The organism is Noviherbaspirillum agri, from assembly GCF_054780595.1.
The window spans coordinates 226,743-284,413 of record NZ_BAAGWA010000003.1; the positions used below are offsets into that span (position 1 = coordinate 226,743).

Genomic DNA, 57,671 nt, shown 5'->3' on the forward strand with positions numbered 1-57,671 from the left:
CAGACCATGTCTTCGAGCTTGCCAACGAAGCGTATTACCAGCTTGTCGGCCATCGCGACCTGATCGGCAAGCCCTTCCGCGAGACCTTTCCGGACCTCGCCGGCCAGGCGTACGGCGACATCCTTGACCAGGTGTACGCGAGCAGCAAGGCATTCGTCGGCCAAGAGATGCGGGCGGTGTTGCAGCCGGAGCGTGGCGGCCCGACCGTGGAGATCTATATCAATCTAGTGGTGCAGCCGGTGATCGGACCGGACGGATCGGTAGCGAGCATTTTCGTGCAGGGCAACGACATCACTGCGCAAAAGCGTGCACAGGACGACTTGCGCATCAGCAATGAGCGCTGGAAGCTCGCGATCGAAGGAACCGGAAACGGCGTCTGGGACTGGAACCTGCAGACCGGCGAAGCCATATACTCGACGCGCTGGAAGGAAATGCTGGGCTACGACGAAGACGGCATCGCTCCCCGCATCATCGAATGGCACAGCCGCGTGCATCCGGATGACGCCGTTGCCACGATGGCGGCGCTGGAGGATTGCATCGCCGGAAAAACCGCTTCCTACATGAACGAGCACCGCCTGCGTTGCAGGAATGGCGAATGGAAGTGGGTGCAGGCACGGGGCATCGTAGTCGCACGCGACGATCAGTTGAAGCCCCTGCGCATGACCGGCATGACAACTGACATCTCGGAGAAGAGGGAATCCGACGAGCGTGTCTGGCACCATGCGAATTTCGATACGCTCACCAGCCTGCCGAACCGCCGCCTGTTCCGTGACCGCCTTGACCATGAAGTCAGGAAGGCGCAGCGCAGCGGCCTGCGCATGGCGCTGCTGTTCATCGACCTCGACCGCTTCAAGGAAGTCAACGACCTGCTCGGTCACGACGCCGGCGACCAGTTGCTGATGCAGGCGGCGCATCGCCTGTACCACTGCGTGCGCGGGTCCGATACCGTGGCCCGCCTCGGCGGTGACGAGTTCACCGTGATCCTGTCGGAGCTGAACGACACGGCACACGTGGAACAGGTGGCGCAAAAACTGCTGGGGGCGCTGGCGGACCCCTTCCACCTCGGCAATGAAGTCGCCTACGTGTCCGGCAGCATCGGCATTACGATGTATCCGGCCGATGCAACCGGGCCGGAAGAACTGATCCGCAACGCCGACCAGGCGATGTATGCAGCCAAGAGCGCCGGGCGCAACCAGTTCAGCTACTTCACCCGCTCGATGCAGGAGCAGGCGCACCTGCGGCTGCGGCTGGCGGGCGACTTGCGCAATGCGCTGCGTGACGGCCAGCTGCGCGTGCATTACCAGCCGGTCGTCGACCTCTCCAACGGGCGTATCGTCAAGGCAGAAGCCTTGTTGCGGTGGCAGCATCCCAGCCTTGGCCCCGTCGAGCCGTCGCAATTCGTCCCGCTGGCGGAGGAATCGGGGATGATCAATGAGATCGGCGACTGGGTCTTCCAGCGCGCCGCATCCTGCTCGCAGCGCTGGAGCGAACTGCTCGGTTCGCCGTTCCAGATCAGCGTCAACAAATCGCCGGTGCAGTTCGTGTCACAGTCAAAGGAAATGAGCTGGTCGCGCCATCTCCACCGGCTTGGTCTGCCGGGCAACAGCATCGCGGTCGAAATCACGGAAGGGCTGCTGCTGAATGCTTCAGCGACAGTGTCGGACAAATTGCTCGAGTATCGCGATGCCGGTATCCAGGTGGCGATCGACGATTTCGGCACCGGCTATTCCTCGATGGCGTACCTGAAGAAGTTCGATATCGACTACCTCAAGATCGATCGCTCCTTCGTGCGCGACATCGCGGAGGATGACAGCGACCGTGCGATTGCGGAATCGGTGATCGTGATGGCACATCGCCTTGGCCTGAAGGTGATCGCCGAGGGTATCGAAACTACGGAACAGGAACAGCTGCTGACGGCAGCCGGATGCGACTTCGGGCAGGGTTACCTGTATGCGGGAGCAGCACCGCCGGAAGACTTCGAACGCATGCTGGTGCAGGACATCAGGGTGGCAAGCAGCCGGGCTCATTGAGAGCCAGTGGATGGGAGATCGCGTGGCTGCTTGCCGAGGGAGAAGAACTGCAGGCGCCTCCCGCCTTGAATAGCGGAAGGCACCAGTCCGTCTTAGGACAATTGCTGGATGCCGGCCAGGACCCAGCCACCCGCGCCGGAAACCGGCTTGGACAGGTTCCACACTTCGGTGAACGGCTCAGCCGGCGCGTTCTCCGCTTCGCGGATCATGCCGCTGAACTTCACGCTGGCGAGGTACTCGTTGCCTGCCGTTTCCACGCCAAGCAGTTCCGCATCGAGCGACACCACATCGGTATGGTTGGGCGATGCACCACGCTCCAGCAGCTGCTGCTTCATTTCAGCGAACATTTCCGGCGACGTGAATTCGCGCAGGTCGTTCACATCCGCCCTGTCCCAAGCCGCTTGCAGGCGGATGAAGTAGGTCTTCGCATGACGCAGGAAGCCTGCGGTGTCGAAGTCGGCCGGCACGCCCACCGGAGCGCTTGCCGTGTCGGCGCCCGACTGGAACGAGGGCGACTGGAATGCCGCCGGTTGCACCGGCTCGATGCGGGAGCCGATTTCCGGGGTGGCTACGCCTCCATTCGCGTAGGCCGGCTGCAGGCCGCTTCTGGCGTGTGCGCCGCTGCCTTGTGCGTCACCGCGTTTGCGGGTCACCATGCGGTAGATGAAGAACGCGGCGGCTGCGAGCAGGCCGATCATCAGGATCGTGCTGATCATGCTGGCCAGCGCGCCGCCGATACCCAGGTGCGACAGCAATGCGCCAAGGCCGAGGCCGAGCAGAGCGCCGCCAAGGATGCCTTTCCACATGCTGGGCTTGGGTGCAGCAGCCGGTGCGGCTGCCGGCGCTGCCGGTTTTGCCGTCGCGGGAGCAGCCTGGTTCTGGGCCGGTGCGGTCGACTGGCGGCTGACGCTTTGCGACTGCTTGCCGAACGAACCGCCGCCACCCATGCGCTTGGCTTGCGCCTCCGTGACGACTACCGACAGCGCACTGACTGCCACCATCAGCGTGAGTAAGAATTTTTTCATGCTATCTCCTGAAGTTGGTTTGCGTGTGGCGGCCGCTTTTTCCTGGCGGGCCGTGGCACGACTGACCGTATGATAGGCGGCCTTATACTTTTTAAAAAGCGAATAAACCTTGATTGTTTCTTCGTAAAAACAAGAAACACCAAGCATTGCTACGCGACGTGATTGGTCAGCGTGCCGATGCCGTCGATGCTGATTTTCATGACGTCGCCCGGCTTCAGGAATTTCGGCGGCGTGAAGCCGAAACCGACGCCCGCCGGCGTGCCCGTCGCGATCACGTCGCCCGGCTGCAGGGTCATGCCGGCCGAAAGCGTCGCGATAATGGTCGGGATATCAAAGATCAGGTCGCGTGTATTGCCGTCCTGGCGCAGTTCGTCATTGATCCAGCAACGTACGCCAAGCCTGGCCGCATCCACGTCTGCGGCACCGACGATCCACGGACCCATCGGGCAGAAGGTATCCATCGACTTGCCAAGGAACCACTGGCCGTGCCGCTGCTGCACGTCGCGTGCGCTGATGTCGTTGACGATGGTGTAACCCCACACGTGGTTGAGCGCATCTTCCTTGCGGATCGCACGCCCTGCTTTGCCGATCACGATGGCGAGTTCGGCTTCGTAATCCAGTTGTGACGTCACCTGCGGAAACGACTGCACCGGCGCCCCACCGCCCACGACGGAGGACGGCGCCTTGGTGAAGACGATCGGTGCGGTCGGCAACGGCGCTGCCGGTGCGCTCGCCAATCCGGTCTGGCTCAGCTCCTTCACATGGTCGTGATAGTTCTTGCCGATGCAGAAGACATTGCGCCGCGGCGTCGGGATGGGTGCCAGCAGCCGGTTGGTGCCAATCGGCTTCCATGTACCGCCTCCGGCATTCTGTGGCGCAACAGGCAGGCGCAGAATGAAATCGGTCATGTCGCCGGTGAAGCCGGGCAGCAGCTCGCTTGCCTCCCTGTAGTGCTGCCCGTCGTCCGAAATCATCACGACCGTCGAGCGGCCACCGATATCCAAGGTACCGAAACGCATCCCATTCTCCTGAAAGTTTCATTGAATCAAAACGGGTCCAATGATGCCCGAAAGCGCAGCGGGGCGCAGTGCGACGAACTCGTCAAGGCAAACCATGTCGAATTGAAAACCTTGTCTGCCATTCATCAAAGGAGCCTGCATGTCTCGAGTCATGTGGAAAGGCGCAGTCAGCTTCGGCCTGCTGCATGCGCCTGTCGCGCTGTATCCCGCAGCGCGACAGGACGACATCGACTTCGACTGGCTGCGGCGCGATACGCTGCAACCGGTCGGCTACAAGCGCGTCGTGAAGGAGACAGGCGAAGAAGTTGGCAAGGATGACATCGTCAAGGCCGTGAAATACGAAGGCCAGTACGTGGTGCTGTCGGACGAGGAGATCAAGTCCGCCAATGTGAAGTCGACGCACACCATCGACATCGTGGCATTCACCGATGCGGCCGACGTCAACTTCCTGTTCTTCGAGACGCCGTACTATCTGGCGCCAGTGAAAGGTGGCGAAAAGGTCTACGCATTGCTGCGCGAGGCTTTGCTGAAGGCGCAGAAGATCGGCATCGCACTGATCGTCATGCATAACAAGCAGCACCTGGCGGCTCTCATTCCGACGCAGCAGGCGATCGTGCTCAACACGCTGCGCTGGGCCACCGAAGTCAAGGACACCGGCGACCTCGACCTGCCCGCGGAAGGCCTGAAGGCCGCGGAGATCAAGCCCAAGGAGCTGACGATGGCCACCAAGCTCATTGAAAGCATGTCCGAGCCATGGGAACCGGTGCAGTACCGCGACACCTTCCGCGACGACATCATGGCGCTGGTGAAGAAGAAATACGACGAAGGACTGGCCGAGCAGATTTCCGAAGTGACGGTGGAAGAGCCGGAAGAAGGCACGAATGTCATCGACATTGCGGAACTGCTGCGACGCAGCCTTCAAGGCACTGCCAAACGGCCGCCACGCAAGTCATCCACGGCGAAAGCGCCACCGCCCAAGGCGACACGCACGCGCAGCCGCCCCGCCAAGACGGTGCACTGACGTAAAGCCGACGCGGAAGTGCAACATTGCCTGAGGAGAGATCATCGATGCCCGGCAAACTTTCCGCCTACCATGCCAAGTGCGATTTCCGCATCACGCCGGAGCCGGCCGGTACCGTGGCCGGCTCCCCTGACCGTCTCCGCTTTGTCGTGCAAAAGCACGATGCGCGACGGCTGCATTACGACTTCCGCCTCGAATTCGACGGCACGCTGAAAAGCTGGGCCGTGCCCAAGGGCCCCAGTCTCGATCCCGCCGAAAAGCGCCTTGCGGTGCATGTCGAAGACCATCCGCTCGACTACATCGACTTCGAGGGCGACATTCCCGAACACCAGTACGGCGCCGGTCATGTCGATGTGTGGGACAGCGGCTATTGGGAACTGCTGGGAGATCCGCTCGACGGTTACAAGGCCGGCAAGATGAAATTCCGGCTCCACGGCGAGAAGCTGCATGGAGGCTGGACGCTGGTGCGCACCCGGCTGCAGGCAAGCGGCAACAAGGAGCAATGGTTGCTGATCAAGGAGAGGGATGAGGATGCGCGCCCGTCGGCGGAATTCGACGTCACAACCGACGTGCCGGACGGCGATGGCACTCGCACGGGAACTGGCCGTCCGGGCCGCGATGCTGCGCCGTCTGCATTGCCGCGGTCAATCGGAAAACCGATGCCGGAAACCGTCGAGCCGCAGCTCGCAACGCTGGTCGACGCCATACCCCAAAGCGGCGACTGGACGTATGAGATCAAGTATGACGGCTACCGCCTGCTGGCACGCATCGACAATGGCGAGGTCGCATTGTTCACTCGCGACGGCAAGGACTGGACAGCAAAGCTGCCACAGCAGGCCGGTGCGCTTGCTGCGCTCGGCGTAAAGAACGCCTGGCTGGACGGCGAAATCGTGGTGCTCGACAAGCACGGCGTGCCATCCTTCCAGCTGCTGCAGAATGCATTCGACCAGCGCAGCACCGCACAGATCGTGTACTTCGTGTTCGACATCCTTTATCTCGATGGGCATGATGTGCGCCACATGCCGCTGTTGCAGCGCCGGCAGCTGCTGCACCCGGTACTGCAGGGAGCGGACGAGAACCTGCTGCGCCTGAGCATGCCGCTCGAGCAAGCGCCGCAAAAACTGCTCGACGGCGCCTGCCGCATGGCTATGGAGGGAATCATCGGTAAACGCAGCGATTCGCCCTATACCGGCAAGCGCAGCACCGACTGGATCAAGCTCAAGTGCCGAGCCCGACAGGAGTTCGTGATCGCCGGGTATACCGAGCCGCAAGGCACGCGCAAGTTCTTCGGCGCGCTGTTGCTGGGCGTATTCGATGATGACGGCACGCTACGCTATGCCGGCAAGGTCGGCACCGGCTTTGACCGGGCGAGCCTGCAGGCCATCCACAAGCAGCTGAAACCGCTGGAGCAGGCAACGCCACCGTTCCCGCAGACGCCAGCCGGCATCCCGCGCGCGCAAGTGCACTGGGTGAAGCCGTCGCTTGTTGCGGAAATTTCATTTGCGGAATGGACGCAGGACGGCCTGGTGCGGCAAGCGGTGTTCAACGGCATCCGCGCCGACAAGCCGGCAAGGGAAATCCGGCGCGAGCAGGCGGTGCATACATCGGAGAAGCGGACAAGGGCAACGCGCAACGGCGCCACCAACAACACTGACAACACTGGCAACCGCGTGGAAGGAGTACGCATCACGAATCCGGAGCGGGTCATCGATCCGGAAAGCGGCCATACTAAACTCGACCTGGTGCGTTATTACGAAGCGACCGCGCCCCGGATCCTGCCTTTCCTGCGGCGGCGCCCGGTGTACCTGCTGCGCTGCCCGGAGGGTGTGCAGGGCGAGCACTTCTTCCAGAAGCACAGCCGCAGCATCGCCATCCCCGGCATCACGCTGCTCCCGCAGGAGCTGGACCCGGGGCATGCGCCGCTGATGGCAATCGAGTCCATCGGCGCGCTTGTTGGCGCAGCACAGATGGGCAGCATCGAACTGCATAGCTGCAACGCGACCGTGGACAAATTCGAGCGACCCGATTGCATGGTATTCGATCTCGACCCGGATCCTGCGCTGCCATGGACGATCGTTGCGGAGGGCGCACGGCTGACCAAGGTTGTGCTGGACGAGCTCGGGCTGTGCTGCTTCCTCAAAACCAGCGGCGGCAAGGGGCTGCATCTGGTCGTGCCGCTGTCACGTCGCCAAGGCTGGGATGAGGTCGCCGCATTCTCACAGGCGGTCGTGCAGCACCTGGCACGCATGCTGCCGAAGCTGTTCAGCGCGAAGATGGGCGAGAAGAACCGGGTCGGGAAAATCTTTGTGGACTACCTGCGCAACCGACGACAGGCGAGCACTGTCGTGCCTTATTCCGTGCGCGCGCGCCCCGGATTGCCGGTCGCCACACCGATCGCATGGGACGAGCTTGAACTGCTTGCCGGTCCGGCGGCGTGGACGATCGCCTCGCTACCGGAGCGTCTTGCGAAAAACGGCAACGACCCTTGGCAGGAATTCTTCACCACGCGACAGTCGTTGACTGCCGCGATGCGGCGCAAGCTGGGATTGCCGGCACCGTAGGGCCGGCATCCATTCCCCCCTCAGAATGCGTGGCTGTACTGCACGCTGAGGATATTCACGTTGTTGTCGTATTCACCAATCAGTGTGCCGCCCGCCGGCGGTTCGGCCTTGTTGATCGATGCATCCTTGACGAACAGGTGCGCATAGCCGAATTCCCACGTGCCGTGCCGCGACGGTTTGTATTGCGCGCCGACCGAAAGCCACCAGCGATTTTCATCGGGAACGCGCGGCGTGCGGAATTCGTCGCGCACCGGGGAGCGGTCCCAGGCGACGCCGCCGCGCAGCTTCAGCATGTCGTTGTAGCGGTAGCTGGCACCGACGCCGACGCGCACGGTATTGCGGAAGTTCTCGGGCGTCGTGCTGGTTGGTGCACCGTTGGCGAACCGCACGCTCAGTTCCTCGAAGCGGCTCCAGCGCATCCAGGTGACGTCGGCCATCGCCGACCATTGGCGATCCAGGTCGAGGTAGCCGCTCAGGCTCACGGATTCCGGCAGGTCGAGGTCTGCACTGGCGCCGGTGTTGGTCAATGCAGGATTCGCAAGTAACGGTGCCGGCAAACCGGCAGGCAAGTTGTAGCGGGCATCGCCGGAGAGCTTGTGCCTGATCCGCGAGCGGTAGGATGCGCCGAAGCGAGCATGCTCGTCCGGCGCGAACATCACGCCGAGATTGAAGCCGTATCCCCAGTCATCACCGTCAATCGTGACACGGCCATCGGGAGCGCCGGGCACGAGCGCGCCAAGATTGATCGCGCGTGAAATTTCGACATCGACATACTGCGCGCTGATCCCCGCGCCGAGCGAAAGCTGGTCGCTGAGCTTGAATGCGATGGTCGGATTGATGTTGATCGTCTTCAGGTCCGACTTCAATGCCTGGTAACGGCCGACCCAGTCGGCATCGTATTCGGTCTTCAGCCCGAAAGGCGATTGAAGGCCGATACCGAAACGCATGCGGGGGTTGATATCCATCGCGTAATAGAGGGCAGGCACCGCCGCCCAGCTCCCCGCATCACCGCCGTTGCCGCCGGTAAGCGGCGTGCCCAGGGCCGTGGTGGATCCTGCGTTGCTGAATTCTGCCGACGGGCGGATCGCCGACAGCGAGCCCATGAACTGCCGTCCCTGGAACCGCGTAAGCCCGGCGGGATTGAAATAGATGGTGCTGAGGTCTTCCGCCGCGGCAGCGCCACCGGCATGTGCATTGCCCAGGCTCCCGGCGCTCATTTCATTGAGGGCGAAGCCGCCGGCATGCGCTGCATTGGACACCAGCGCCAGCGCGCCGAACAGGGGAACCACGGATGCGGCAAGCGTGCCGCGGAACTGGCGAATACGGCGGGGAAGGCGGGTCATCTTGTCTGCTCCTTTTTTCCCTCCCGCACATGCGGCACGAGGTGCATGGCCGGGAGGAGAGAGCCAACACTCGTCCTGCAGATTTGCTTGACCGGCGGCGTCATTTCCATGAAGCGGCACGGTGCAAAATGAAGATTCGCTGCGCGGCCCGGAGTTCGATGCTTCAAGGGATAGTCGCTTGAGTCACCTCAAGCAACTGTGCCGGCAATACGCGGTGAGAGTCCCTTTGAAGCAATGGTGCTGCAGAAGATGATGCGTGGCGCTGCTGCGAGCAGGATGTCGAATCTTGCCAGGGCTTGCTGTACTGGCGCGGAAGCGAGATGGATGTCGCATGCACTTTTGTCCTGGTAGAGCTCATAGACGACAAAGTGGCACGGGGTTTCCAGCGCTTGATGCACGGCATAAACAAGGTTGCCCGGCTCGCGGTGCGCGGCACTGGCAAGTTCCTGCAGGATGGCGCCAACCTCGTGGGTCGCGTCTGGATGGGCATTTAGTTCAGCAAGCAGTAGAAACATGGCATCTCCTTCGCAATCGTTTTCGGGAGATGCCATTCTTCAGGAAGCGCGCCACGGCGTATTGTAAAAATGCGTCTTTGCCCGTGCGGCCTGCAGCCACTGTCGTGGTGCTGCCGCAGCCACTGCCCTGAAGTCGCGGATGAAATGTGCCTGGTCATAGTAGCCCTGCGCCAGTGCCACATCGGTCGCATCGGCCGATGCGTCGAGCAGCAAGGCACGGATCGTTTTCTGGAAGCGGCTGGTGCAACGCACGTCGACCGGCGTCTGGCCGGTCAACGCAAGAAAACGGCGCTCCAGCTGGCGCCGCCCGATGCCCAAAAGCTGCGCCGCGGCATCAACTTGCATCGCCGCACTGTCTCGATAGAGGCAGGCAATGGCTGCTTCAACCAATGGGTCCGAAGCGTGTTGGCGAAGCTGGTCGAACAGGAACGACTGAAGCAAGTCAACCCGTTGTTGCGTCGACGCTGCATCGCGGATGCGGCCGGCAAGCGCAGCACCGGCTGTTCCCCATACGTCTGCCGCAGACCAGGTGCTGTCCAGAAGCTCGCAACCGGGAAGGGCGATGAAGCGATGCACCGCGCCGGCGCGGAAGCGGACCGCAATGAAACCGATGCGCGTGGAAGGCGCCAGTTCCACCGGCTTTTGTCGCACGCAAAGCAGGTGCGCCTGGCCAATATCAGTTTCGGTTTGTGATGCGGTGCTGCGGCGAAATGGTGTGCCGTAATGAAAAAAGAACTCCGCGCCCGTTCCGGGGAGTACCGTCGGCAGCACGATCAGATCCGTGCCGCTGGACTCCCATCCCCAGAAACGATCAATGTAGGGCTGCAGCGCCTTATGCGGACGATAGTGAAAGGTGCGCAGCGTCAATGACTGGATGCGGTATCGGTTACGACGCGCACCAGCGCGATCGCCGGCGCTGCCAGTTCCTGCAGGCGGTCCACGCGATTGCGCTCGATTGCCTGCAGCACAAGCTCGTTGATGCCTCCCACAATCGCCAACGCCATGTCGTGTGACAAAGGACTTGTGCGCTTGTGACCGTTGTTCTCGTCGTTAATGACTTCCAGCATGAAACCGACGATCTCATCGTTCACACGCCGGCGTGCCGCCAAACCATCGGAGCCGAGGCCGAGGATTTCGATGAACAGCGTGCGCACCAGCATGGGGTTCTGCGCGAGGCAATCGAAGTAGGCATGGATTGCGGTTTCCAGCTGCTGCTCCCAGTCACGTTTTGGATCAAGCGCATCGCGCAGCACACGGAGTGCGTTGATGCTGGCCGCCTCGTAGAGCGCGATCAGGCAATGGGATTTGGAAGCGAAGTGTTCGTAGAAGGTGCGCCGCGAGACGGCTGCTTCGCGCACGATGTCGGAGATGGTGGTGTCGGCATACCCTCTTGCTGCGACTGCGCGGGCCATGCCTTCCAGCAGGCGATGTCGGTGCATGGTGTTGTTGCCGGTTTCTAAGTAGTTTTCGAGAATGATTTCGCGGAGTGCTAGCGTCATGGTGATTGAGGCGGGTCGATTATTGCGAATTTGACACTTGACAATAACATAAGCGACAGCCAGTATGCATCCCATATTCGTGTGGTACGAGCTAGTACCGCATGTATTAAAGGGAATAGAAACCTGGAATAACAACCCGGAATAAGAACCATAAAACCCGTGGAGACTTTTCATGACCGACCTCGTTGTCCGCCGCCTGCTGATCAATCTCGAAACACCGTTCGACCGCCATTGGTGCGGCGGAGATGCATTCCGTTCCGCCTTCTTCAATGCGCTGTCAATGAGCTTTCCGGTCGGCGAACAGTTCTTCATCGATTCGGTCCGTAACGGATTCAAAGCGCTGCCGGCTGACAGGCAGGCGCCATTCAAGGACGAAGTGCAGGGATTCGTCGGGCAGGAGGCGACGCACCGCCGTATCCACGGCCTGTTCAACGCGCATCTGGAAAAACACGGACTGGTCAATGCCTGGGGGCCGCGCGCACAAAAGCGCCTGAAGCTGGTGGAAGGAATCGATGCGCGCCACTGGGTCGCCATCACGGCCGCCAATGAACATTTCACCGCGATCCTCGCCGAGTACCTGCTGTCGCATCCGGACTGGCTGGAGGGCGCAGAGCCGCGCCTGAAGACGATGTGGCTGTGGCACAGCGCGGAAGAGTCGGAGCACAAGAGCACCGCCTTCGACCTGTACCAGGCATTGGGCGGCGATTATCGCTGGCGCATGATCTGGTTCCGGCGTGCGACGTTGTTCTTCCTTACCGACACGCTGCGCCAGACCGTCAGCAACCTGCGGCGCGACGGCACGCTATGGAAATGGAGCACCTGGAAGAGTGCGGCGCATCACCTGTTCGGCAAGCGCGGACTGCTTCGCCAGTCATACGGGCCGTGGCGAGAATACAAGCGCAAGGATTTCCACCCGGCGCAGTACGGTACGGACCTGTCGCGCCGCTGGCTGGCGGACAATTCGGATCAATACTCCCGAGTCGGACCAGCCTGACAGGCGCACTGTCAGGCTGAAGCCCTGCGCGGCCGGCTCAGTGCACCCGGCTCAGTGCACCCGTTTGAGGGTCACTGATGCCAACCCCATGTCGAGTACCGCTGTGTCGCTGTCGCGCATCTTCAGAACCAACCCGATACCCGACGCGCCTTCCGGCATCACTGTGACTTGATTGTCACGAGTTTCGAATTTTGCTTTCATCGTGACACCGTTCTGCACATAAGCGTCATTCGTAAACTCCAGCAGGAAAAGACCGGAATCATCCTGCCATTTGCCGACCAAGGGATGGCTTGCGCCAAAAGTAAACAAGCTCTTCAGCGCATCAAAGAAACCGCCTCTCGCTCCTGAATCTGCATCGGCCTTGCCAGGTGCATTGACTCGCCTAGCCAGCATTTCACCCGGACCAAGGTCCGACACTGTCCATTTCCCATCAATGCGCCCGACCGGCAGGGAGACGGACATGTTTTCCCGGTCCAGCTCTCGCAATAGCGCGCCGCGGTCCAGTGCCTTTGCAAGCCATGGCGCTTCGTCCTCGATTTCCAGCCTTGCGCTTGCGACGGCAAATGGCTTGCCGTCGATTTCTGCCACTTGCTCGTAGCCGCTGACTTGTTTTGCCTTCAGGCCGGCGCCGAGGCACAAGCGGTTGCTGCGTACCCATTTCTTGCCTTCTTCGCTCAGCGCATAGACAAAATGCGTACGCGGAACGTAGCCCCCGGACGACTCTTGCTGCGGCGCGCCGTAAACACCGGCCTGTACCAGCATGTCCATGTACTGACGCGTCGACCGGTTGTATTCATCAACGCGAATCGGGTCCTTGTCGTAAGGCAGATTGCCGGTGCACAGGATCTTGTCGCGCGCCTTGGCATCGTTGGCGAAATGCGCGTTGATGGCGCGCGCGAAACTCGCTTCGGATGCGGTTTCCGGTGTCATCCACCAGGCCAGCCCACCGACGACAAGCGTCAGCGCCGCAACGACGATGCCGCCGGCAAGCAGACGACGCTGTCCAGGGCGAGAGCCTGCAGTAGCGGTTGCGGCGGGAGCCTCCGCTACGGGCGCAGGCGTCAGCGCAGTCGCGGCCGGTGCGATCGGATTGCCGCATTGTTCGCAGAAGCGCGCATGGTTTTCATTGCGCGTGCCGCATTTGGTGCAGAAGCGTGCCATGCGCTGCCTCACTTGAGCTTATGGCCGCATTCGCCGCAGAACATGTCGTCCACCGAAACTGTTGCATGGCATCCTGGGCATGCAGGCGCGCTTTCTCCGCCGGGGAGCGCGGACGGCGCGGATGGTGTGCTGCCCGCGGGTGCCGCAGCAACAGGTGCTGGCTGTGCGGCATTACGCTGCTGTTCAGCCAGCCGGCGTGCGCGCTCGCGCGCTTCTTCTGCCTTCTTCTTGACAGAATCCAGGCCGCTTTCGAGCTGCGCTTCAGCCTGCGCGAAATCCAGGTCGCTGGTCGTTTTCAAATAGATGATGCATGTGCCTTTCATCAGGATCAGCATCGGAACGACGGCAGCAACCGCAAACAGGAGGCCAGCGCCAATGCCGCCGGCAGCGGCATGGCCGGAACTGGTGGACATGTTCCATACGTTACTTAACTCAAAGTCGCTAATAATGCCACTCGATAAGCCGGTGGTGAACAAGACTCCAGTCATGACGACGAAGAAGATGATCGATGCACTGAAGGTGGTAATAAACAGCAGGATGAGCTGGTTCAGGATGACTGGCACCAGCTTCTTGCGTGCGATCACATTCAAGCGCGCGATCACTTGAAAGACCGTGCATCCTGCCCAGACCGCCGGGCCCGCAAGCGGCAGCATGACGTAGAACAGTGAAAACACCAGCAGCCCGAAAAGAATGGCCGACACCGGAAACACGACGGTAAAGAGCACCGGGCCGAGTACCGGGATCTTGCACACGAAAAGAACGATCGCAATGACAAGCACTACTGCCAGCATGATCAGGAATTGCAGCACCGCGACGCCCAGCAAGCGGTGGCTGGTAAAGAGCGACAACAGGACAGCGTCCATCATGGTGCCGGATCCCTGGCCTTGCGCATCGCGCATGATGATGATGCCGACCGCATTGAGGCCATAGAAGAACACCGCAAATGCCAGCAGGAAGCCGAGGCCCCCCAGCCAGAAGCTGAACGTCTTTGCAGCGATGGCACCAACGACGCCACCAACCAGCGTCGCGGCAACCAGCGTCAGGCCCAGCAGCATGATCGCGCGGATGTTCTTGAACGCGTCTGTCGCCGCCAGCAAGGAGTCCAGCCCTGACATCAGCGCGGCGGACGCTTTTTTCTCATTGTTGTTATTGCTCATGCGTATTCCTTCTTCTTGTTTCGGTGAGGGGGTTGAGTACATGAAACTGCGATGCAACATGCGTGTATGGAGCGGACATGCTGTCGCGCCGTACACGCATCAAGCGTCGACTAATAGTTGTTCTGGTTATCTTTTGATTGGTACGCAGGGCAGCCGTCCTGGCCCCACTTGTTGTTGCAGACCTGCCAGATGCACAGCTCGCGCTTGAACACATTGCCGCTCTGGCATTGGGCGAGACGTTCTGCCGTACCGGATGATCGCGGTGCAGCAGCGGCTTGAGCCGGCTCGGGCTTGGGCTGTGGTGCAGCCGCTGCCACTTGCCTTGCCCGCGCTTCTTCCTTCGCCTTTTGTTCTTCAAGCTTCTTCTTGCGGGCTTCTTCGGCCGCCTTGCGCTTGGCGAGCTGCGCTGCCTTCTTTTCCTCGATTTCCTCTGCCGTCGGTTGCGGCGGGGCGGGCTTGGCTGATTCCGGTCCTGCATGCAGCGGTTCTTCAGCCGGGACGGCGGTTGTCTTCGCCGACTCCGGTGGGACCGAAGCCGCGACTGGAACAACCGCTGGAGCCGGTGGCGCGCCCGCGGAAGCGGCATCTGGTGCGGGATTTGCAGCCACGACAACGGCGGCCGGTGCATCGCCCGTGCGGTTGAACCACCAGGCGGCACCCGCGCCAAGGACTGCGATGACGAGCGCTACGCTGCCGACGATAAGCTTGGCGGGCTTGCCGCTCTTCTTGTTTGCAGATGCAATCCCACCGGCAGCACGCTCGGCTGCTGCGTCAGGGGTAGCTTCAGAGACAGGGTCTGACGCGGGCGACGTAATGGTGGGAACTTCAATTACCGGTGACGGCGCAGAGGGCGGCACAGGTGACGGTGCGTCTGTTACAGATTCGATGTTCGCCGGCGGTTCAATCGGGAGTTCTGATGCACGCGGCGTCATTGCAGGAACTTCAATTACGGATGGCGGCGCGGATGGAGGTACTTCTGTGACAGCTTCCACGATCACCGGCAGTTCTACCGGCGCTTCTGGCTCAGGCGGCAATGACGTCGCATCAACCGGCGGGGCGGCAGGCACTTGCGGCGCTGCTTCGACAGGCGCGGCGGCCTCGAAAGCCGTAATGTCGGCCGGGGGTGCGGCGGTTTTTAACGCGCCGCCACATTTCGAACAGAATTTTCTGTTTGCCTTGTTCTCATGGTTGCAGCTCGGGCAGTTGACTGTGGCGATGGCCAGCGACGGTTCGACCGCAGAGAGTGCACTCCCGCAAGACAGACAAAACTTGGCCGTATTCTTGTTTTCCGTTCCGCAATTTCGGCACTGCATCATTTTCCTTTGCGATTGGTCAATCATGGTGGGAAAAGGCCGTACTTATGTAGCCGGCCAGCAATAGCCCTTCGAGGCGTGGCGGTATTTTCCCTGAAATTTGTAACAAAGAGAATCAAATATTGATTCTTGGTAACTAAGTTGGGAAGAGATACCAGTCGGCACAAGCCTCATCCGTCGGCACGCGACGGCGAAAAGACGATTGGAATCTGGCCGAAGAGCGGAAGGGCCAATGCAGTGCCCGCCCGCCGTTTTAGAGGCGGGGAGTGAGAAGCGGGCGTTGGCAGCAGCCCGCCGCGAGAAGAGGTGGAGAAGAGGTGACTTGTTACTTTTGCCGGAACCACCGGCGCGACAACAAACCTTCGGCCGATACGCGTGCGTCGTGCAAGGCTTGCTCCGGCATCAGGTTCAGCAACGCCGGAATGCCGAGTGCGATCAGGCTGACATCATCAATCCAGCCGAAGAGCACGAGCCAGTCCGGAATGATGTCGAGCGGGCTGAAAACGTATATCACCAGCAGCAGCGCAGCGAGCCGCAACCGCCATGGCGTCGAGGGATGACGGCAGGCATACCACAGCACCACGATATCGCGCCCGACAGCACGGAACAAACGGCGCAAGCGAAGCAACATGAATTTCTCCTGAGACTTTCCTGGCATGGCGCATTGCGCCACCGAAAGACTTAGGCAATTCTGAAGCGGAAAAGTGCCTACCTGCCGCGCAAATTCACCATCACAACACCGATCATCACGAGCGCCGCGCCGAGCACGAAGCGCGGGTCGAGCGGATCTCCGAGCAACAGGACACCGAAGCCGACGCCGAACATCGGTGTGAGAAAAGAAAACACGGAAAGGCGGGAGGCCAGATACTGCCGCAACAGCCAGAACCACAGCAGGAAGCTGATGAAGGCGACGATGACGGCTTGGAAAAACAGGCTGGCCCAGACGATGCCGGTCATCGATACCTGGTACGCCTGCCCGGTCGCCAGTGCAATGCCCAGGAGCAGCACGCCGCAGGTGCCGAGCTGATACAGCAGGGTCGTTGCTGGTGGAGCCTCGGACAATGCAGAGCGCCGGATCAGTACGGTGGTGGCTGCCCAGAAGATGCCGCCCAGCACACCCAGCGCATCGCCGATCAACATGTCGGCCCATGCGCGTGAGCCCTCGGCAAAGCCGTTGGAAAAGGCCACCGCAACACCCGCAAAGGCGGCAATCACACCACTCCACTGCAGCATGCCGAGACGCTCGCCGGAGATCGACCAGTGCAGGCCGAGCACGGTAAAGATCGGCGCCGTGTACAGGAACACCGACATATGCGACGCCGTCGTGTACTGCAGGCCGATCGCGACGCACAGGAACTCCAGCGAGAACAGCACGCCCGTCGCAATGCCTGCACTGAATATGCCGGCACGCGTCGACAGGCGTTCGCCGCGCCACCACATCAGGCAGCACACGAGGATCGCCGCAATCGCGGAACGCAGTCCGATCTGCATCACCGGCGCCATTCCCGGTGCGGCAAGCTTGACCGCAACCTGCTGCAATCCCCACAACACGCACAGCACCAGCATCACGGAAATCGCAACGGCGTCGAGAGGCTTGCGCTCGATCATTATTTTCTTTCGTAAACAGGACGGCGGTATTGTAAGTGCCCGCCCGCTTTTCCGCATGCGCGTACTGCTTGTATGCGATGCGCTCTGAACCAGTTCGTTTTTCCTGTCTCTAAGCTTGTCAAACTCACATCGGAGCAGCGTAATGACACAAGCAGAAACGGACGCAGTGAAATTCCTGACGGCGCAACATCGTGAAATGGAAAGCCTGTTGCAGCAGGTCGCCGACACACACGGCGACGACACAACCAAGGCGCTGTTTGTGCAGGCGGCAGATCGCCTGACAGTACATATCAAAGCAGAGGAAGAAATCTTTTATCCGGCGGTGCACGAAGCCTGCACCGAGGATGATCTGCTGGAGTCCCTGGAGGAACACCTGTCGCTCAAGCGCCTCCTTGCCGACCTGATCGAGATGGAGCCGTCGGACAAGTCCTTCGAGCCGAAATTCAAGGTGCTGAAGGAGCAGACCGAACATCACCACAAGGAAGAGGAGGAGCACCTGTTCCCGGAAGTGCTGAAGCTGCTCGACGAAAACCGGCGCGAGGCATTGGGCAAGGCAATGATTGCACGTCAACTCGACCTGACGAAGCTGGGTCAGCCGCGCGAGGCCGTGTCGAACGAAACCGCGTCCGCGGCGCCGCTGGAATAGGCGCTGCGCGGCATGGCGCCACGCCCCGGATTTGCTGTACTTCATGCCGGTCGGCGTGCGCTTGGGCACAATGGCGGCATGACCGACTCAGGACCAGCCATGACCACTTCACCATGCCGTCGCATTCCCGATCGCAAGCTGGTGCTTGCTGCATTGCTCTCGTTCGCCGCACTTTCCCCGGCAAGTGCGCAGGAAGGCGGCACGAAGATACAGCCGGAAGTCATCGCTCGCGGCCTTGAACATCCGTGGGGACTGGCGTTTGTGGACGGCGGCCGCATGCTGGTGACCGAGCGGCCGGGGCGCATGCGACTGGTGCATCCGAACGGGGAAATGGGCCCGCCGATCGCGGGCTTGCCCAAGGTAGATGCGGGAGGACAAGGCGGGCTGCTGGATGTAATCACCGACCGTGACTTTTCGCGCAACCGCACCATCTATTTCTGTTTTTCCGAGCCGGGCAAGGGCGAACAGGCCGACGCCAACTCGACCGCGCTGGCATCGGCCCGGCTGTCGGATGACGGTCGCCGGCTCGAGCAAGTGAAGGTCATCTTCAGCCAGCAGCCCAAGTTCGAGAGCAACCTGCATTTCGGCTGCCGCATCGTCGAGCACGGTGACGGCACGCTGTACATGACCTTGGGCGATCGCTTCAAGCGCATGCAGGATGCGCAGCGTCTCGACAATCATCATGGCAAGGTGGTGCGCATCGGCAAGGATGGATCGGTACCGCCGGACAATCCGTTTGCCGGCAGGAGCCTTGCCAACCGCGGTGCGTTGCCGGAGATATGGAGCTTCGGCCACCGCAACCCGCAAGGCGCAACGCTCGGCCTCGACGGCAAGGTCTGGATGAATGAGCACGGCGCACAGGGCGGTGATGAAATCAACCGGCCGGAAGGGGGCAAGAACTATGGCTGGCCGGTGATCAGCTATGGCGTCCATTATGGCGGCGCGAAGGTCGGTGAAGGAGAAACCGCACGACCGGGGATGGAACAGCCGATACATTACTGGACGCCGTCGATCGCCCCGTCCGGCATGGCTTTCCTGCGCAGCGACAAGTACGGCAAGGACTGGCAGGGCAATCTGTTTGTCGGCTCGCTGAAATTCAAATATCTTGCGCGGCTCCAGCTGCAGGGCGACAAGGTCGTCAAGGAAGAAAAACTGCTGGAGAACCTGAAGCAGCGCATCCGCGATGTGCGCGAGGGACCGGATGGCTTGCTGTATGTGCTGACCGATGAAGACAAGGGGCAGCTGATCCGTCTGCAGCCACGCTGAGCGGCAGGCGGGCGAGGGCAACGCACGCGCAGCCCTCGTGATGCTCCTGATGGTGCTTACTGCGTTGCGCGCTGGCTGATATACGCCAGTGCCTCATCCACTTGGTCGATCAGGATCAGGCAGAGGTCGCCCTCGGAGAGTTCAGCCAGTGCGGTATCGATCGCCAGGAACTCGCCCTTGATCTCTTTCACCGACTTTGCGCGCGAGGCATTGACCAACCCTTCGCGCAACAGCTTGATCACCTCGCCATCTTCACGGCCGCGCTGGCACTGGTCTTCGTATAGCACGATGGCGTCGAATGCATCGCCCAGGATTTCGGTCTGGCGGCGGATGTCGATATCGCGACGGTCGCCGGCGCCGCTGATGACCACGCTGCGGCGTTTGGCCGGCATGCTGTCGACAGCTTTCACCAGTGCGGCAATCGCATCCGGGTTATGGCCGTAGTCGGCAATCAGCGTGGCGCCATTGTAGGAGAACAGGTTGAAGCGGCCTGGCGCGCTCTGCGCGTCGCTGACGAAGGTCTGGAGCCCGGCGCGCACCGTCGCCCAGTCGAGACCCAGGCCCCATGCCGCGCCGATGGCGGCCATCGCATTCTCGACCTGGAAACCGATCATGCCGTTGCGGGTGAGTGGAATGTCGGCCAGTGCGATGCGGTAGGCGTCCTTGCCTTCGGCGGCGACGATGGCATCACCATCGACAAACACGACGCGACGTCCCTGCGCGCGATGGCTGGCCATGACCGGATGGTGCACGTCCCTGGCGAAGAAGGTGACGCTGCCGGGGCAGACGCCAGCCATGTTCGCCACCATCGGGTCGGCGGCATTGAGTACCGCGGTGCCGTTCGGTGCCACGTTCTGCACGATGACGCGCTTGACCACGGCAAGGTCTTCGACCGTGGTGATGTAGTTCAGCCCAAGGTGGTCGCCTTCGCCGATGTTGGTGACGACCGCGACATTGCAGCGGTCGAAGCCGAGGCCTTCGCGCAGAACGCCGCCGCGGGCGGTTTCGAATACGGCGGCGTCGACATCCGGGTGCAACAGCACGTTACGCGCGCTGCGCGGGCCGCTGCAGTCGCCGGTGTCGATGCGGTCCATCACCGGCTTGTTGTCGCGCACATTGCTGATGTACACGCCATCGGTGCCGGTCATGCCGACCCGGTACTTGTTCGCCACGAGCAGGTGCGCGATCAGCTTGACCGTCGTGGTCTTGCCATTGGTGCCGGCCACCGCGACCACCGGAATGCGGCCGTCGTCGCCGTCCTTGAACATGGTGGAAATAATCGCTTCGCCGACCGCGCGTCCCTTGCCGAACGATGGCTGCAGGTGCATGCGCAGGCCGGGCGCCGCGTTCACTTCGACGATGCCGCCGCCCTGTTCTTCCAGCGGCTTGATCACGCTTTCGCAGACGAGATCGACACCGCAGATATCGAGGCCGACCATCTGCGCCGCTTCGACCGCGCGCGCGGCCACGTCCGGATGCACGTCATCGGTTACGTCGGTGGCCGTGCCGCCGGTGGACAGGTTGGCGTTGTTGCGCAGCACGACCAGCGTGCCGATCGGCGGAATACTGTCGGCAGTAAAGCCCTGTTTGGCCATCGTCGCACGCGCGATGTCGTCAAGACGGATCTTGGTCAGCGACGTTGCATGGCCGGAGCCGCGGCGCGGATCGCGGTTGACCTGTTCGATCAGCTCGCTGATGGTATGCACGCCATCGCCGGTCACTTGCGGCGGGGCGCGGCGTGCGGCGGCAACCAGCTGGTCACCCACGACCAGCATGCGGAAATCGTGGCCGGTAATGTAGCGCTCGACGATGACGTCGTCGCTGATGCCCTGCGCCACCGCAAACGCGGCCAGCACTTCTTCACGGGTACGGATATTGACCGCGACACCCTTGCCCTGGTTGCCGTCGCGCGGCTTGACCACGACCGGGCCGCCGATCTCGCAGGCGGCCTTCCACGCGTCTTCCGCGTCGGTGACGGAACGGCCGTTCGGCACCGGCACGCCGGCGGCGTCGAGCAGCATCTTGGTCAGTTCCTTGTCCTGCGCAATCGACTCGGCAATCGCGCTGGTGGCGCTGGTTTCGGCCGCCTGGATGCGGCGCTGGCGGCTGCCCCAGCCAAACTGCACCATGCTGCCTTCGGTCAGGCGGCGGTAGGGAATGCCGCGCGCAACCGCAGCCTGCACAATGGAGCCGGTGCTCGGTCCGAGGCGGATGTCCTCGTCGAGCTCGCGCAGGCGCTCGAGCGCGGCCTGCAGGTCGAACGGCGTGTCCTCGAGCGCGCTGCGGCACAGCTGGTCCGCCAGTTCGAAGGCAAGGCGGCCGACGTCTTCTTCGGTGTACTCGACCACGACCTGGTAGGTACCGCTTTCCACCGTTTCCACCGCACGGCTGAACGTGACCGGGCAGCCTGCATGCGCCTGCAATCCGAGTGCAGCGGCTTCGAGCACATGCGCCAGTGAAAAGGGATGGCCGGCGCTGGCCGGTTCGAGGAATTTGATCTCCGGGAAACGCGTACGCAGCCTGGCTTCGACACCCGGCAATCCGCTGATGTCGCGCTCGGCGTCGCTGCACGACACGATCGCCTCGATTGACGTATGCCGACTCCACAAGTTAGGGCCGCGCAAGGCGCGGATACGCGAGATTTCCATCAATATTTTTCCTTGTTTGCCTGGCTGCGGCGCGTCGCTGCGGCTGCCATGCTTGCTTTCCAGCCCGTTCCCGACGGACCTTTGTTCTTCAATTCGATTACTGTTTCTTCACGCGCTGCCGAAGTCATACGAGGCGAGTGCCGCGAGCATCTGCTCCGTGGTGACACCTAGCGCCCAGCCGGCGCCGACCGCTGCAAGAATGTTTTCGACGATATACGGACGCTTGTCGAGGTCAGCAATCGCGAGCTCGGCAAGTTCGAACAGGGGTGACTCGCTGGCGCCGGTCGCCTGGACCACCTTGTCGCCGCGCAGGAAGACCGCACGGCCTCCGTCGGCACGATGCTGCACCAATGCCTTGGCATCCGGCGATACCGCAAAGAAGATGACGCCGCCGTCACACAGTTCGGCCATGGTGACCACGCGAGGATCGGCAGCATTCAGCACGGCGGTGCCCTCGGGCAGCACGATATCGACCTGGGTGCGCGCGACCTTCTTCATGTCGTCGGCGTCCTCGATGTACAGCTCGGGCAGGCGTGCGTCTTCGGCGATATTGGTCACCACGCCGACCTGGCAGCGGTCATACGCGACGCCTTCGGTCAGTATTGCGCGGAAACCGTTCTCGAACACCGCGGCTTCGACCGCGCGGTTCATCAGGACGCGATTGGCGTACTGCCAGCTGGCACAGTCGGCATCAACTGTTTTCCGTCCGCGTATGAACAATCCGTCTGTACAGGCCACCGCCACATTGCTGCCATGCAGCTTGAGCATGCGACCGACCAGGCGTGCCACCATCGTCTTGCCGTGACTGCCGGTCACGCCGGCAACCGGGATGCGTCCATCGCTGCCCGGATCGGGGAATAGATGATCGACGATCGCACGGCCCACCGGGCGCGGGCGCCCGCTGGCGGGTTTCAGGTGCATCAACAGGCCCGGGCCGGCATTGACTTCCACGATCGCGCCGCCCTGCTCGTCGAGCGGACGGGAAATGTTCTGGGCCACCATGTCGACGCCGGCGATATCGAGGCCGACAATGCGCGCAGCCAGAGAAGCCGCGGCGGCCACTTCTGGATGGACATCGTCGGTGCAGTCGAATGCCAGGTTGCCGCGGCTCTGGATCAGCACGGCCTTGCCGGCCGGCGGCACCGACTCCGGCGTGAATCCCTGACGCTCCAGCACCAGCAGGATCGTCGGGTCTTCGTCGTAGGTGATCAGGCTGAGCGGAAACTCCTCATGCTCGCCGCGGCGCGGGTCGCTGTTGATCTGGCTCTCGATCAGCTGCGTGATGTTGGAGACGCCGTCGCCAGTCACGGTGGCGATCTCACCCTTGGTGGCGGCGACCAGCTTGCCGCCGACGATCAGCAGGCGATGCTCATCGCCACGGATGAAGCGTTCGACGATGACGTCGCTGCCTTCTTCATCGGCGAGCTTGTAGGCGGCTTCGATTTCCTGTTGGGTGTTCAGGTCCATCGACACGCCACGGCCGTGGTTGGCGTCGGAAGGTTTGACCACGACCGGCAAGCCAATGTCCTGCGCCGCGTCCCAGGCGTCGTCGGGACTGGTCACGATCCGCCCTTCCGGCACCGGCACGCCGCAGGCTTTCAGCAGCGATTTGGTCAGGTCCTTGTCGCGGGAAATGCTCTCCGAGATCGCGCTGGTCTGGTCGGTTTCCGCAGTCCAGATGCGGCGCGAGCGCGCACCGTAACCGAGCTGAACCAGGTTGCCATCGTTCAGTCGTGTGTACGGAATGCGACGATCGGTGGCGGCATCGACGATATTGGCGGTGCTCGGGCCGAGCGCCACTTTCTCGGCGAGGTCGGTCAGCTGCTTGACGCAACCAGCGACGTCATACGGCCGGTCTTCGATCGCCGCCATCACCAGGTCGCGCGCGGCAACCAGCGCAGCACGGCTGACCTGGTCGTAGCGGGCGCGCACGGTGACCTTGTACACGCCGCGTTGCGAGGTTTCGCGCGCCTTGCCAAAACCGGTCTGCACGCCGGCCAGGTTCTGCAGCTCGATCATCACGTGTTCCATGATGTGCGCCGGCCAGGTGCCTTCACGCAGGCGCTGCAGGAAGCCGCCGCGCTCGCCGACACCGCAACGGTGTTCGATCAAGCCCGGCAGCATGGCAGTCAGGCGCTCGTAAAAACCCGGAATGGTATTGGAGGGTGAATCTTCGAGATCACCGATGTCGACCCACGCTTCGATGACGGGACGATAAGTCCAAATGTTCGGTCCGCGCAGTGATAGTACATTGACAATCTCTATGGATTTCTTGTTCATGTGGCAGGGCAAGCGAGCGTTATTGCTTGAATGCGAACGTCGTGACTGGAATCAGTAATTAACGTTCGACATGGGGATTGGTTTACTTGTTTCAGAAAATTTGTTGAGCACGCGAAATTACCAGAAAAGACGCGCACCGTGTCGGTATACTTAGTCGCTTCGTTTGCCGTTTCGGCCGGTCCGATATGGTGCTGATGTGGCGCTGATCTGGTGCTTATCCGGCATCGTGACGGCTTGATATCAGTTTCGGCCCGCACGCCGAGACCCCGCACTTATTATGCAAACGCTTGTTTGCCACTGGATTACTCCTGCCCTGAATGAAAACTGAGTCCGCACCAAGCTTGTCTTTTCGACAAGCTCTACCTGATGCATGGCACGCCGAAGTGACCTCGCGCCTGCATCACGGCGAAACCGTACATGCGAGCCTCGAACTGGACCTCGATGCGCAGCTGCGCTTTGCGCCAGGCCTCGTGGTCGTCACCGACCGGCGTCTGCTGGCCAGGACTTCCGGCGAGCACGAATGGACAGAATGGCCATACCGACGTGAGCTGAAGCTCGCGCATCACGATCATGCCGGCGTCGGCACGCTTGAACTGCACGATGCCACCGCGCGCCTGGCTTGCTGGCGCTACACGCTCGGCCACAATCCGGAGGCGCTGCGCCTGATCGACCAGTTTGAGCTGCAGCGCGATGCCGCCGTCAGCGGCGTGCCCGCTGCAGAGCCGGAACAGGCCATTTGCCCGAGCTGCAAGGCGCCGCTGCCGCCGGACCAGGAGGAATGCCCGGTCTGCACGCGCGAGGTGCATACGCCGCCGTCGACGTGGACCTTGTTCCGCCTGTGGCGTTTTGCCAAGCCTTACAAGGGCCAGCTGCTGGCCGGTTTTTTGTTGACACTTGCTTCAACGGCGGCGACGCTGGTGCCGCCTTATCTGTCCATGCCGCTGATGGACAATGTGCTGATTCCTTATCAGAACGGCCAGCAGATCGACGTCAGTCTGGTTGCGCTGTACCTGTCGGGCCTGTTCGGCGCCGCGCTGGTGGCGTGGATACTGGGCTGGGCGCGCACCTACATCCTTGCGCTGGTGTCCGAGCGCATCGGCGCCGATCTGCGCACGTCGACCTATGAGCACCTGATGAAGCTGTCGCTCGAATACTTCGGCGGGCGGCGCACCGGCGACCTGATGGCGCGCATCGGGTCGGAGACCGACCGCATCTGCGTGTTCCTGTCGCTGCACCTGCTCGACTTTGCGACCGATGTGCTGATGATCACGATGACCGCGATCATCCTCGTGTCGATCAACCCGTGGCTGGCACTGGTAACGCTGCTGCCGCTGCCGTTCATCGCCTGGATGATCCATCTCGTGCGCGACAGGCTGCGCCACGGATTCGAGAAGATCGACCGCGTCTGGGGCGAGGTCACCAACGTGCTGGCCGACACCATCCCCGGCATCCGCGTGGTGAAGGCCTTCGCACAGGAAAAGCGCGAAGCAGCCCGCTTCCGCGAAGCGAACAAGCATAACCTCGCCATCAATGACCGCGTGAACAAGATCTGGTCACTGTTCTCGCCAACCGTTACCTTCCTGACCGAGATCGGCTTGCTGATCGTGTGGGGCGTCGGCATCTGGCAGGTATCGCGCGGCGACATCACGGTGGGTGTGCTGACCGCCTTCCTCGCGTACATCGGCCGCTTCTATACACGGCTCGATTCGATGAGCCGCATCGTGTCGGTGACGCAGAAAGCGGCGGCCGGCGCCAAGCGCATCTTCGACATCCTCGACCATGTGTCGTCCGTGCCCGAGTCGCAGAACCCGGTGCATTTGCAGAAGATCGAAGGCCGCATCGACATCAAACAGGTTGGTTTCCGCTATGGCAACCGTGCGGTGCTCCGCGGCGTCGACCTGTCGATCAAGCCGGGTGAAATGATCGGCCTGGTTGGTCACAGCGGATCTGGCAAGAGCACGCTGGTGAACCTGATCTGCCGTTTCTATGACGTATCCGAGGGCGCGATCATGGTCGACGGCGTCGATATCCGTTCGCTGCCGGTGGCGGAATACCGCCGTCACATCGGGCTGGTGCTGCAGGAGCCCTTCCTGTTCTTCGGCACGATCGCAGACAACATCGCCTACGGCAAGCCGGGCGCCACGCGCGAGGAAATCATTGCAGCTGCGCGTGCCGCGAATGCGCATGAATTCATCCTGCGCCTGCCGCACGGCTACGACTCGCTGGTCGGCGAGCGCGGGCAGACGCTGTCGGGTGGCGAGCGCCAGCGCATCTCGATCGCGCGCGCGCTGCTGATCGATCCGCAACTGCTGATCCTCGATGAAGCGACGTCGTCGGTGGACACCACGACCGAGAAGGAAATCCAGAAGGCGCTCGACAACCTCGTGCGCGGCCGCACCACGATCGCGATTGCACACCGCCTGTCCACGCTGCGCCAGGCGGACCGGCTGGTGGTACTGGACAAGGGCCAGATCGTCGAGGTCGGCAAGCATGAGGAACTGCTCGCGCGCGAAGGCGCGTACTACCGGCTGTACCAGGCGCAGCAGCGGCTCGTGGAGAACGAGGCAATCGAAGCGCTGGTCAAGGCCGAATCGACAGAAAGCACGGCATGAGCACATTTCAATTAACCCGTAACGCCTTCGGCAAGCTCGTATTGTCTGATGCAGAAGGCACGCATGAAGGCGTGGTGCCGGTGCGCGCTTTCCCGATTGCTGCGCCGGACTCCGGCATCGCGCTGGTCGATGTCGACGGCCACGAACTGGCATGGATCGAGCGCCTTGCCGACCTGCCGGCCGACGTCCGCACGCTGCTCGAAGAAGAACTGAAGAACCGCGAGTTCCTGCCGGAGATCAAGCGCCTGAAGGACGTTTCCACATTTGCCGTACCCAGCACCTGGGACGTCGAGACCGACCGTGGCGATGCGCGCTTCGTGCTCAAGGGTGAAGAAGACATTCGCCGCATCGCCCACGACACCTTGCTGATTGCAGACAGCCACGGCGTGCAATACCTCGTGCGCAACGTGCAGGCGCTGGACAAGGCCAGCCGTAAATTGCTCGACCGCTTCCTGTAAGTCATCTCCTTGTAAGTCACCACCCCGCTCCGGGTGTGCGCTCGCATGCCGGGCGGCGCAGCGCGTTCCTGCCGCATTGTTTCCAGCCTGACTGCCGCTTCTTGGCTCACTTATATTTCCGCTCGGCAAAGTCAATTGCGCAGGCGCAAAACTTGTTTCTTTGCCTCTTTTTGTCACCACTTTTTCACGTATGTTGAATCAGCAAGTCGCAGTAACGGAACGTCGTTCTGCATTGCAGAACACCAATAACGACTAATGAGGAGACACCCGTGAAAATAAAGATGTTGAAAGGCGGTGGCCTGATTCTGGGCAGCGCATTCTGGCTTGCCGGATGCGGTAGCGGACAAAACGATGCACTCGGCGCGGCGGACGCCACCCTTGCCGCCAAAAGCAAGGTCGTGACGGAAGAAGCCCGCGCGCAGGATTCGCGCGAATTCGTTGCACCCGATCCGACTGCAGCAGCCGACTATGAAGCCGCGGCGGATGGCTCACCGGGATTTGCTGCACTGACAGGCAGCACTGTGCAGACCGACCGCTGGGCCGGCATACTCGACGGTGCTGCGTATCGCATCGAAGTGCCGAAGAACTGGAACGGCAAGCTTGTCATGTACGCCCACGGTTATGTGGGCCAGATACCGGGACTGCGCATCACGATGCCGTCCATCCGCCGCCACCTGATTGAAAACGGCTATGCATGGGCCGCCTCCAGTTACAGCAAGAACTACTACGACGTACGCGCCGGCGTGGAAGACACCAATGCACTCGCCCGCGCCTTCAAGAAGATCGCTGCCGAGCGCGGACGCGTCGTGCGCTCGCCGCACCGCACCTACATCATGGGCCACTCGATGGGCGGCCACATCACCGGCGCCGCCATCGAGGAAGAAACCTACAAGACCGCCGTCAACAAGCAGAAGTACGACGGCGCCGTGCCGATGTGCGGCGTGATGGGCGACACTGAACTGTTCGACTACTTCGCCGCCTACCAGCTCACTGCGCAAACCCTCGCCGGCTACGCCAACCATCCGACCGAGCGCTTCGCCGACATCGCGCCGGCTGTGCGGAGCACCCTGTTCACCACCTTCAGCACCGTGCCCACCGCACAGGGCATGGCGCTCGCAGCCGTAGTCATGAACCTCACCGGCGGCGCACGCCCGGTGTTTGCGCAAGGCTTCGGCAACACCGCGCTGCAAAACGTCGTGTGGGGCACCTTCGGCAGCGACGGCACCGTCAACGGCATCCTGAACAAGAGCACGCTCGACACCACGCGCTTCACCTACCAGCTCGACAGCGATCCCACGGTTTCACCGCAGGAATCCGCGCTCAACGCCGCCATCCCCGACATGACCGCCGCACCGGACGCCAACCGCCTGCGCGCAGATGGCCTGCGCTGGATCCCGAAGGTCAACGGCCAGTTCAAGATCCCGGTCGTCTCCATCCACACCCTCGGCGACATGTACGTCCCGTTCAGCATGCAGCAGATCTACCGCAAGCGTGCCGAAGAGCAGGGTAACGGCGCCTTCCTCGTACAACGCGCCATCCGCGCCCCCAGCCACTGCGACTTCACCGTGCAGGAACAGGTCGAAGCCTTCGACGCAATGGTTGCATGGGAACAGACCGGCGTAAAACCGGCAGGTGACGACGTGATGACGCCATCGACCGTGGCCAACCCGACTTACGGCTGCGCCTACACCCGTAATACCGGCACAGTCGACGACAACCCGGTCACGATTGCAACCCGTAACCTGATCGCTCCGCAAGTTGCGGCATGCCCGTCGTGAACGAAGGCGTGACATGACGAAGCGGGTGTAGCGAAGAAATGGAAATCGGGGGAGGTGGTTTTTGTGGGCGGAACCGCAAAAAACCCATCCCCCTCCCAACCTCCCCCTTGAAGGGGGAGGAGCAAGAAGCGCCACACCCGTGACAACATAACGAGAGAAATCGGGCCGGAGAAAGAATTACATCCGCTTCTGACGCTGCCGAACGAGTGAACGGCCAAGCGGATAAAGAAGCGAAACATGTCTGAGCCGAAGGCGAGTTGGTTTCGCTTCCCGCTTGGCCGTTCACTCGTTCGGGAACCCGGAGGGCAGCGGCTGCGCGGTCGCCTTTCTTTGGTTACTTTCTTTGGCGAGACAAAGAAAGTAACCGGCTGCCGGGCCGCCCCCGGCAAGCGTCTACGGAGAGAAATCAACCGCGCCTCACCGAAGAAACGTAAGACCCATGCGTACTGCAAGAACGCAGCCGCATGTCCCGCAACAGGTTAGGAATGCTTCGGATCCGAAGCCACCAAGACACTACACCGAATCTTATCCACCAACACCGCATCCATCGACCCACGCCACCACCGCATCGCAAACGGCTTCTGCCGCGAATGCCCCACGATGACCAGCTCGATGTCATGCTTGTGCACGAGGTCGGCGACAACATTCACCGGCTCGCCCACTTCCAAATGGGTGGAAACGCTCAGCCCCGCTTCGCTGAGCATCCTGCGTCCGGCCTCCAGCACCTGCGCCATCGCATCCTTCTCCGCCAGCTCCTCGTCAAGCGTTGGCACGGCCGCGACAAATTCACCGGCCAGCACAATAGGGGTCGGCGTCACGACTGCAAGCAGATGGATCTGGGCGGTGGGGCCGGGAGCAAGGCGGATGCACTCCTGCAATGCGAGACGGCTTTCTGGCGTGCCGTTGTAGGCGACGAGTATTCTCCCGTACATGCTTGCCTCCTATGAGCGAAATGGAATCGGAATGCGACAGTGCTGCGTCCGGCCGTGCCGTTACTGCATCATACCCCGCGTGGTTCTTTCGGCAAGGCGTATTTCCGCAAACCTTGCGGCGGTATATGCATGTCTATACATGCATAAAGGCGCACCCCTACTGCGCCAGCGCACGCTCGATATCGCCGACGAGCTTCCCGTCATCCGGCGCCGTACGGCTGCCGTAGCTGCCGACCACCTTGCCGCTGCGGTCGATCAGGTATTTGTGGAAGTTCCATTTCGGCGGACTGCCGGTGATGCGCGCGAGGTGCGCATGCAGCGGATTCGCCTCCTTGCCGGCCACCGAGCTCTTCGCGAACATCGGGAACTTCACGCCGTAAGTGTTGAAGCAAAAATCCGCGATCTGCTTGCTGTCGCCCGGCTCCTGCTTTCCGAAGTCGTTGGACGGAAAACCGAGCACGACCAGCCCGCGCGGGCTGTACTTTGCATACAGCGCCTCCAGTCCCTCGTACTGCCCGGTAAAGCCGCAGTAACTGGCGGTATTCACCACCAGCACCACCTTGTCGGCATACTGGCACAAGTGCTGTGGGGCATCGTCCTGCAAGCGGTTGAAACGCTGGTCGAGAATGGACGGGCAGGCGGCAGGTTGCTGCGCCAGCGACGGTGCGGCGACGCCGGACAGCAGCAGGGACAGCACGAGGCGAAGGATCATGGCGAACTCCGGGACAGTGACGGTACAGTGAAAATCTGGCCGATTCATTCTAGGTCAAAACCCGATGCGGGTTGTCGGGCCGGTATTGCTTGCTGTTAATATAGGCACACCTGCAGCCTGTCCTGGCTCGCAGTGCAACCCAAGCCATTACAAGGATTCGAATCATGCTGAAAGTGGTTGTCATCGACCCCAATGCCATCTCGCGCAACCTGCTGACATCCGTACTCGTCAGCGGTGGCCATGATGTGATTGGCGATGCGACCAGCAGCCCGGCGGGCATTGCGAGCATGATCAAGCTCCGGCCCCAGCTGGTATGCATCGACATCGGCGAGGCGGATGAATCCGGGCTGGAGAAGCTCGATGCCGTCCGCAGCGGCTTGCCCAAGGCGCTGGTATTCCTCGTCTCCGGACAAATCGCGCCCGCCACCGTACAGCTTGCGCTTGAGCGCGGCGTGCATGGTTTCATCGTCAAGCCGTTCAATGGCGCGACGGTCCTGACCAGCATTCGCAACACCATCGTCAAAGTGGCACGGCAGCACCGCGCCGCGGCAAACACCGAAGACAACGCAGGCTGACTCGCCCCGCGTTCATCACGCCCACTTCCTCCACCTCGGCGCACCGAGCATCGTTATCTCGAAAAATCCGGCATCGAACCGGATCACGTCATGTGCGTTCCTTGCCTTGCGTCAAGATTTTCAGATCAGGTCTGTGAACGTACTCAATACAATGGAATCGCATACGAGCCGTATCTTCTCGGACGAATAGTGCGGAGATTCCGGCTGTTATTTGCCGGAAAAGATGACGTACTCGTTGCTCGTATGCGCCGGCTGTATGTGTTGCTTTTCACTGGCCCAGATAAGCGAAAGGAATTCCATGAGAAAGAAAGTCGTATCCGCCGCGGAAGCGATCGAAATCCTGCACGACGGCGACACATTGTGCTGTGCCGGGTTCGGCAGCAATGGCGTCCCGGTTGAACTGATCAAGGCATTGGAAAAGCGTTTCCTTGAGACCGGTTCCCCGAAGAACCTGACGCTGCTGTTTGGCGGCGGCCCCGGCGACGGTGCCGAAGGCGGCGTCAACCATCTCGGCCATGAAGGCATGTTGAAGCGCGTGATCGGCGGCCATTACGGCCTCGTGCCGAAGATCGGCCGGCTCGCGCTGGAGAACAAGGTCGAGGCCTACAACCTGCCGCTGGGCGTGATTTCGCACATGTTCCGCGATACTGCCTGCGGCCTGCCGGGCACCGTGTCCAAGGTCGGTCTGGGCACCTTCGTCGATCCGCGCCTCGAAGGCGGCAAGGTCAACAGCCGCACCACCGAAGAAGTGGTCAGCGTGATTGAACTCGGCGGCAAGGAACACCTGTACTACAAGACGATCCCGATCTCGGTCGCCTTCATCCGCGGTACCAGCGCCGACGCCGAAGGCAACATCACGATGGAGCGCGAGACACTGACGCAGGACATGCTCGCTATCGCAACCGCGACCAAGAACAGTGGCGGCTTCGTGATTGCGCAGGTGGAGCGCATCGTCGAACGCGGCTCGCTTAATCCGCGCCGCGTGAAGGTGCCGGGCATCATGGTCGACTGCGTGGTCGTGGCCAGCCCGGAAAACCATCCGCAGAACCTGAACGGCAACTACAACCCAGCCTTCTCCGCCGAAGTGCGCGTGCCACTCGATGCACTGGAAGCGATGCCGCTGGACGAAAGAAAAGTCATCGCGCGGCGCGCCGCCTTCGAGCTGCTGCCGAACTCGGTGGTCAACCTCGGCATCGGCATGCCGGAAGGCGTGGCCGCCGTCGCGAACGAAGAAAAGATCCTGAAGTACATGACGCTCACCGCCGAACCAGGCGTGATCGGCGGCGTGCCCGCCTCGGGCGTGAATTTCGGTGCGGCGGTCAATCCGGATGCGGTGGTCGACATGAACCAGCAGTTCGACTTCTATGACGGCGGCGGCCTCGACCTCGCCTGCCTCGGGCTTGCGGAATGCGATCCGGCCGGCAGCATCAATGTGTCGCGCTTCGGCCCGAAGCTGGCTGGCGCGGGCGGCTTCATCAACATCACGCAGAATAGCCGCACCGTCGTGTTCGTCGGCACCTTCACCGCTGGCGGACTGAAGGTTGCAGTCGAAGGCGGCAAGGTCAGGATCGTGCAGGAAGGGCGTGCACGCAAGTTCGTGAAGAAGATCGAGCAGGTGACCTTCAGCGGCCCGTATGCGGCAAGTATCGGCCAGAACGTGCTGTACGTGACCGAACGTTGCGTGTTCAAGCTCGTGCCGGAAGGACTTGAGCTGATCGAGGTCGCGCCGGGCATCGACATCGACAAGGACATCCTCGCGCAAATGGACTTCAAGCCCATCGTCAACAAGCCTGCACTGATGGACGCGCGCATCTTCCTCGACGAGCCGATGAAGCTGAAAGACACGCTGCTGTCGATCAGCCTGGAAGACCGCATGATGTACGACGCGAAGAAGGGCGCAGCCTTCTACAACTTCCAGGGTCTGCGCGTGATGACGAAGAAGGACATCGAAGACATCCGCCATGCGGCAGAGAACCTGTGCATTCCGATCGGCCACAAGGTGAAGGTGATCGTGAACTACGACGACTTCCAGATCGACGAAGGCGTGTCCGACGATTACTGGAGCATGGTGAAGGACTTGCACGACAAGTACTACACCCATGTGTCGCGCTACACGACGAGTGCCTTCCTGCGCATGAAAATGGGCAAGGCGCTGGAAGACCGCGGCCTGTCTTCACATATCTTCGAAACCCAGCAGGAAGCCGTTGATTCCGCCGGCAAGGCGTAAGTATTCCTGCCGCCTCCTCCCACTCCACTCATCTGCTGCACCGCAGCAGGACTACAGCCCGGTTACCAGCAGGAACGCCGGGCTGTTGTCGTTTTGCATTGCACACAAAGTTCTTCCTCTTCGCTGACGTGTAGGAAAAGTCCGATACCTGCCCGCGCTTGTCCGACATTTTTTTTCATCCGTCCGCTGATTACCGGGGAAGCACGCGACCGACATAATGCACAGCATCGATTGCGCAAGCGCAAAAGCGCTTGGTAGTGCGCAACAGCGTTCAGCGTTTCAGTGAAAGCGAGCAAGGGACAACGCGCGTCCTTCCGAACTATGTGAGGAAGATCAAACCTTATTCATCGCTCACGCACTGTCATTCCATCAGACACGACGGGTGGCATACGCCGTCACTGATGCGCTGCGCGAATAAATACCTCCTAATAATTTTGAATAAGGTAAAAAGAACATGCTGACTACGCACTCTCTTGAAGCCCGCACCATTTCTTCCCCGGCCTCGGTATCCGGCAGCTCCTGGCAGCGCCAGGCAAAACTCTGGTCCAGCCTGAAGGAAGTGTGCGACCTGCTGCGCATCCCCGCCAAAGTCGGCAGCGACGATTTCCAGTTCCAGCATATGCAGTTCAAGGCCGGCCAGCGCATCCACACGATCGGCCAGTACTTTGACACGCTGTATATCGTCTATTCCGGCTTCCTGAAGACGGTGATGATCGACGACCTCGGCAATGAACAGGTGCTCGGCTTCCCGATGAAGGGCGACATGTTCGGCATCGACGGCATCCATCGCAAGCAATATGCGACCGAAACCGTGGCGCTGACCAATTGCGACGTCGTGCTGCTGCCGTTCAAGACCTTTGCTGGGCTGGGCCGCAGCCACGCCGAACTGGAATGCGCAATCTACGGCGTCATGAGCCGCGAGCTGGTGCGCGAGCAGGCGATGGTCGGCACGCTGGGATCACTGAGCGCAGAAGCACGCGTGGCACGCTTCCTTGTCTTGCTGTCGGAGCGCTTCACCGAGATGGGTTATTCCGGCACGCAATTCAACCTGCGCATGACGCGCCAGGAAATCGGCAACTACCTCGGCCTGACATTGGAGACCGTCAGCCGCACCTTCTCTGCGTTCAACGCGATCGGCCTGATTTCCGTCGATCAGCGCGCGATCGTGATCCACGATCTGCAGGCACTGCGGACACTGCGCCGCCTGCCGCCGGCACGCGTGCGTGCAAAAGCAGAAGCACAGAAAGCGGCACGGCTTGCAGCCAAGTCCGGCATCGCCGCGGCCTGAATCCCCGGGAGGCCTCAACCAAGGCTTCCAGTAAGCTTTACCGCATAGGCATCGCTACGCATCCGGCAAGGAGCTCGCATCGAGCTCTTTGTAGTGCCGGAAGATGCCTTCCTGATTGAAGGGCTGGCGCCGCGCGGAAGCAAGATAGGCGGCGATGCGCGGCCTGCTTGCCACGGTGTCGTGCAATGCGACCAGTCGCGGGCAATCCGCCTCCAGCCGCTTCATCGTGCGCGGAAATGCGTACCGCAGGCCGGCCATGACCTGGAACATCGACAGGTCTGCGTAGGTCAGGCTGTCACCCGCCAGGAAAGCATCACCATGCGGATTGCGGGCAAGCACACTCTCGAAATAGCCAAGGAACTTGGGCATCCGCGATTGCGTAAAATCCTCCGCGCGCCGCAAGGCTTCCGGCTTCTGGTCCTTGTAATACAGGCTGCTGGCAATCGGATGATGCGTGTCGTGCGCTTCGCTGACCAGGTCGGCAATCGTCAGCTGCAACTGATGCACCCAGAGGCGAGCCGCCTCGTCTTTCGGCACCAGGTTCAGCCGCGGCCCGAGGAACAGCAGGATGTTGGCGGTCTGCCCGATCAGCAGGTCGCCTGCGCGCAGGAAGGGCGGCGCGAACGGCGGGCATATCACCTCTTCTCCTTCCAGCAACGCCATCATCGCCGGCATGCCCATGCCACTGCGTTCCGAACGGCGCGCGATATCGACGTAGTCCGCCCCGCCTTCTTCCAGCGCCAGGCGCACGAATTCGCCGCGTCCTTGTATGCCGGGCCAGTAGTAGAGCTCGTAGCGCATGCGTCATCCCTCCTGTCAGTACGACAGGAAGCAGTTTGGCAGGGATAGGAAAGAAGGCAAGAACGCATTCCGCGTCCATTGCGGGCTCGCAAGCGAACCTTGACTGCAGGCAGTGCCGCGCTTGTTCGTCAGGCGCTCAGGCCGACCGCCGCACCGGCAAACTGGCGCACCAATTCCTCGGCGGCCATCGGCCGGCCCATCAAGTAGCCTTGCGCTACATCGCAGCCGGCTGCACGCAGGAAAGCTGCCTGCTCCTTGGTTTCGACGCCTTCGGCGACGACCTTCAGCTGCATCTTGTGCGCAATGGCGATGATCGCCTCGGTGATCGCCACATCGTCGAGGTCGTGCGGCACGCCTTTGACGAAGCCGCGGTCGATCTTCAGGCTGTCGAGCGGATATTGCTTGAGGCTCGCGAGCGACGAGTAGCCGGTACCGAAATCATCGATCGACAATGCCACGCCCATGTCGCGGATGCGGTCGAGCAGCATCACCGCATCCAGCGGGTTGTGCATGATGGTGCTTTCGGTGATTTCCAGTTCCAGCATCGCGGCCGGCAGCCCGCTTTCATCGAGCGCATTGCGGATCGTGTCGAGCAAGTCGCCGGAAGAGAACTGGCGTGCCGACAAGTTGACTGCGATGCGGCCGAAATGCCAGCCGGCGTCGAGCCAGGCGCGTCCCTGCCGGCAGGCTTCGCGCAACACCCATGCGCCGATCGGCACGATCAGGCCGTTCTGTTCCGCAAGCTCGATGAAGGTGCCGGGCAATACCAGGCCCAGTTCCGGGTGCCGCCAGCGGATCAGCGCCTCGACACCGGCGATGTCGCCGGTCGCGGTAGCGAACTGCGGCTGGTAATACAGCGTGAACTCGCGGCGCTCGAGCGCATGGCGCAGGCTGTTTTCGAGCAGCATCTGTTCCAGCGCCCGCGTATTCATGTCGCTGGTAAAGAACTGGAAGGTGTTGCGGCCGCGCAGCTTGGCGCGGTACATCGCGACATCCGCGTTCTTGAGCAAGGTCGCGGCATCGGTTCCGTCGTCGGGATAACAGGCGATGCCGACACTGGCGGTGACGTACATTTCCTGCCCGTCGATCAGGAAGGGCTCGGACATGCTGGCGATCAGGCGCTCGGCAAGACTGCCCGCCGCGCCCGAACCGGGCGGATCCTCGATGAGCACCGTGAATTCGTCACCGCCGGGCCGCGCCACGATCGCGTCTTCGCTCAGGTGCACGCGCATCCTCGCAGCAGCATCCATCAGCAGCTGGTCGCCGGCGAGGTGGCCGAGAGTGTCGTTAACAGTCTTGAAGCGGTCGAGGTCGACGAACAGCAGGGCGAGATGCCTTCCGTCGCCATGCGCGCGTGCAATTTCTGCGGCAAACCGGTTCATCATGCCGGTGCGGTTCATCATGCCGGTCAGGCTGTCGTGGTTGGCGAGGAACTGCAGGCGCGTTTCGTCTTCCTTGCGCCGCGTGTTGTCGGTGAAGACGCCGACATAGCTGGTAATGTTCTTGGCGTCGTCCCGTACGGTCGAGATCGACAGCCAGGAAGGATACCATTCGCCGTTCTTGCGGCGGTCGACCATTTCGCCTTGCCAGTAACCGTCGCGCGCCAGCTGTTCCAGCATGACCTGATTCACCTGCGCGCCATGGCCGGTCATCATGCGCGACAGCTTGCCGGTGGCTTCCGAGGCCTTGTAGCCGGTGATCCGCGTAAAGGCGGGATTGACCGCTTCGATACGGCATTGCGCATCGGTAATCACGATACCTTCGCTGGCCGACTCGAACACGCGATTGGCCAGGCGCGAGCGGCGCTCGAATTCGACCTGCTGCGTCACGTCCTTCGCCACACCCATGATGGCCGGATGCCCTTCATAATCGCAGACGCTGCCGTGCACCTCGATCCAGATGCGGCTGCCGTCGCGCCGGGTCGCGCGGTAGGTATAGCGCACGCTGCTGATTTCTCCCGACAGCCGGCGGCGATGGTTTTCCTGCAGCACCGGCAAGTCCTCGGGAGCCGTCAAGTCGGAAACCGGCAGGCCCACCACCTCGTCGGGACTGTCGTAGCCAAGCATCTCGGCGCCCTTGGGGTTGATGTAAGCAATGCGGCCGTCCTGCACGACGTACAAGGCCACCAGCGTCTGCTCGACGAAAGTGCGGAATTTGCGTTCGGAATTGCGCAGAGCGAGACCGGCCTGCTGCCGGGGCGCGGAAATGGCCAGCCATACCAGGGCGCCCAGGCAAAACGCGAGCAGCGCAACCAGCCAGGTCGGCAGTTGCGGCGCGGCGAGCGTAACGCCGACCACCGCCAGGCCCACAACGGTGCGGGACCAGCGGCTGGACAGTTTGGCCATGCGCTTCAAGCTAGACAATGGCTCCATGTTGGTAATGGCGTAATAAGCCCTGCCGGGCATTGCAAATCAGATCCTTCTGGCGCTGTGCCAGGTGGAAGGTGAACAACATGTATTCCCGGTTCTCTATATGGATGTCCTTTGCGCCATAGTAACCAGCATGTTATCGCTGAGCAACTTGCCTGCTTTGTTTTTAATGTTGCACAGCAATATCACCATCTTCACGGGAAGGGATTGTGAAGGGCTGTTGCGATATTCCCTTGCGGCCGATCGGGACTCGTTCCAGCTTGGCACACTCTTGCTGCATCGCAAAAAAGCCATGCAACGATGCGCTGTCGTTCGGCCTGTGCCGGGCGCATAATCAGCCTTCCGGGCGTTGGAGCCGGTATGGAGCCCGCTTGGAATCCATGGTGAACGGAACAAGTCCGGACACACTGCAAGTTCCTACACTGGCCCGCGTGCCGCACCAAGAAATCGGAGAGCGAGGATGGTCACCGCAACATTCCGTTTCTATGAGGAGCTGAACGATTTCCTGCCGCCGGAGCGGCGCAAGCAGGATTTTGCTGCGCGCTGCGCACGCCAGGCAACGACCAAGCACATGATCGAGGCGCTCGGGGTTCCCCACACCGAGGTTGAGCTGATCCTCGTCAACGGAGAATCGGTCGACTTCGAGCGCATCTTGCAGGACGGCGACCGTGTTGCCGTCTACCCGAAATGCGAAGCGCTCGATATCACGCCGCTGCTGCGGGTGCGCGAGCAGCCACTGCGGCGCTTGCGCTTCGTGGCCGATGCCCATATGGGCGGGCTGGCGCGGGTGTTGCGCATGGCCGGCTTTGATACGCTGTACGACAACAATTTCCATGACGACGAAATCGTCCGGCTGTCGGTGGAGGAAGAGCGCACCATCCTCACGCGCGACCGCGAACTGCTGAAGCGGCGCGAGATCACACATGGCTGTTACCTGCATGCGCTGAAGCCGTCCGAGCAGTTTCGCGAGATATTTGATCGACTCGACCTCGCGGGCAGCGCCCGCCCGTTCAGCTTATGCCTGGACTGCAACTTGCCGCTTCGGGGCATTGCCAGGGAGGAGGTCCGAGACCAGGTCCCGGAAGGAATTTTCGAGCGCTACGCGCGCTTCATGACCTGCGACCACTGCCACCGGGTGTTCTGGGAAGGCTCCCACTGGCAGCGCATGCAGAACCTGCTCGCCGGCCTGCTGCAAGCAGACTGCGTCAAATAGACAAGGACCGTATACTGAGGGCCATGAATCCTAGTTCTCCTCCTGCAAGAAACGTTTTCGGCGAACCGCTGGTTCCCTGCTCCTTCGACCCGCTGACCGGGTTCTTCCGCGACGGCTGCTGCAAGACCAATGTGGACGATGTCGGCACGCATGTCGTGTGTGCCGTGATGACGGAAGAATTCCTGGAGTTCAGCCGCAGCCGTGGCAATGACCTCAGCACCCCGGTGACCGAATGGGGCTTCCGCGGCCTCAAGCCGGGCGACCAATGGTGTTTGTGCGCGCTCCGGTGGATCGAGGCATACCAGGCCGGCGCCGCGCCGCAGGTTGTGCTCGAAAGCACGAACTACAACGCACTGGACCATATTCCTCTGGAAGTGTTGCGCCAGTTCGATCATTCCAACCCGCCCCCTGATTTCTAGTCGAGGAAAGCATGCCAGCCTGTCCCGAATGTACCGCCCTGTTCAAGGCACCCGCCGGTACCTCGCCGCATGCCAACCTGCTGCTGCATTCCCAGGCAGGCATCAACTATGGCGGGACTGCCAGTGGCCATGTCGAGTACTACGTCTGCCATGCCTGCGGGTCAAAATGGGAACGCACCGTGGCCCGCAGCGAACCGGACGCGGTGTGGCAACACACGAGCCGGGAACTGGGCTGAAGGTGTTGCAGGAAATCCACGGCCAACCCAGGACAACAAGACCTTTTGCAGCGAAATTGCCATAGTGCAATAATTACTCGCAAACATACATCAAAGCAGCATCATTACAAGCGTCTGACAACATGCCGGCCGCACCGCACGCTGGCGAGGATCCCACGTGCGCTCCGAGGCTGCAGACCGGGGACAACCAACATGAACAAGAATGCCTCTAGCGCCGCATCCGCAACGGGAGCCGGCACCAACCACGGGCAACACAACGATGCGCAGTGCGTGGCGGAAGACGCCTTGCGCGCCAGCGTAGCCCACGCCCAAGGCATTATCGAGACCATCGAAGACCCCTATTACGAGGTCGACCTGCGCGGCAATCTGGTGCAGTGCAATAGCGCATTTGCCCGTCTGCTCGGCTATGAGATGAGCGAGATGCAGGGCATGAACAACCGCGACCTGCAGACACCGGACGTAGCCGCCCATGTATTCCAGACCTTCAATGAGGTCTACCGGACCGGCAAGCCGGCAAGACGAATCGACTGGGTCATGATCCGCAAGGATGGCAGTACCGTGGTCGGCGAGGGTTCGGTGCAACTGGTGCGCGATCTCAATGGCGAACCGAGCGGTTTTCGCGGCATCCTGCGCGACGTGACCGAACGCCGCCAGATGGAGGCGGCGCTGCGCGCGAGCGAAGAGAAATACCGCAGCATTCTCGAAACGATCGAGGATGCCTATTACGAAGTCGACCTGAAAGGCAATGTGGTGATGTGCAACGGCGCGTTCTGCCGCCTGCTCGGCTACACCGCAGAGGAACTGGCCGGCAAGAACAACCGGGATTTCCAGACGGCGGAAGCCTCCAACAGCGTATTCAAGACCTTCAGCGAAGTGTTCCGCACTGGCACACCGGTACACAGCTTCGACTGGGCAATGGTGCGCAAGGACGGCACTACGGTACTGGGCGAAGGCTCGGTGCAACTGGTGCGCAACCTCGACAACAAGCCGGTCGGTTTCCGCGGCATTCTGCGCGATGTGACGGAGCGGCGCAAGGTGGAACAGGCGCTGCGCGAAAGTGAGGAGAAATACCGCAGCATCCTGGAGACGATCGAAGACGCGTACTACGAGGTGAATCTGCACGGCGACATCGTGATGTGCAACGGCGCACTGTGCCGCATGCTCGGCTATTCGGCTGAAGAAATCATCGGCAAGAGCAGCCAGGCATTCCAGCCTCCGGAAGTCGCGGACACTATCTTCAGCATCTTTAACACCGTGTACCGGACCGGCGTGCCGGCCAACAGCTTCGACTGGCCAATGGTGCGCAAGGACGGCAGCCGTCGCTTCTGCGAAGGCTCTGTGCAATTGGTGCGCAATATGAAGGGCGAGCCGGCCGGCTTTCGCGGCATCCTCCGCGATGTGACGGCGCGCCGCAAGATGGAACAGGCGCTGCGCGAGAGCGAAGCGCGCTTCCGCGCATTGACCCACCTGTCCTCCGACTGGTACTGGGAACAGGATACGGAGTTCCGTTATACCCGCATGGAGGGCCGCCACGAGAAGGCAAGTTCGATCCAGAACTCCTTCGTCGGCAAACGACCGTGGGAAACCGAACTCACCATCGATATCGACGGCGGCTGGCACGTCCATCGCGAGCATCTGACGGCGCATGCGCCATTCCGCGATGTGGTGATGCACCGCGAGCTGACGGACGGGCGGCCGTATTACATCAGCGTCAGCGGTGAACCGGTGTTCGACTGCGAGGGCCACTTCACCGGATATCGCGGCGTATCGCGCGAAATCACCGACCAGAAGGTCGCCGAAGAACGCATCCAGCATCTGGCCACGCACGACGGTCTGACCGGCCTGCCGAACCGCGTGATGTTCAGCCATCTGCTGACCACGGCGATCCCGATGGCGCAACGCCGCCAGCAGGGCTTTGCGGTGCTGTTCATCGACCTCGACCGCTTCAAGTTCATCAACGATACGCTCGGCCATGAAGCCGGCGACAAGCTGTTGAAGGAAGTGACTGCGCGCTTCAAGAAAACGCTGCGCGCCAGCGACGTCATTGCCCGCCTTGGCGGCGACGAATTCGTGGTGCTGATCCAAGACCTGAAGGATGCGAAGCAGGCGGCCACCGTGGCACGCAAGATCCTGTCGGCGGCGATCAAGCCGGTCATGCTGATGGGCCGCGAATGCCGCGTCACGGCCAGCGTCGGCATCGCCGTCTATCCGCAGGATGGCGAGGACGAGCAGTCGCTGATGAAGAATGCCGACATCGCGATGTATTTCGCGAAGGAAGAGGGCAAGAATAATTTCCAGTTCTATTCGAAGGACATCAAGTCGCAGTCGCTGGAGCGCCTCGTGCTGGAGAACAACCTGCGGCACGCGATGGAGAATGACGAACTCACGCTGCACTACCAGGCCAAGCGCGACCTCGTCACCGGCAGTATCACCGGCGTCGAAGCGCTGCTGCGCTGGGACAATCCGGAACTGGGTTCCGTACCGCCAAGCCAGTTTATCCCGATTGCCGAGGAAACCGGCATGATCATCCCGATCGGCAAGTGGGTGCTGCGGACCGCCTGCCTGCAGAACGTGGCATGGCAGCGCATGGGCCTGCCGCCGATCTGTATGGCGGTCAACCTGTCGGTGCGCCAGTTTGGCGACGAACACCTTCTGGACGACATCAAGGCCATCCTCGCCGAGACCGGCATGGCGCCGCAACTGCTGGAACTGGAGATCACGGAAGGCATGGTGATCCACAATCCGGCACATGCGCTCAAGCTGCTCGCCGCGATCAAGGACATGGGCGTGCGGCTGGCAATCGACGACTTCGGCACCGGCTATTCCTCGCTCGGCCAGTTGAAGAACTTCCCGATCGACACGCTGAAAGTGGACCGCTCCTTCATTCGCGACATCGCGACCAATTCGGAAGACAAGGCAATTACCGAGGCGATCATTGCGATGGGCAAGACCCTGAGCCTGACCGTGGTGGCGGAAGGCGTGGAAACCATGGAGCAGGAGGCTTTCCTGCGCGAACACGCCTGCGATGAGATGCAGGGCTACTACTTCAGCAAGCCCTTGCCGTCAGGCGAGCTGGCAGCGCTGCTGGGGAAACACGGAAAGCCGACGGAAAAAACCGCCTCTTGATTTACCGGATTCAACAACCGCCCGCATTCGTTCAGCGTTCGTCCGGCGCGGTCAGAACGCCTTGTCGCAGGCGCCCTCGCTCGGCCTTTATCCGGTTTTATCCGGCCTTATCCGGTTGGCGAGGGGCAGGTTTTATTCCACGTAATACCCTGCCGCAGCGCACGGCACCAAATGACACCAAGGCTGTCTTAAAAGTGTTTCCTCTTGAAGCGCTACATGGCGCTCCGGTAAGGCATGAAGATCGCCCAGGTGTCACCGCTTTTCGAAAGCGTTCCGCCCAAAGCCTATGGTGGCACTGAACGTGTCGTTTCCTACCTGACAGAAGAACTTGTGCGCCAAGGCCATGAAGTCACCCTGTTTGCCTCGGGCGACTCGATGACTTCGGCCAGGCTCGTGTCACCGATCCCGCGCAGCGTCCGGCCCACGGGCGTGCACCATTCGTGGCTCGCGTATCACCTGATTCAGATGGAGCAGGTGGTCGAGCTGGCGCCTTCTTTCGACATCATCCACTTCCATACGGATTACCTGCACTTTCCCGTCCTCAAAAGAATTGCGACGCCGCATGTCACCACGTTGCACGGGCGACTTGACCTGCTGGAGCGCGAGCCGCTGTACCGCCGGTTTACCGACATTCCGTTCATTTCGATCTCGGACAATCAACGCATGCCGGTGGCATGGATAGACTGGCGTGCAACGGTTTACCACGGCCTTCCTGCGGAGCTGTATCCGTTCCACGCGCAAAGCCAGGACCACTTCGTTTTCGTGGGCCGCCTTTCTCCCGAAAAACGCGTCGACCGTGCGATTGATATCGCGAAGAAATCCGGCACGCCCCTGTATATCGGCGCCAAACTGGATGAAGCGGACGAGCCTTATTTCAACGAATGCATCAAGCCGTTATTGCGGGATCCGCTGGTGCACTATGTCGGCGAGGCCAGCGAGCAAGAAAAGCGCGAATTGATGGGTAGCGCACGTGCGCTGCTGTTCCCGATCGACTGGCCCGAACCATTCGGGCTGGTCATGATCGAAGCCTTTTCCTGCGGCACCCCGGTGATCGCGTACGGACATGGCTCCGTACCGGAAATCATGGAAGACGGCGTCACCGGCTACGTCGTGAGCAATCAGGACGAAGCCGTGCGCGCTGCCAGGAACATCCACAACATCGACCGTAAAGGTTGCCGCGGCGCATTCGAGCGCCGCTTTACGGTGGAACGCATGACGGAAAACTACCTGCGCGCGTACCAGCAGATCCTGTCCGGATGAGGCAACGCGTATTCGCTTTACCGGGCGTAAAGGAGAACACGAATTGACCGGAGAAGCCCATGGTTGAAAAAGTCCAAGTCGGCGAGCAATGGTACATCCTCGCCACAGCATCACCGGCCGACGAGCGCCGGCGCGTACTCAAGCATGACAATACCTTCGCGATGTTCGACCGCTTCGGCGATATCCAGTCCATCGGGCTCGGCGAGGAAGGCATCTACCTCGGCGACACCTGCTTTTTGTCGCACCAGGAATTGCTGATCGATGGCATACGTCCGATGTATCTCAATTCCACCGTCAAGGACGACAACGGCCTGTTCATCATCGAGCTGATGAATCCCGACCTGCATCCCGAGGGCGGCAACCGTGTGCCGAAAGGGGAGATGCATATCTTCCGCGCCAAGCTCCTCTGGAACAACTCCTGCTACGAGCATGTGCGCGTGGTGAACTTCGGCCTCGATCCGGTCGAGACCACGCTGTCGATGGAATTCGATGCGGACTACAAGGACATTTTCGAAGTGCGCGGCTACGAGCGGAAAAAACGCGGCGAGTACATGCAGCCGCGGATCTCCGACAAGGAGCTGCTGCTCGGCTACAAAGGCGTGGATGACAAGATCCGCAAGACACGCATCACCTGCGATCCGCCACCGACGAAGATGGATGGCCGCCGCATCGACTACCGCATCACGCTGCCACCAAAGGGCGAGGCACATGTGTATGTGACGATCAGTTGCGAAGACGAAGAGCTGGCGACGCCGCGCCCAACCGATTACTTCGAAGCGTTTACGCAGGTGTCCCAGGCCACGGGCACGCGGCTGCAGAAACGCTGCAAGGTCAGCTCATCCGACCCGCTGTTCAACCGCTGGCTGGACCGCTCCACCGCCGATCTGGTGATGCTCACCACATCGCTGCCGGAAGGCGATTATCCGTTCGCCGGCCTGCCGTGGTATTCCACCACCTTCGGGCGCGACGGCATCCTGACCGCGCATGAGTATCTGTGGGTCGATCCGGAAATGGCCAAGGGCGTTCTCGCCTTCCTCGCGGCCACGCAAGCGACCGAGCAGGACCCGGAACGCGATGCGGAACCGGGCAAGATCCTGCATGAGGCGCGCCGTGGCGAACTGGCGGAACTGAATGAGATCCCGTTCCGCCGTTACTACGGCACGGTGGACGCCACACCGCTGTTCATCGGCCTGGCCGGTGCCTACCATGCGCGCACCGGCGACCTCGATTTCATCCGCAGCATCTGGGGCAATATCCGCAATGCGCTGTACTGGATCGACCACTACGGCGACCGCGACGGTGACGGTTTTGTCGAATACGCGCGCTACACCGAGAGCGGGCTGGCACAGCAGGGCTGGAAGGATTCGTACGACTCGGTGTTCCACCAGGACGGTCGCCTTGCCGACGCGCCGATTGCATTGTGCGAGGTGCAGGGTTACGTGTATGACGCAAAACTGCGTGCGGCAGAGCTGGCAAAACTGCTCGGCGAAGGCCGGATGGCACTGGAACTGGAAGACAGCGCGCTGCGCCTGAAGGAGCGCTTCAACGAGGCATTCTGGTGCGAGGAAATCGGCACCTATGCGCTTGCACTCGACGGCCACAAGGAGCAATGCAAGGTGGCCTCCTCCAATGCCGGTCACACGCTGTGGAGCGGCATCGCCACGCCGGAATATGCGGCCCGCATCGCGGAGCAATTGCTGAGCGAAGACTTCTTCTGCGGCTGGGGCATCCGCACCATCCCGGTCAAGGAAGCGCGCTACAACCCGATGGCGTACCACAACGGCTCTGTCTGGCCGCACGACAATGCGATCATCGCCGAAGGCATGGCGCGCTATGGCTTCACCGGCAAGGCAATGCAGGTCTTCAGCGCCTTGCGCGAAGCGAGCCTGTACATGGACCAGAACCGCATGCCGGAACTGTTCTGCGGCTTTGACAAGCGCCCCGATGAGGGGCCGACGCTGTATCCGGTCGCCTGCTCGCCGCAGGCCTGGGCCGCCGCCAGCGTGTTCTCGCTGCTGCAGGCCTGCCTGGGCCTGAGCTTCGATCCGCTGCGCTCCGAGGTCAGATTCCGCCATCCGCAGCTGCCGCCCTTCCTCGACCGGATCGAGATCCACGATCTGTCGATCAACGGTGCGACGCTCGACCTGATGCTGCAACGCTATCCGAACAATGTCGGCGTCAACGTCATCCGCAAGGAAGGCAAGGCGGAGGTGGTCGCGGTAGCGTAAAGGAACACGCTTGTCAAAGGCGTATCATCTACCGGTTTTTAAGTGACGCAGGGAGCCCGCCCAGGCCGGCGATGGTGCTCCAGTGGGCACCCTTGCTAACCATCCATGGATAAGCCGACTTGATGAACGATTTTGACCGCCTTGACCACTTTGGCCACTTGAAGAAGCAACTGCTGCAGTTCAGGGATGAGCGGAATTGGAAGCAGTTTCATTCGCTGAAAAACCTCATTATCTCGGTCAATCTGGAGTCAGCCGAATTGCTCGAGCTTACGCAGTGGAAAACTGATGATGAGCTCGCCGTGCTGAAATCAGACGGCACCTTCCAGGAATCGCTTCGTGACGAATGTGCGGATGTCCTGATGTACCTGATGCTGGTGGCGGAGGAAGGCGGATTTGATCTGGTGACGGCGGCAGAAGAAAAGATGAAGAAGAATGCTCTCCGCTATCCCGTCAGTCAGGCCTATGGCACCGCGACGAAATATGCGGAGCTCGACGCTGTATCGCGTAGTGATCACGAGCACGAATGATGATCAATCGTGTGAGGCAGAAAATACAGAAGAGCGCCTTCTTGAGCTGATAGTAAGCAACAAAAAATTCCTACAAGAATTGTCTTCGAATGTCGTTACTTGCACGAGAGAAATGTTCCTCCTCGCGTGAAATGATTCCTCAAAAAAACAATTGTCTCGCTGACTTATAAAGTCAAATGTTTGGCTTCCCAAGCCAACCTGATGGCCGCTTGCTTTTCCAATCTCGGCTTAATCTAAACACACTTAGTTTTAATGCAAGTTTGCTCGCCGGGCCTCTTCTGGGGCCCGGTTGCGTCTCTGCTCTCCGAAAAAATATTTCTCTCCGGACAAGCAAGGCGCAGCACGAAAGGTTTCGCAGATGATTCGCCCGGACAGAGGCGTGCATTTGTGAGAGATGTGCCGGCGGATCATGGTATCCGACGGCGGTTGCGAGAGACGAATAAGGTGGAATGAGCCTGGAGACAAGCAATGAGAGACAAATACAAGCTGGTAGGTCCGATTTATGACTGGTTGAGTGCCGTCTACAGCGGCAAATCGATCCACCGATGCAAGGTCGCCATGCTCGACCACCTCAAACCCGGCGACAAAGTGCTCTTCGCCGGCGTCGGCCACGGGAAAGATGCGGTCCATGCCGCAAAGATGGGAGCCGACGTGACCGTCGTCGACCTGTCCGAAACGATGCTGAAAAAATTCCAGGCCAACCTGGATAAAGAAGGCGTCACCGTCAAGATCCGCCAGCTGCACAGCGACATCATGAAGGTCAACGAGTACGAGAAATACGACATGGTTGTCGCCAATTTCTTCCTCAACGTTTTTTCCGAAGACATGATGGTCCGCGTGCTGGAGCACCTGATCAAGCTGGGCAAGCCCGGTGCCCATGTCGTTGTCGGCGACTTCTCCTACCCTACCGGCAATATTTTCAGCCGTGCTTTCAAGACCATCTACTGGTATGGCGCGGTGCTGTTCTTCTGGGCGTTTGCAGGCAACGCCGTCCACAACATTTACAACTATCCGGAATCGATGAAGAAGCTCGGCCTGCATATCCGGGACCAAAAACACTACCGCCTGATGCTGTTGAACTGCTACTGGTCGGTGCTCGGTAAAAAACCGGCCTGACGCGGCGCCGGCACGCCGCCCGTTCCGTTTCGGGACGCGCATCACGATGCGCATGAGGGCTCGCCGGCGCCTGCTTCAAGCAATACCTGACGTACGTCTCCCACCACACCATCCGACAGACAAGTAGTTCCACCTAACGGCACACATGGAGGTTGCTTTGAGTGATCAAGTTTTCACGCTGGACAGACCGATTTCCACCAGCATCGCCGCAACGGATGGAGCACGGCGGATCGCCTGCCTGAAACAGTTCGGCTCGCATTCGATGTCGTTCTCGACGATGCAGCCGGACATGTCCTATTTCGACATGCCGGGCATCGGCTACATCGCCTACGCCCGCCACTGGGGCATGCAGTTCGTGCTGTCGGAGCCGGTGTGCGCGCCGCAGCACCGCGCCTTGATGCTGGACCATTTCGTTGCGAAGCATCCGAACGCCGTCTTCGTCCAGGTCGGCAAGGACGTCGTCGACCACCTGCACCATCGGTATGGCTACTACGGCACCCAGTTCGGCAGCGAATCGAAAATCGACCTCGCCAGCTGGTCGCTGCGCGGCGCGAAAAAACAGATCATCCGCACCGCGATCAACCAGGCCCGCAACCAAGGCATCGAGATCCGTGAAACCGGCTACGACCCCGAGGCCAAGAAGATTTCGCAGGCATGGATCCAGACCCGCCGCTGCAAGAACCAGGAGATCCGCTTCCTGATCCGCCCGATGCTGATCGATTACCGCGAAGGCACGCGCTATTTCTATGCCTATCACCATGGCGAGGCAGTCGGTTTCGTGTTCTTCGACCCGATTTACGCGAACGGCAAACTGGTCAGCTATGTGCCGAACATTTCCCGCTCCTCCGCCAATTTCAAGCAAGGGCTCTGGTATGCGCTGATGGCACATGCGATCGATGTGTTCAAGGCGGAAGGCGTGGACTATGTGGATCTCGGGCTGGTACCGCTGATGATGGCAAAGGACGTGGAGGTGCAGGAGTCGCGCCTGTTGCGCCGCACGATGGGCGTCATCCGCGAGCGCATGGACTTTCTTTACAACTTCAAGGGGCTGGAATTCGCGAAATCGCGCTTCCAGGGCAAGGTCGAGAAGACCTACTGCTGCCACCGTAATGCCCTGCCTGGTTTGGCAATGACGGCGATGTTCCGTCTCACCCGCATCATTTGAACTTGAGAATACCCGCGGTACGCCGCTGCATGCGGCGCCGCGACCTGGAGGGAACTGCATGAAACAACCGGCCCGCAATCTGAGCGTCCGCACCGCGTTGTCCGGCAAGCGAATTCTGCTGACCGGCACGACGGGTTTTCTGGCGAAGGTAGTACTTGAGAAAATCGTCCGCGTCGTACCGGATGTCGGCCGATTGATCCTGCTCATCCGCGGCAGCAGCAATGGCGCCGATGCCCGCGCGCGGTTTGAGCGAGAAATCGCAACCTCATCCGTCTTCGAGAAGCTGCGCGCGGAAAAACCCGAATTCCTCGAACGATTCTTCGCGGAGAAAATCGAGTGCGTCACCGGTGAAGTCACCGAGGCAGGCTTCGGCCTTTCTACCGGGCAGTTCATCGATCTGGCTGGTCGTGTCGACGTGGTCATCAATGCGGCAGCCAGCGTCAACTTCCGCGAACCGCTGGACCAGGCTTTGCTGATCAATGCCCTCAGCCTGCAGCAACTCACGGCGCTGGCCCGCGTGGCAAACGCGCCGCTGATCCAGGTGTCGACCTGCTACGTCAATGGCTACAACCGCGGCGACATGCGCGAGCAGATCGTGCATCCCGCTGGTGCGGCGATTCCCCGCCACCGCGACGGCTACTACGATGTGGAACCCTTGATCGCGCGGCTGCAGCAAAAGATCGACGTGCTGAAGGCAAATATCCGCGACCCGAAAATACTGGAACGACGCCTCACCGAGCTGGGCATTGCCGAGTCCAATCGCTATGGATGGAACGATACCTACACCTTCACCAAATGGATGGGTGAGCAGTTGGCGATGCGCGGCATGGTCGGACGCACGCTCACCATCGTCCGCCCGTCCATCATCGAAAGCACGTTGCAGGAACCGGCACCGGGATGGATCGAGGGCGTGAAAGTTGCCGATGCGATCATCCTCGCGTATGCACGGGGCAAGACCAACCTGTTCCCGGCCAAGCCGGACGAGATCATCGATATCGTGCCTGCCGATCTCGTGGCCAGCAGTATCCTGCTCGCGACTGCCGAGGCACTGTCGGATCCCAACCAGCACCGCGTCTATCAGTGCTGCACGGGCTCTGGCAATCCGATCCAGCTGGGTGACGTCATCAAGCTGATCCAGAGCGAGTCGAAGCGCAACTGGCAACTCTACGATCGCCTGTTCTACTCCGAACCGAAACATGAGTTCCGTGTGGTTGGCAATGGCACCTTCCGGCTAGCTCTCGGTGCCGCGCGGATCGGCGTCAGTGCATGGAGTGCCATACGCCGCTTGCTGGGTACGGCCGGGGAAACAAAAGCCATCGAGAAGCTGCGGACCACACAATTGCTGGCAATTACCTTTTCCTTCTACACGCAGCCGAACTACCGCTTCCACAACAATCGCCTGCTTGCGCTGGCGCAGCGCTTCAGTGCAGAAGAAGGCAATGTTTTCCCGGTCGATGCGCGCCTGATCAATTGGGAAGAGTACTTGTGTCGTATCCACATGGCAGGTCTGAACAAGTATGCGTTGCGCCGCAAGGACGCGAAACCGGTTGAGATCAGCACAGCTGAAGCAAGAACCGAGACCAGCGCCATACCGGCAGCCGAAGTGGCAAGTTAGCGCAGGCGGCGCCGCAATCTCGGAATAAGGCACGCATCGGACGAAGGCGGAAGGGGAAGCCGTCTTCGGCGGCGTTCTTGCCAAGACACAATTGCTGCGTGACTGAGGTCACCGTCGGCGCCGCCTGTTATCTCGCCTTCTCGTTCGGACTTTTTCCATATTCCATTTTCCGCATCGGCGTAGTTGCCGCGGCCGTTCATTTCCGGCGTTGATCATGCGAACGTGATGCAAGCTTGATGAAAGTCGGAGCGCGTTCAGGTCCATTTGCGCACACCTGACACGTTCGTTACATTGGTCCTTGGCCATGCGCGCACTCCCTGACGCGCCGCCGAGACCATCGGAAAGGCATTTCACCGTGGCGACAGGAAACAGGAAGCAAGGCAAGAAGAAGATCATGCTGGCTCTGCAGGGCGGCGGCTCCCATACCGCCTATGCATGGGGCGTTGTCGATTTGCTTCTGCAAAAGGACGACATCGAGATTGTCGCGGTGAGCGGCACAAGCGGCGGTGCAATGATCGCTGCTGTCATGACATACGGCCTGAGCATCGAGCGCGACGCAAGCGGCCGCCTGCTTGACGACGCGTCGCGGCGCGCACAAGCACGGGAGCTGCTTGCCAAGTTCTGGCAGCGGGTAGCAAAGCTCGGCGACCTGTACTGGAACCCCTTCCGCTTCGTCGTCAATCCGTTGCACCGTTCGTGGAACATTGACGGCATGCCGATTCCGCTGCTGCTCAATACGCTGTCGCTGTTCATGTCGCCCTATCAGTTCTGGGCCAGTCCGCGACAAAACCCGGTCGCGCTCGCGCTGGCCGACTGCATTGACTTCGACGCGCTACGCAGCAGCAAGATCGGGCCGGCGCTGTATGTGAGCGCGACGACGGTGCGTACGAACCAGCAAAAAATCTTTACCAGGGAGGAAATCCATATCCCGCACTTGCTCGCATCCGCGTGCCTGCCGGTGGTGGACCGCGCCGTGCAGATCGACGACGAGTATTACTGGGACGGCGGCTATGTCGCTGACCCGGCGCTGATGCCTCTGATCACGCACCATCGCGACGTGACCAATGACATGGTGATCGTTGGCGTCAACCCGATCGTCGTCGCCCCGGACATGATGCCGCCCAATACCGCGTCGGAGATCGTGGACCGCATCAACGAGATCACGTTCAACGCGTCGCTGATTGCCGAAGTCAAAAGCATCCACGAGATCAACGAACTGCTCGACCAGGTTCCTGCCAACGCCGTGGCCAAACAGCTGGGCGGCAAACTGCACGGCAAGGAGAAGATCCTGATCCATTACATTCCGCCACACCTGGAAATGGCGGGGCTGGGTGTCGCCAGCAAGAGCAACACGGCAATGCCCTTTCTGGATCATCTGTACGGTCTCGGGCAGGATGTGGCCCGCTCCTGGTATGCGGGTGAGCTCGAAGGCGGCGGTGCGCCGCTGATCGGCAAGTCGTCCGATACCAATCTTGTGCGGCTGTTCATCGATCCGCACTACGCGGACGCGCCGACCATTCCCAAGTCCTTGCTGGGTGCGCATACGACGCAAGGCGTTGCACTGGCCATGCCCATTTGAGCCGTCCCTGCGTTTGTCTTTTTCTCCACACAAGTCGGCGCTCTCCGAATAGTTCGGGAGGGGCCGGCATGCCGGTCTTGCACCTTTGTCTCGGCAAACAGGCAATGCGTTTCCGCAAGGAACTATCTTTCCTTTGAAAAGGTCTGAGCGCAAACCGGCCGCCAGTCTGTTTGCCCGCGCTGCTGTTTTGTTGTTTGAACAGGCAGACGATCCGCCGCCTCCGGTTTCAACGATTCCCCCCGGTTCACACGTGGCTGGCATATTCCTTTTCGAACATCCCGCATGAAGTCCTCTTCGCATCAGCGCGCGCTCCTCCCATTGATCGGTTTGCAGGGCGCCGTCGGCAGTCTCGGTGGTTTTATCGGTTTCTTCATTGTCGGTTCGGATAATCCGCACGCCATCTTCCGTTACACAGCGGGCATGCTGACTGCGGCATTCGTGTCGATTTTTCTCACCTACCTGTTCGGCCCGCGTTTCGGTTTGAACGGGAGGCGGCTGCTGCGCCTCGGTTTCCTGGTGCCGGGCCTGCTGTTGGTCATCGGCGAAGGATCGGTGGCAATGATGGCAATTGCGTTCGGCGCGTTTGTCGGCATGACGGCAGGTGCGCGGCATTCCCTTGAAATGTCCGTGCTGAGCGATGCCGAGCGCGACGGCTACGCGGCGCGCACCGGAACGCTGGCGGTCGTTGGCAGCGTTGCAGCGACGTTGTTTGCCACGCTTTTGCTGGCGAACTATGGCGAACAAAGCCATTATGTATTTTGGCTGTATGGAGCGCTGTGCGTGCTGGGCGCGGTGGCGCTGGGCCGGTCAATCCCGGACACCACCCCGGTGTCGCTGAAGGATCCATTGTCCATTCTGAAGCAGCCGCAGTTCCTCGCCTGCCTGCCGATCTTCTTCCTGGAATCGGGCTTGTTCGGCATCAGCCAGGCCATGGCGTCGGCCGGTGCCGTCCAGGCGCTCGGCTCGGCCAGCAGTTTCGGCTGGGTTGCCACGGTGGCCGGATTGGTAGGCGCCGCCGCGCTTTATGTCACCCGCAAGAGCCGCAACGTCCACAACCGCACGCACTGGCTCGGCGGTGCCTGTCTCGTGGTGAGCCTGGCCTATGTACTGCTGGGTGCCAGCATTTGGGTGCCTTCGCTGTTTATCGCTTATTCGGTGCTGCGGGCCGCCGGCCTTCCTTTCCTTGGTGCCAGTCAGCAGGTGCTTACCCAACGCATTCTCGACATCCAAGGAGAAGTGTCGGACCGCATCTTCGCCCGGGAGCTGGTGTTGTGGATGCTGCGGATGGCGTCGCTGTTCCTGTTCTGGTCGCTGGCCAATGTCATTTCCCCCTTGGGCCTGCTGCTTGTCGGTTCTAGCTTGCTGGCAACGGCAACAGCAATGCAATTTCTGGTCGGCAAAGAGCTGTTGTGGAAAAGGGGACGCACGGCTCAACTGCCGGCCTGAAAACGCGTCCTTGCATGGGCCCACGCCGCGCTGCTTTTCCGCGGTGCGATCAACAGCTTGCGCTTGTCTTGACTCACACAACGCTTTCCTCGACACGAACGGTTTATTACTCTTTATGCAATAAGTCGTTGCGTCGCATCATCTCTTATTCGAATTCCATATAAGCATAGTCCGGAAAAATTGTTGTACCGGCCATGCTCTCCCACTAGAGTTCGATATACAGAAAAGTAATGAATCGACTCATTTACATTACTTTCAGGCGCCATAACGACTCCAGCGCCACACCACCACATATTTCCTAAGCCCGCCATGGCGGAAAAATCTGAATGAAGCTGTCTTTTAAACATATTGCGAAGCGCTTTTCCGGCCTGCATGTCATTGACGACTTCAGCCGCGACATCGAAGAAGGCCAGCTGGTTGCGCTCGTAGGCCCGTCCGGTTGCGGCAAGTCGACGTTGCTGCACATTGCCGCCGGACTGGAAAAGCCGAGCGCCGGTGAAATCCTTGCCGGCGGCAAGCCGGTGCCGGGACCGCATCCGGAACGCATGCTGATGTTCCAGGAAAACGCGCTGTATCCATGGATGACCCTGGCGCAGAACGTGGCGATGGCGCTCGAGCTGCAAAAGGTCGACAAGAAGCAGGCGCGCAAACAAGCCTTTGATTGGCTGGAAAAGGTCAACCTGAAAGGATTTGAGGATTACTACCCGCATCAGGTATCCGGCGGCATGCGGCAACGTGCAGCGCTCGCACGCGCTTTCATCACGCAGCCGAAGGTGCTGCTGCTGGACGAACCCTTTGGCGCGCTCGACGCCCTCACGCGCATGACGCTGCAGGATGCGCTGCGCGACCTGATCCGCGAAGCGCGTCCGACCGTGCTGCTGGTCACGCACGATGTGGACGAGGCACTGTTCCTCGCCGACCGCATCCTCGTCTTCAGCCCGCGCCCGGCCAAGGTACTGAAGGAATTCAACCTGGCGCATTACGAAAAGACGCATGACCTGTCCGACTTTTCGCATGTGCGTCGCGAGATTTTAGGATTGCTCGGCATCCATGCCGAGCACGAAGAAAACGTAGCATTATCCGAAGGAGCAGGAATATGAAACTCTGGAAATTACTCATCCCGGCCATCGCTGCATTCACGCTCGCCGGCCAGGCGGCCGCGCAGGAGAAATTCAAGGTCGGCTATCTGCGCGTGATGGACGATGCGCAGGCGATCGTCGCGCAGGAAGCCGGCTACTACAAGAAGCACGGCCTCGACGTTGAACTGGTCGAGTTCAAGTCAGGCACCGACCTGATCAAGGCCATTGTCGGCGGTCAGCTCGATTCCGGCGTCCTCGGCTTCACCAACGCCGTTGCATGGGCGTCCAAAGGCGCGGACCTGAAGGTGGTCGGCGGCGCCCAACACGGTTATCATGCGATCGTTGCGCGCGACGATGCCAACATCAAGACAGTCGCCGACCTGAAGGGCAAGACACTGGCGTCGCAGGCAGAAGGCAGCACCGCCGACACGGTATTGAAAGGCGTGGTGCTCAAGCAGGCTGGCCTGAAGCCGGACGACCTGAACATCATGGGCGTGAGCCCGCAGGTGGCGGTGCAGTCGCTGGTCGGCAAGCGCGTGGACGCGGCCTTCCTGTTCGAGCCGCAGGCATCGATTGCGCAGCTGATCGCGCCGGTCAAGCAGATTTACGAAGTCGGCGAAGTGTGGCCTTTCCCGTGCATGGTAGTGATCACTTCCGGTGAAACGCTGAAGAATCGCAAGGCCGCCGTCTGGAAGTCGCTGGATGCGCAGAAGGATGCGATCGACCTGCTGCAGAAGAAGCCGGCCGATGCATCGAAGCTGATCGCCGGCTACTTCATCTCGGAGCCGACGCTGAAGACGCTGAAGAAGGGCGAGCTGCCGCGTGAAGCCGTGATCACGGACGCCATCAAGAGCCAGACCTTCAGCCCGCTCGTGACGGCGAAGGAAGAAGCCCGCATGCAGGAGATTGCGAACATCCTGCAAGAGCAGGGCTCGCTCAAGACCCGCGACGGCAAGCCGTTCGATGTCAAGAGCATCCTGGACCTGAGCTGGCAGAAGGAACGCAAGCTGTAACAGCCTGAACAGTTTAAACAGGGAGGCCCCTCTCCCGTTTGCCGAAGAGGGGCGATATAGAGAAGAAACCTCATGGCCGGCCTACGCCGGCCATCGCATTTAAGAAAAGCATGAGCTCCAGAACCCGCCTCACCGGCAACAGCAAACGATTCGCCTTCGCGCTGGCGGTCGCCTTCATTCTCTTCATCTGGCAACTTGCCGCGTGGTCGCTGCCGGATTTCCTGATGCCGGACGTGCACACCGTCGTCGTGCGCCTGTGGGAAGAAATCCAGACCGAGAACTTCCGCGCCGCGCTGTGGGGCAGCCTCGGTCGCCTCGGCGCCGGTTACGGGTCCGCGATGTTGCTCGGCATCGGATTCGGCCTGATCGGCGCGATCCTGTTCTTCTTCCGCGAAGTGCTGAAGTCCGCGATCATCATCCTGCAATCGATCCCGTCGATCGCCTGGGTGCCGCTGCTGCTGATCCTGATGGGTTTCGGCAGCCTGCCGATCATCGTCGTGGTCGCGATTGCCGCCTTCTTCCCCGCTGCGCTGTCGGTGATGAACGCGACCGAAAGCGTGCAGCATGTGCATGTCTCCGCCGCCCGCGTGATGGGTGCGTCGCGCTGGGACATGGTCAAGCGCGTGTACCTGCCGGCCGTCATGCCGGAACTCATTACCGGCGCGCAGCTTGCTTTCGGCAACGCCTGGCGTGCGCTGATTTCGGCGGAGATGCTGGTCGGCTTCGGCAAGGGCCTCGGCCGTTCGTTGTCCTACGCTGGTGAAACCGCCGACATGGTCGGCGTGATGACCAGCATTCTTGCCATTGCCATCCTGGCACCGGTGATCGACCAGTTGCTGCTGGAGCGGCTCAAGCACCGCGTGCTACGCTATCAATACGTCTAACCAACCATGAATGCGATGCCCTCCCTCCGATTGCACTTCATGCCGGCCGCCTTGGCGGCTGCAGCAAGCTTGTGCACGCATGCTGTTGCTGCTGACGGCATGGAGCGCGCAAAACAGAACCGCAAGCTGGTGGCGAGCGTGCATTACGTCGTGCCGGAGTACAAGGCGGGCATGAAATTCCGTACGCCGGAGACGGTTGACACGGCGCTGCTCGAAAGCGTCACCCGGCGCATGCAGATATCGCTTGCAACCGTCCGTGCCGAGCCCGGCAAGCAGCTGCAACTGCTGCGCTCCGGAAAAGCCGATGTCGCGCTGGCGATGATCGGGAAAAACGATCCGCTTCGTCGCAATGCTGCCGTGATCCCTGTCGGCTACGCGGCTGGTCCGATGGCGATCATGCGCAGCGACACGACCATCAAGTCATGGGAACAACTGAAAGGCCGCAAAGTCTGCGTGTCGGAAGGCGGCCAGTACGTCGGTACGCTGGCAGCGAAGTATGGCGCCGTAGAGAAGCTGTACCGCGCTCCGGCGGACGCCTTGATTGCGGTGCGCGTCGGCGAGTGCGATGCGACCGTGCATCCCAATGTGATGCTGGAAGAACTGATCAAGCTGCCGGAATGGAAAAAATTCTCGGCATCGCTTCCCGTCGGCCCGCGTAGCGAGCTGGCGTTCGTCGTGCCGGCTGGCGACAAAAAGAGTGCGGCCTTCCTGAAGCAGGTTACCGATGAGTGGACTGCGCAGGGCCATGTCGACCAACTGGTCAAGAAGTCCGTGCGCAACATCGCCTTCGAGGTCTATCTCGATCAGACAGTGCCGGACTGTCATTAGGGCCTGCTAGAACGCTTTCATCCTGACTGAATCAGGCAGAAAAAAGGCGGCAGCCATTGCTGGCATGCCGCCTCATGCGTTGCGGACCTTCCTTAGAGC

The 57,671-nt window shown here is 61.0% G+C and carries 45 protein-coding genes and 1 pseudogene (1 of these 46 only partly in view); 28 read left to right on the plus strand and 18 right to left on the minus strand.

What is annotated here, in order from left to right; translation table 11 throughout:
* On the plus strand, positions 1–2,030 hold the 3' portion of the coding sequence (locus tag ACYVIA_RS06605; protein ID WP_460839138.1) for a sensor domain-containing protein. Its footprint begins 580 nt before the window's first position; the window shows 2,030 of its 2,610 coding nt (coding positions 581–2,610); its start codon lies off the left edge, out of view; it ends in the stop codon at positions 2,028–2,030.
* A gap of 92 nt (positions 2,031–2,122) precedes the next feature.
* Here ACYVIA_RS06605 and ACYVIA_RS06610 read toward each other — a convergent pair whose 3' ends face one another.
* Positions 2,123–3,055 carry a Tim44 domain-containing protein gene (locus ACYVIA_RS06610; RefSeq protein WP_460839140.1) on the minus strand — a complete coding sequence of 311 codons (933 nt, stop codon included), beginning with the start codon at positions 3,053–3,055 and terminating at the stop codon, positions 2,123–2,125.
* 149 nt (positions 3,056–3,204) lie between these two features.
* The gene (locus ACYVIA_RS06615) at positions 3,205–4,074 is read right to left on the minus strand and encodes a fumarylacetoacetate hydrolase family protein (RefSeq protein ID WP_460839141.1); all 870 of its coding nucleotides are present in this window, start codon (positions 4,072–4,074) and stop codon (positions 3,205–3,207) included.
* 139 nt (positions 4,075–4,213) lie between these two features.
* Between ACYVIA_RS06615 and ku the strand changes: the two genes are divergently transcribed.
* Positions 4,214–5,095: a non-homologous end joining protein Ku gene (gene ku / locus ACYVIA_RS06620; protein WP_460839143.1), complete on the plus strand. Its 882-nt coding sequence runs from the start codon at positions 4,214–4,216 to the stop codon at positions 5,093–5,095.
* A gap of 47 nt (positions 5,096–5,142) precedes the next feature.
* Positions 5,143–7,656: a DNA ligase D gene (gene ligD, locus ACYVIA_RS06625; protein ID WP_460839145.1), complete on the plus strand. Its 2,514-nt coding sequence runs from the start codon at positions 5,143–5,145 to the stop codon at positions 7,654–7,656.
* Between the two features lie 20 nt (positions 7,657–7,676).
* On the opposite strand, the gene ACYVIA_RS06630 is transcribed toward ligD, so the two are convergent.
* The 4 genes from ACYVIA_RS06630 to ACYVIA_RS06645 all read right to left on the minus strand — a co-directional run bounded on the left by ACYVIA_RS06630 (position 7,677) and on the right by ACYVIA_RS06645 (position 10,953).
* On the minus strand, positions 7,677–8,999 hold the full coding sequence (locus tag ACYVIA_RS06630) for an OmpP1/FadL family transporter (protein WP_460839147.1): 1,323 nt from the start codon (positions 8,997–8,999) through the stop codon (positions 7,677–7,679).
* 188 nt (positions 9,000–9,187) lie between these two features.
* Entirely contained in the window at positions 9,188–9,514 is a 327-nt protein-coding gene (locus ACYVIA_RS06635; protein WP_460839150.1) for a putative quinol monooxygenase, read from the minus strand.
* A 39-nt stretch (positions 9,515–9,553) separates the two neighbouring features.
* Complete coding sequence (locus tag ACYVIA_RS06640) at positions 9,554–10,381, minus strand: helix-turn-helix domain-containing protein (protein ID WP_460839153.1); 828 nt, start codon at positions 10,379–10,381, stop codon at positions 9,554–9,556.
* A complete protein-coding gene (locus ACYVIA_RS06645) occupies positions 10,378–10,953 on the minus strand; it encodes a TetR/AcrR family transcriptional regulator (RefSeq protein WP_460839719.1) in 576 nt (191 codons plus the stop codon). The genes ACYVIA_RS06640 and ACYVIA_RS06645 overlap by 4 nt, the downstream gene beginning before the upstream one ends.
* A 232-nt stretch (positions 10,954–11,185) precedes the next feature.
* Between ACYVIA_RS06645 and ACYVIA_RS06650 the strand changes: the two genes are divergently transcribed.
* Positions 11,186–12,007, plus strand: a complete 822-nt coding sequence (locus tag ACYVIA_RS06650; protein ID WP_460839155.1) for a metal-dependent hydrolase — start codon at positions 11,186–11,188, stop codon at positions 12,005–12,007.
* Positions 12,008–12,058: 51 nt separating this feature from the next.
* On the opposite strand, the gene ACYVIA_RS06655 is transcribed toward ACYVIA_RS06650, so the two are convergent.
* From ACYVIA_RS06655 to ACYVIA_RS06680, 6 genes and pseudogenes are all read right to left on the minus strand, one after another.
* Positions 12,059–13,168, minus strand: coding sequence for a zinc-ribbon domain-containing protein (locus tag ACYVIA_RS06655; protein WP_460839157.1), 1,110 nt, complete (start codon positions 13,166–13,168; stop codon positions 12,059–12,061).
* 8 nt (positions 13,169–13,176) lie between these two features.
* Positions 13,177–14,325 (minus strand): hypothetical protein, encoded by a 1,149-nt coding sequence (locus ACYVIA_RS06660; RefSeq protein WP_460839159.1) that lies wholly within the window; start codon positions 14,323–14,325, stop codon positions 13,177–13,179.
* Positions 14,326–14,435: 110 nt separating this feature from the next.
* Positions 14,436–15,257, minus strand: coding sequence for a hypothetical protein (locus ACYVIA_RS06665; RefSeq protein WP_460839731.1), 822 nt, complete (start codon positions 15,255–15,257; stop codon positions 14,436–14,438).
* Positions 15,258–15,530: 273 nt separating this feature from the next.
* A pseudogene (locus ACYVIA_RS06670) lies at positions 15,531–15,665 on the minus strand (zinc-ribbon domain-containing protein); the annotation flags it as partial.
* A 298-nt stretch (positions 15,666–15,963) separates the two neighbouring features.
* On the minus strand, positions 15,964–16,269 hold the full coding sequence (locus tag ACYVIA_RS06675) for a YkvA family protein (RefSeq protein ID WP_460839160.1): 306 nt from the start codon (positions 16,267–16,269) through the stop codon (positions 15,964–15,966).
* 77 nt (positions 16,270–16,346) lie between these two features.
* The gene (locus tag ACYVIA_RS06680; RefSeq protein ID WP_460839161.1) at positions 16,347–17,246 is read right to left on the minus strand and encodes a DMT family transporter; all 900 of its coding nucleotides are present in this window, start codon (positions 17,244–17,246) and stop codon (positions 16,347–16,349) included.
* A gap of 142 nt (positions 17,247–17,388) precedes the next feature.
* Between ACYVIA_RS06680 and ACYVIA_RS06685 the strand changes: the two genes are divergently transcribed.
* Positions 17,389–17,892: a hemerythrin domain-containing protein gene (locus tag ACYVIA_RS06685; RefSeq protein ID WP_460839164.1), complete on the plus strand. Its 504-nt coding sequence runs from the start codon at positions 17,389–17,391 to the stop codon at positions 17,890–17,892.
* A 99-nt stretch (positions 17,893–17,991) separates the two neighbouring features.
* On the plus strand, positions 17,992–19,158 hold the full coding sequence (locus tag ACYVIA_RS06690; RefSeq protein WP_460839165.1) for a PQQ-dependent sugar dehydrogenase: 1,167 nt from the start codon (positions 17,992–17,994) through the stop codon (positions 19,156–19,158).
* A gap of 56 nt (positions 19,159–19,214) precedes the next feature.
* Here the strand turns inward: ACYVIA_RS06690 and cphA are convergent, their stop codons facing one another.
* On the minus strand, positions 19,215–21,806 hold the full coding sequence (gene cphA, locus ACYVIA_RS06695) for a cyanophycin synthetase (protein ID WP_460839167.1): 2,592 nt from the start codon (positions 21,804–21,806) through the stop codon (positions 19,215–19,217).
* 108 nt (positions 21,807–21,914) lie between these two features.
* Positions 21,915–24,086 (minus strand): cyanophycin synthetase, encoded by a 2,172-nt coding sequence (locus ACYVIA_RS06700; RefSeq protein WP_460839169.1) that lies wholly within the window; start codon positions 24,084–24,086, stop codon positions 21,915–21,917.
* Positions 24,087–24,403: 317 nt separating this feature from the next.
* On the opposite strand from ACYVIA_RS06700, the gene ACYVIA_RS06705 reads away from it, so the two are divergent.
* From ACYVIA_RS06705 to ACYVIA_RS06715, 3 genes are all read left to right on the plus strand, one after another.
* Entirely contained in the window at positions 24,404–26,698 is a 2,295-nt protein-coding gene (locus ACYVIA_RS06705; RefSeq protein WP_460839171.1) for a cyanophycin metabolism-associated ABC transporter, read from the plus strand.
* The gene (locus ACYVIA_RS06710; protein ID WP_460839172.1) at positions 26,695–27,156 is read left to right on the plus strand and encodes a cyanophycin metabolism-associated DUF1854 family protein; all 462 of its coding nucleotides are present in this window, start codon (positions 26,695–26,697) and stop codon (positions 27,154–27,156) included. The genes ACYVIA_RS06705 and ACYVIA_RS06710 overlap by 4 nt, the downstream gene beginning before the upstream one ends.
* A 281-nt stretch (positions 27,157–27,437) precedes the next feature.
* Entirely contained in the window at positions 27,438–28,934 is a 1,497-nt protein-coding gene (locus tag ACYVIA_RS06715) for an alpha/beta hydrolase family protein (protein ID WP_460839720.1), read from the plus strand.
* 479 nt (positions 28,935–29,413) lie between these two features.
* On the opposite strand, the gene ACYVIA_RS06720 is transcribed toward ACYVIA_RS06715, so the two are convergent.
* Both ACYVIA_RS06720 and ACYVIA_RS06725 read right to left on the minus strand, forming a co-directional pair.
* Complete coding sequence (locus ACYVIA_RS06720; RefSeq protein WP_460839174.1) at positions 29,414–29,866, minus strand: universal stress protein; 453 nt, start codon at positions 29,864–29,866, stop codon at positions 29,414–29,416.
* A gap of 157 nt (positions 29,867–30,023) precedes the next feature.
* Complete coding sequence (locus ACYVIA_RS06725) at positions 30,024–30,578, minus strand: glutathione peroxidase (protein ID WP_460839175.1); 555 nt, start codon at positions 30,576–30,578, stop codon at positions 30,024–30,026.
* Positions 30,579–30,742: 164 nt separating this feature from the next.
* On the opposite strand from ACYVIA_RS06725, the gene ACYVIA_RS06730 reads away from it, so the two are divergent.
* The 3 genes from ACYVIA_RS06730 to ACYVIA_RS06740 all read left to right on the plus strand — a co-directional run bounded on the left by ACYVIA_RS06730 (position 30,743) and on the right by ACYVIA_RS06740 (position 34,668).
* Positions 30,743–31,153 (plus strand): ANTAR domain-containing response regulator, encoded by a 411-nt coding sequence (locus tag ACYVIA_RS06730; protein WP_460839177.1) that lies wholly within the window; start codon positions 30,743–30,745, stop codon positions 31,151–31,153.
* 298 nt (positions 31,154–31,451) lie between these two features.
* Positions 31,452–33,380, plus strand: a complete 1,929-nt coding sequence (locus ACYVIA_RS06735; RefSeq protein WP_460839179.1) for an acyl CoA:acetate/3-ketoacid CoA transferase — start codon at positions 31,452–31,454, stop codon at positions 33,378–33,380.
* A gap of 454 nt (positions 33,381–33,834) precedes the next feature.
* Positions 33,835–34,668: a Crp/Fnr family transcriptional regulator gene (locus tag ACYVIA_RS06740; protein WP_460839181.1), complete on the plus strand. Its 834-nt coding sequence runs from the start codon at positions 33,835–33,837 to the stop codon at positions 34,666–34,668.
* A 54-nt stretch (positions 34,669–34,722) separates the two neighbouring features.
* On the opposite strand, the gene ACYVIA_RS06745 is transcribed toward ACYVIA_RS06740, so the two are convergent.
* Both ACYVIA_RS06745 and ACYVIA_RS06750 read right to left on the minus strand, forming a co-directional pair.
* Positions 34,723–35,469 (minus strand): glutathione S-transferase, encoded by a 747-nt coding sequence (locus ACYVIA_RS06745; protein WP_460839183.1) that lies wholly within the window; start codon positions 35,467–35,469, stop codon positions 34,723–34,725.
* A 128-nt stretch (positions 35,470–35,597) separates the two neighbouring features.
* Positions 35,598–37,814, minus strand: a complete 2,217-nt coding sequence (locus ACYVIA_RS06750; RefSeq protein WP_460839184.1) for a putative bifunctional diguanylate cyclase/phosphodiesterase — start codon at positions 37,812–37,814, stop codon at positions 35,598–35,600.
* Between the two features lie 484 nt (positions 37,815–38,298).
* Between ACYVIA_RS06750 and ACYVIA_RS06755 the strand changes: the two genes are divergently transcribed.
* The 16 genes from ACYVIA_RS06755 (at position 38,299) to ACYVIA_RS06830 (ending at position 57,572) form a co-directional block, all read left to right on the plus strand.
* Positions 38,299–39,051 (plus strand): Mut7-C RNAse domain-containing protein, encoded by a 753-nt coding sequence (locus tag ACYVIA_RS06755; RefSeq protein WP_460839186.1) that lies wholly within the window; start codon positions 38,299–38,301, stop codon positions 39,049–39,051.
* A 23-nt stretch (positions 39,052–39,074) separates the two neighbouring features.
* Entirely contained in the window at positions 39,075–39,470 is a 396-nt protein-coding gene (locus ACYVIA_RS06760; protein ID WP_460839188.1) for a DUF2237 family protein, read from the plus strand.
* An 11-nt stretch (positions 39,471–39,481) separates the two neighbouring features.
* A complete protein-coding gene (locus tag ACYVIA_RS06765) occupies positions 39,482–39,706 on the plus strand; it encodes a hypothetical protein (protein ID WP_460839189.1) in 225 nt (74 codons plus the stop codon).
* A 192-nt stretch (positions 39,707–39,898) separates the two neighbouring features.
* Positions 39,899–42,832, plus strand: a complete 2,934-nt coding sequence (locus ACYVIA_RS06770; protein WP_460839190.1) for a PAS domain S-box protein — start codon at positions 39,899–39,901, stop codon at positions 42,830–42,832.
* 234 nt (positions 42,833–43,066) lie between these two features.
* The gene (locus tag ACYVIA_RS06775; protein WP_460839192.1) at positions 43,067–44,092 is read left to right on the plus strand and encodes a glycosyltransferase family 4 protein; all 1,026 of its coding nucleotides are present in this window, start codon (positions 43,067–43,069) and stop codon (positions 44,090–44,092) included.
* Between the two features lie 59 nt (positions 44,093–44,151).
* Positions 44,152–46,320 (plus strand): amylo-alpha-1,6-glucosidase, encoded by a 2,169-nt coding sequence (locus tag ACYVIA_RS06780; RefSeq protein WP_460839193.1) that lies wholly within the window; start codon positions 44,152–44,154, stop codon positions 46,318–46,320.
* Between the two features lie 122 nt (positions 46,321–46,442).
* Positions 46,443–46,847 (plus strand): nucleotide pyrophosphohydrolase, encoded by a 405-nt coding sequence (locus ACYVIA_RS06785; RefSeq protein WP_460839195.1) that lies wholly within the window; start codon positions 46,443–46,445, stop codon positions 46,845–46,847.
* Between the two features lie 468 nt (positions 46,848–47,315).
* A complete protein-coding gene (locus ACYVIA_RS06790; RefSeq protein WP_460839196.1) occupies positions 47,316–47,963 on the plus strand; it encodes a class I SAM-dependent methyltransferase in 648 nt (215 codons plus the stop codon).
* A 157-nt stretch (positions 47,964–48,120) separates the two neighbouring features.
* Positions 48,121–49,128 (plus strand): DUF2156 domain-containing protein, encoded by a 1,008-nt coding sequence (locus tag ACYVIA_RS06795; protein WP_460839197.1) that lies wholly within the window; start codon positions 48,121–48,123, stop codon positions 49,126–49,128.
* A 58-nt stretch (positions 49,129–49,186) separates the two neighbouring features.
* Positions 49,187–50,743: a fatty acyl-CoA reductase gene (locus tag ACYVIA_RS06800; protein WP_460839199.1), complete on the plus strand. Its 1,557-nt coding sequence runs from the start codon at positions 49,187–49,189 to the stop codon at positions 50,741–50,743.
* A 355-nt stretch (positions 50,744–51,098) separates the two neighbouring features.
* Positions 51,099–52,322 carry a patatin-like phospholipase family protein gene (locus tag ACYVIA_RS06805; protein ID WP_460839200.1) on the plus strand — a complete coding sequence of 408 codons (1,224 nt, stop codon included), beginning with the start codon at positions 51,099–51,101 and terminating at the stop codon, positions 52,320–52,322.
* 282 nt (positions 52,323–52,604) lie between these two features.
* Entirely contained in the window at positions 52,605–53,768 is a 1,164-nt protein-coding gene (locus ACYVIA_RS06810; RefSeq protein WP_460839201.1) for an MFS transporter, read from the plus strand.
* 326 nt (positions 53,769–54,094) lie between these two features.
* Positions 54,095–54,868, plus strand: a complete 774-nt coding sequence (locus tag ACYVIA_RS06815; protein WP_460839203.1) for an ABC transporter ATP-binding protein — start codon at positions 54,095–54,097, stop codon at positions 54,866–54,868.
* Entirely contained in the window at positions 54,865–55,860 is a 996-nt protein-coding gene (locus tag ACYVIA_RS06820; protein ID WP_460839205.1) for an ABC transporter substrate-binding protein, read from the plus strand. Before ACYVIA_RS06815 ends, ACYVIA_RS06820 begins: the two co-directional genes overlap by 4 nt.
* Before the next feature lie 110 nt (positions 55,861–55,970).
* A complete protein-coding gene (locus ACYVIA_RS06825; protein WP_460839207.1) occupies positions 55,971–56,744 on the plus strand; it encodes an ABC transporter permease in 774 nt (257 codons plus the stop codon).
* A gap of 15 nt (positions 56,745–56,759) precedes the next feature.
* A complete protein-coding gene (locus ACYVIA_RS06830; RefSeq protein WP_460839208.1) occupies positions 56,760–57,572 on the plus strand; it encodes a type 2 periplasmic-binding domain-containing protein in 813 nt (270 codons plus the stop codon).
* Positions 57,573–57,671: the final 99 nt, after the last annotated feature.

Bases quoted from the DNA above. Each gene is read 5' to 3' on its own strand.
- ACYVIA_RS06610 (WP_460839140.1), bottom strand. From the start codon at position 3,055: ATGAAAAAATTCTTACTCACGCTGATGGTGGCAGTCAGTGCGCTGTCG.
- ACYVIA_RS06615 (WP_460839141.1), bottom strand. From the start codon at position 4,074: ATGCGTTTCGGTACCTTGGATATCGGTGGCCGCTCGACGGTCGTGATG.
- ku (WP_460839143.1), top strand. From the start codon at position 4,214: ATGTCTCGAGTCATGTGGAAAGGCGCAGTCAGCTTCGGCCTGCTGCAT.
- ligD (WP_460839145.1), top strand. From the start codon at position 5,143: ATGCCCGGCAAACTTTCCGCCTACCATGCCAAGTGCGATTTCCGCATC.
- ACYVIA_RS06630 (WP_460839147.1), bottom strand. From the start codon at position 8,999: ATGACCCGCCTTCCCCGCCGTATTCGCCAGTTCCGCGGCACGCTTGCC.
- ACYVIA_RS06635 (WP_460839150.1), bottom strand. From the start codon at position 9,514: ATGTTTCTACTGCTTGCTGAACTAAATGCCCATCCAGACGCGACCCAC.
- ACYVIA_RS06645 (WP_460839719.1), bottom strand. From the start codon at position 10,953: ATGCACCGACATCGCCTGCTGGAAGGCATGGCCCGCGCAGTCGCAGCA.
- ACYVIA_RS06650 (WP_460839155.1), top strand. From the start codon at position 11,186: ATGACCGACCTCGTTGTCCGCCGCCTGCTGATCAATCTCGAAACACCG.
- ACYVIA_RS06655 (WP_460839157.1), bottom strand. From the start codon at position 13,168: ATGGCACGCTTCTGCACCAAATGCGGCACGCGCAATGAAAACCATGCG.
- ACYVIA_RS06660 (WP_460839159.1), bottom strand. From the start codon at position 14,325: ATGAGCAATAACAACAATGAGAAAAAAGCGTCCGCCGCGCTGATGTCA.
- ACYVIA_RS06665 (WP_460839731.1), bottom strand. From the start codon at position 15,257: ATGACGCCGCGTGCATCAGAACTCCCGATTGAACCGCCGGCGAACATC.
- ACYVIA_RS06675 (WP_460839160.1), bottom strand. From the start codon at position 16,269: ATGTTGCTTCGCTTGCGCCGTTTGTTCCGTGCTGTCGGGCGCGATATC.
- ACYVIA_RS06680 (WP_460839161.1), bottom strand. From the start codon at position 17,246: ATGATCGAGCGCAAGCCTCTCGACGCCGTTGCGATTTCCGTGATGCTG.
- ACYVIA_RS06685 (WP_460839164.1), top strand. From the start codon at position 17,389: ATGACACAAGCAGAAACGGACGCAGTGAAATTCCTGACGGCGCAACAT.
- ACYVIA_RS06690 (WP_460839165.1), top strand. From the start codon at position 17,992: ATGACCACTTCACCATGCCGTCGCATTCCCGATCGCAAGCTGGTGCTT.
- cphA (WP_460839167.1), bottom strand. From the start codon at position 21,806: ATGGAAATCTCGCGTATCCGCGCCTTGCGCGGCCCTAACTTGTGGAGT.
- ACYVIA_RS06700 (WP_460839169.1), bottom strand. From the start codon at position 24,086: ATGAACAAGAAATCCATAGAGATTGTCAATGTACTATCACTGCGCGGA.
- ACYVIA_RS06705 (WP_460839171.1), top strand. From the start codon at position 24,404: ATGAAAACTGAGTCCGCACCAAGCTTGTCTTTTCGACAAGCTCTACCT.
- ACYVIA_RS06710 (WP_460839172.1), top strand. From the start codon at position 26,695: ATGAGCACATTTCAATTAACCCGTAACGCCTTCGGCAAGCTCGTATTG.
- ACYVIA_RS06715 (WP_460839720.1), top strand. From the start codon at position 27,438: ATGTTGAAAGGCGGTGGCCTGATTCTGGGCAGCGCATTCTGGCTTGCC.
- ACYVIA_RS06720 (WP_460839174.1), bottom strand. From the start codon at position 29,866: ATGTACGGGAGAATACTCGTCGCCTACAACGGCACGCCAGAAAGCCGT.
- ACYVIA_RS06725 (WP_460839175.1), bottom strand. From the start codon at position 30,578: ATGATCCTTCGCCTCGTGCTGTCCCTGCTGCTGTCCGGCGTCGCCGCA.
- ACYVIA_RS06730 (WP_460839177.1), top strand. From the start codon at position 30,743: ATGCTGAAAGTGGTTGTCATCGACCCCAATGCCATCTCGCGCAACCTG.
- ACYVIA_RS06735 (WP_460839179.1), top strand. From the start codon at position 31,452: ATGAGAAAGAAAGTCGTATCCGCCGCGGAAGCGATCGAAATCCTGCAC.
- ACYVIA_RS06740 (WP_460839181.1), top strand. From the start codon at position 33,835: ATGCTGACTACGCACTCTCTTGAAGCCCGCACCATTTCTTCCCCGGCC.
- ACYVIA_RS06745 (WP_460839183.1), bottom strand. From the start codon at position 35,469: ATGCGCTACGAGCTCTACTACTGGCCCGGCATACAAGGACGCGGCGAA.
- ACYVIA_RS06750 (WP_460839184.1), bottom strand. From the start codon at position 37,814: ATGGCCAAACTGTCCAGCCGCTGGTCCCGCACCGTTGTGGGCCTGGCG.
- ACYVIA_RS06755 (WP_460839186.1), top strand. From the start codon at position 38,299: ATGGTCACCGCAACATTCCGTTTCTATGAGGAGCTGAACGATTTCCTG.
- ACYVIA_RS06760 (WP_460839188.1), top strand. From the start codon at position 39,075: ATGAATCCTAGTTCTCCTCCTGCAAGAAACGTTTTCGGCGAACCGCTG.
- ACYVIA_RS06765 (WP_460839189.1), top strand. From the start codon at position 39,482: ATGCCAGCCTGTCCCGAATGTACCGCCCTGTTCAAGGCACCCGCCGGT.
- ACYVIA_RS06770 (WP_460839190.1), top strand. From the start codon at position 39,899: ATGAACAAGAATGCCTCTAGCGCCGCATCCGCAACGGGAGCCGGCACC.
- ACYVIA_RS06775 (WP_460839192.1), top strand. From the start codon at position 43,067: ATGAAGATCGCCCAGGTGTCACCGCTTTTCGAAAGCGTTCCGCCCAAA.
- ACYVIA_RS06780 (WP_460839193.1), top strand. From the start codon at position 44,152: ATGGTTGAAAAAGTCCAAGTCGGCGAGCAATGGTACATCCTCGCCACA.
- ACYVIA_RS06785 (WP_460839195.1), top strand. From the start codon at position 46,443: ATGAACGATTTTGACCGCCTTGACCACTTTGGCCACTTGAAGAAGCAA.
- ACYVIA_RS06790 (WP_460839196.1), top strand. From the start codon at position 47,316: ATGAGAGACAAATACAAGCTGGTAGGTCCGATTTATGACTGGTTGAGT.
- ACYVIA_RS06800 (WP_460839199.1), top strand. From the start codon at position 49,187: ATGAAACAACCGGCCCGCAATCTGAGCGTCCGCACCGCGTTGTCCGGC.
- ACYVIA_RS06810 (WP_460839201.1), top strand. From the start codon at position 52,605: ATGAAGTCCTCTTCGCATCAGCGCGCGCTCCTCCCATTGATCGGTTTG.
- ACYVIA_RS06815 (WP_460839203.1), top strand. From the start codon at position 54,095: ATGAAGCTGTCTTTTAAACATATTGCGAAGCGCTTTTCCGGCCTGCAT.
- ACYVIA_RS06820 (WP_460839205.1), top strand. From the start codon at position 54,865: ATGAAACTCTGGAAATTACTCATCCCGGCCATCGCTGCATTCACGCTC.
- ACYVIA_RS06825 (WP_460839207.1), top strand. From the start codon at position 55,971: ATGAGCTCCAGAACCCGCCTCACCGGCAACAGCAAACGATTCGCCTTC.
- ACYVIA_RS06830 (WP_460839208.1), top strand. From the start codon at position 56,760: ATGCCCTCCCTCCGATTGCACTTCATGCCGGCCGCCTTGGCGGCTGCA.